Origin of the sequence: Litorivivens lipolytica (assembly GCF_014191715.1) — a bacterium.
Lineage (GTDB): Bacteria > Pseudomonadota > Gammaproteobacteria > Pseudomonadales > Spongiibacteraceae > Litorivivens > Litorivivens lipolytica.
This window is the reverse complement of record NZ_JACHWY010000001.1, coordinates 979,430-1,037,100: the sequence shown is the minus strand read 5'-3', so window position 1 is coordinate 1,037,100 and position 57,671 is coordinate 979,430. Positions and strand designations below refer to the sequence as shown.

The 57,671-nt window shown below is 55.7% G+C and carries 51 protein-coding genes and 1 tRNA gene (2 of these 52 running past the window's edge); 38 read left to right on the top strand and 14 right to left on the bottom strand.

Features of this window, described 5'->3' with window-relative positions; translation table 11 throughout:
- Positions 1 to 742, top strand: partial view of an oligopeptide/dipeptide ABC transporter ATP-binding protein gene (locus FHR99_RS04775; protein WP_183409389.1) — the 3' portion only. It extends 179 nt beyond the left edge of the window; only the last 742 of its 921 coding nucleotides appear in the window; the start codon falls outside the window, past its left edge; the stop codon is at positions 740 to 742.
- Positions 743 to 749: 7 nt separating this feature from the next.
- Here FHR99_RS04775 and FHR99_RS04770 read toward each other — a convergent pair whose 3' ends face one another.
- The gene (locus FHR99_RS04770; RefSeq protein WP_183409388.1) at positions 750 to 1,745 is read right to left on the bottom strand and encodes a hypothetical protein; all 996 of its coding nucleotides are present in this window, start codon (positions 1,743 to 1,745) and stop codon (positions 750 to 752) included.
- 93 nt (positions 1,746 to 1,838) lie between these two features.
- On the opposite strand from FHR99_RS04770, the gene FHR99_RS04765 reads away from it, so the two are divergent.
- From FHR99_RS04765 to FHR99_RS04725, 9 genes are all read left to right on the top strand, one after another.
- Positions 1,839 to 2,348, top strand: coding sequence for a hypothetical protein (locus tag FHR99_RS04765; RefSeq protein WP_183409387.1), 510 nt, complete (start codon positions 1,839 to 1,841; stop codon positions 2,346 to 2,348).
- An 80-nt stretch (positions 2,349 to 2,428) separates the two neighbouring features.
- Positions 2,429 to 4,126, top strand: a complete 1,698-nt coding sequence (locus FHR99_RS04760) for an AMP-binding protein (protein ID WP_343067388.1) — start codon at positions 2,429 to 2,431, stop codon at positions 4,124 to 4,126.
- Positions 4,127 to 4,219: 93 nt separating this feature from the next.
- Positions 4,220 to 8,110, top strand: a complete 3,891-nt coding sequence (hrpA, locus tag FHR99_RS04755) for an ATP-dependent RNA helicase HrpA (RefSeq protein ID WP_183409386.1) — start codon at positions 4,220 to 4,222, stop codon at positions 8,108 to 8,110.
- Positions 8,111 to 8,291: 181 nt separating this feature from the next.
- A complete protein-coding gene (locus tag FHR99_RS04750; RefSeq protein WP_183409385.1) occupies positions 8,292 to 8,747 on the top strand; it encodes an HvfA family oxazolone/thioamide-modified RiPP metallophore in 456 nt (151 codons plus the stop codon).
- An 8-nt stretch (positions 8,748 to 8,755) separates the two neighbouring features.
- Complete coding sequence (locus FHR99_RS04745) at positions 8,756 to 9,586, top strand: HvfB family MNIO-type RiPP peptide maturase (protein ID WP_183409384.1); 831 nt, start codon at positions 8,756 to 8,758, stop codon at positions 9,584 to 9,586.
- Positions 9,586 to 10,329 (top strand): HvfC family RiPP maturation protein, encoded by a 744-nt coding sequence (locus FHR99_RS04740; protein ID WP_183409383.1) that lies wholly within the window; start codon positions 9,586 to 9,588, stop codon positions 10,327 to 10,329. The genes FHR99_RS04745 and FHR99_RS04740 overlap by 1 nt, the downstream gene beginning before the upstream one ends.
- 81 nt (positions 10,330 to 10,410) lie before the next feature.
- On the top strand, positions 10,411 to 11,133 hold the full coding sequence (locus FHR99_RS04735) for an MlaA family lipoprotein (RefSeq protein WP_183409382.1): 723 nt from the start codon (positions 10,411 to 10,413) through the stop codon (positions 11,131 to 11,133).
- Positions 11,134 to 11,221: 88 nt separating this feature from the next.
- Complete coding sequence (locus FHR99_RS04730) at positions 11,222 to 12,409, top strand: PP2C family protein-serine/threonine phosphatase (protein ID WP_183409381.1); 1,188 nt, start codon at positions 11,222 to 11,224, stop codon at positions 12,407 to 12,409.
- 1 nt (position 12,410) lies between these two features.
- Positions 12,411 to 12,896: an STAS domain-containing protein gene (locus FHR99_RS04725; RefSeq protein ID WP_183409380.1), complete on the top strand. Its 486-nt coding sequence runs from the start codon at positions 12,411 to 12,413 to the stop codon at positions 12,894 to 12,896.
- A 30-nt stretch (positions 12,897 to 12,926) separates the two neighbouring features.
- Here FHR99_RS04725 and FHR99_RS04720 read toward each other — a convergent pair whose 3' ends face one another.
- Positions 12,927 to 15,431: an acyl-CoA dehydrogenase gene (locus FHR99_RS04720; RefSeq protein ID WP_183409379.1), complete on the bottom strand. Its 2,505-nt coding sequence runs from the start codon at positions 15,429 to 15,431 to the stop codon at positions 12,927 to 12,929.
- A 636-nt stretch (positions 15,432 to 16,067) separates the two neighbouring features.
- Here FHR99_RS04720 and FHR99_RS04715 point away from each other — a divergent pair.
- Both FHR99_RS04715 and FHR99_RS04710 read left to right on the top strand, forming a co-directional pair.
- On the top strand, positions 16,068 to 16,574 hold the full coding sequence (locus FHR99_RS04715) for a 6-pyruvoyl trahydropterin synthase family protein (protein WP_183409378.1): 507 nt from the start codon (positions 16,068 to 16,070) through the stop codon (positions 16,572 to 16,574).
- A complete protein-coding gene (locus tag FHR99_RS04710; RefSeq protein WP_183409377.1) occupies positions 16,574 to 17,278 on the top strand; it encodes an SDR family oxidoreductase in 705 nt (234 codons plus the stop codon). Before FHR99_RS04715 ends, FHR99_RS04710 begins: the two co-directional genes overlap by 1 nt.
- An 8-nt stretch (positions 17,279 to 17,286) precedes the next feature.
- Here FHR99_RS04710 and FHR99_RS04705 read toward each other — a convergent pair whose 3' ends face one another.
- The 5 genes from FHR99_RS04705 to FHR99_RS04685 are packed head-to-tail and all read right to left on the bottom strand — an operon-like array spanning position 17,287 to position 21,381.
- Complete coding sequence (locus FHR99_RS04705; protein ID WP_343067385.1) at positions 17,287 to 18,033, bottom strand: queuosine precursor transporter; 747 nt, start codon at positions 18,031 to 18,033, stop codon at positions 17,287 to 17,289.
- Positions 18,034 to 18,052: 19 nt separating this feature from the next.
- Complete coding sequence (locus FHR99_RS04700; protein WP_183409376.1) at positions 18,053 to 18,883, bottom strand: enoyl-CoA hydratase-related protein; 831 nt, start codon at positions 18,881 to 18,883, stop codon at positions 18,053 to 18,055.
- Positions 18,884 to 18,924: 41 nt separating this feature from the next.
- Positions 18,925 to 19,881 carry a 5-oxoprolinase subunit C family protein gene (locus tag FHR99_RS04695; protein ID WP_183409375.1) on the bottom strand — a complete coding sequence of 319 codons (957 nt, stop codon included), beginning with the start codon at positions 19,879 to 19,881 and terminating at the stop codon, positions 18,925 to 18,927.
- The gene (pxpB, locus tag FHR99_RS04690) at positions 19,874 to 20,620 is read right to left on the bottom strand and encodes a 5-oxoprolinase subunit PxpB (RefSeq protein WP_183409374.1); all 747 of its coding nucleotides are present in this window, start codon (positions 20,618 to 20,620) and stop codon (positions 19,874 to 19,876) included. Before pxpB ends, FHR99_RS04695 begins: the two co-directional genes overlap by 8 nt.
- Complete coding sequence (locus tag FHR99_RS04685; protein WP_183409373.1) at positions 20,617 to 21,381, bottom strand: 5-oxoprolinase subunit PxpA; 765 nt, start codon at positions 21,379 to 21,381, stop codon at positions 20,617 to 20,619. The genes pxpB and FHR99_RS04685 overlap by 4 nt, the downstream gene beginning before the upstream one ends.
- Positions 21,382 to 21,747: 366 nt before the next feature.
- Here FHR99_RS04685 and FHR99_RS04680 point away from each other — a divergent pair, with 366 nt between their 5' ends.
- The 6 genes from FHR99_RS04680 (at position 21,748) to FHR99_RS04655 (ending at position 29,143) form a co-directional block, all read left to right on the top strand.
- The gene (locus tag FHR99_RS04680; RefSeq protein ID WP_183409372.1) at positions 21,748 to 23,712 is read left to right on the top strand and encodes a TonB-dependent receptor domain-containing protein; all 1,965 of its coding nucleotides are present in this window, start codon (positions 21,748 to 21,750) and stop codon (positions 23,710 to 23,712) included.
- A gap of 86 nt (positions 23,713 to 23,798) precedes the next feature.
- Positions 23,799 to 24,272 (top strand): YfiR family protein, encoded by a 474-nt coding sequence (locus FHR99_RS04675; protein WP_183409371.1) that lies wholly within the window; start codon positions 23,799 to 23,801, stop codon positions 24,270 to 24,272.
- A gap of 4 nt (positions 24,273 to 24,276) precedes the next feature.
- A complete protein-coding gene (locus FHR99_RS04670) occupies positions 24,277 to 25,860 on the top strand; it encodes an ATP-binding protein (RefSeq protein ID WP_183409370.1) in 1,584 nt (527 codons plus the stop codon).
- Entirely contained in the window at positions 25,860 to 26,816 is a 957-nt protein-coding gene (locus FHR99_RS04665) for a DUF3369 domain-containing protein (protein ID WP_183409369.1), read from the top strand. The genes FHR99_RS04670 and FHR99_RS04665 overlap by 1 nt, the downstream gene beginning before the upstream one ends.
- 19 nt (positions 26,817 to 26,835) lie before the next feature.
- Complete coding sequence (locus FHR99_RS04660) at positions 26,836 to 28,011, top strand: sensor histidine kinase (RefSeq protein WP_183409368.1); 1,176 nt, start codon at positions 26,836 to 26,838, stop codon at positions 28,009 to 28,011.
- 10 nt (positions 28,012 to 28,021) lie between these two features.
- Positions 28,022 to 29,143, top strand: coding sequence for a diguanylate cyclase domain-containing protein (locus tag FHR99_RS04655; protein WP_183409367.1), 1,122 nt, complete (start codon positions 28,022 to 28,024; stop codon positions 29,141 to 29,143).
- A gap of 8 nt (positions 29,144 to 29,151) precedes the next feature.
- Here the strand turns inward: FHR99_RS04655 and FHR99_RS04650 are convergent, their stop codons facing one another.
- Positions 29,152 to 30,102 (bottom strand): tRNA dihydrouridine synthase, encoded by a 951-nt coding sequence (locus FHR99_RS04650; protein ID WP_183409366.1) that lies wholly within the window; start codon positions 30,100 to 30,102, stop codon positions 29,152 to 29,154.
- A gap of 118 nt (positions 30,103 to 30,220) precedes the next feature.
- Between FHR99_RS04650 and FHR99_RS04645 the strand changes: the two genes are divergently transcribed.
- The 4 genes from FHR99_RS04645 to FHR99_RS04630 all read left to right on the top strand — a co-directional run bounded on the left by FHR99_RS04645 (position 30,221) and on the right by FHR99_RS04630 (position 32,703).
- On the top strand, positions 30,221 to 30,949 hold the full coding sequence (locus tag FHR99_RS04645; RefSeq protein WP_183409365.1) for a hypothetical protein: 729 nt from the start codon (positions 30,221 to 30,223) through the stop codon (positions 30,947 to 30,949).
- Positions 30,950 to 30,972: 23 nt separating this feature from the next.
- Entirely contained in the window at positions 30,973 to 32,196 is a 1,224-nt protein-coding gene (locus FHR99_RS04640; protein WP_183409364.1) for a PQQ-dependent sugar dehydrogenase, read from the top strand.
- Between the two features lie 99 nt (positions 32,197 to 32,295).
- Complete coding sequence (locus tag FHR99_RS04635) at positions 32,296 to 32,469, top strand: rubredoxin (protein ID WP_183409363.1); 174 nt, start codon at positions 32,296 to 32,298, stop codon at positions 32,467 to 32,469.
- 75 nt (positions 32,470 to 32,544) lie between these two features.
- Complete coding sequence (locus FHR99_RS04630) at positions 32,545 to 32,703, top strand: DUF3012 domain-containing protein (protein WP_183409362.1); 159 nt, start codon at positions 32,545 to 32,547, stop codon at positions 32,701 to 32,703.
- Positions 32,704 to 32,766: 63 nt separating this feature from the next.
- Here the strand turns inward: FHR99_RS04630 and FHR99_RS04625 are convergent, their stop codons facing one another.
- The 3 genes from FHR99_RS04625 to FHR99_RS04615 all read right to left on the bottom strand — a co-directional run bounded on the left by FHR99_RS04625 (position 32,767) and on the right by FHR99_RS04615 (position 36,221).
- Positions 32,767 to 33,948 (bottom strand): thiolase family protein, encoded by a 1,182-nt coding sequence (locus FHR99_RS04625; RefSeq protein WP_183409361.1) that lies wholly within the window; start codon positions 33,946 to 33,948, stop codon positions 32,767 to 32,769.
- A 120-nt stretch (positions 33,949 to 34,068) separates the two neighbouring features.
- Complete coding sequence (locus FHR99_RS04620) at positions 34,069 to 35,076, bottom strand: Rieske 2Fe-2S domain-containing protein (protein WP_183409360.1); 1,008 nt, start codon at positions 35,074 to 35,076, stop codon at positions 34,069 to 34,071.
- A 152-nt stretch (positions 35,077 to 35,228) separates the two neighbouring features.
- Positions 35,229 to 36,221: a GlxA family transcriptional regulator gene (locus FHR99_RS04615; protein ID WP_183409359.1), complete on the bottom strand. Its 993-nt coding sequence runs from the start codon at positions 36,219 to 36,221 to the stop codon at positions 35,229 to 35,231.
- A gap of 106 nt (positions 36,222 to 36,327) precedes the next feature.
- On the opposite strand from FHR99_RS04615, the gene FHR99_RS04610 reads away from it, so the two are divergent.
- The 9 genes from FHR99_RS04610 (at position 36,328) to FHR99_RS04570 (ending at position 49,293) form a co-directional block, all read left to right on the top strand.
- On the top strand, positions 36,328 to 38,172 hold the full coding sequence (locus FHR99_RS04610; protein WP_183409358.1) for a beta-ketoacyl synthase N-terminal-like domain-containing protein: 1,845 nt from the start codon (positions 36,328 to 36,330) through the stop codon (positions 38,170 to 38,172).
- A 208-nt stretch (positions 38,173 to 38,380) separates the two neighbouring features.
- Positions 38,381 to 38,893, top strand: a complete 513-nt coding sequence (locus FHR99_RS04605) for an SRPBCC family protein (RefSeq protein ID WP_183409357.1) — start codon at positions 38,381 to 38,383, stop codon at positions 38,891 to 38,893.
- Between the two features lie 4 nt (positions 38,894 to 38,897).
- A complete protein-coding gene (locus FHR99_RS04600) occupies positions 38,898 to 39,461 on the top strand; it encodes a nitroreductase family protein (RefSeq protein ID WP_183409356.1) in 564 nt (187 codons plus the stop codon).
- Between the two features lie 48 nt (positions 39,462 to 39,509).
- The gene (locus tag FHR99_RS04595; protein WP_183409355.1) at positions 39,510 to 40,322 is read left to right on the top strand and encodes a crotonase/enoyl-CoA hydratase family protein; all 813 of its coding nucleotides are present in this window, start codon (positions 39,510 to 39,512) and stop codon (positions 40,320 to 40,322) included.
- A gap of 72 nt (positions 40,323 to 40,394) precedes the next feature.
- Entirely contained in the window at positions 40,395 to 40,982 is a 588-nt protein-coding gene (locus FHR99_RS04590) for a lysophospholipid acyltransferase family protein (protein ID WP_246386455.1), read from the top strand.
- 44 nt (positions 40,983 to 41,026) lie between these two features.
- Positions 41,027 to 43,219: a PQQ-dependent dehydrogenase, methanol/ethanol family gene (locus tag FHR99_RS04585; protein WP_183409354.1), complete on the top strand. Its 2,193-nt coding sequence runs from the start codon at positions 41,027 to 41,029 to the stop codon at positions 43,217 to 43,219.
- A 327-nt stretch (positions 43,220 to 43,546) separates the two neighbouring features.
- Complete coding sequence (locus FHR99_RS04580; protein ID WP_183409353.1) at positions 43,547 to 45,247, top strand: hypothetical protein; 1,701 nt, start codon at positions 43,547 to 43,549, stop codon at positions 45,245 to 45,247.
- Between the two features lie 94 nt (positions 45,248 to 45,341).
- On the top strand, positions 45,342 to 48,032 hold the full coding sequence (locus FHR99_RS04575) for a TonB-dependent receptor domain-containing protein (RefSeq protein WP_183409352.1): 2,691 nt from the start codon (positions 45,342 to 45,344) through the stop codon (positions 48,030 to 48,032).
- A gap of 331 nt (positions 48,033 to 48,363) precedes the next feature.
- Positions 48,364 to 49,293, top strand: a complete 930-nt coding sequence (locus FHR99_RS04570; RefSeq protein ID WP_183409351.1) for a DMT family transporter — start codon at positions 48,364 to 48,366, stop codon at positions 49,291 to 49,293.
- Here the strand turns inward: FHR99_RS04570 and FHR99_RS16565 are convergent.
- Positions 49,249 to 50,142: an EamA family transporter gene (locus FHR99_RS16565; protein ID WP_183409350.1), complete on the bottom strand. Its 894-nt coding sequence runs from the start codon at positions 50,140 to 50,142 to the stop codon at positions 49,249 to 49,251. The two genes, FHR99_RS04570 and FHR99_RS16565, sit on opposite strands and share 45 nt — an antisense overlap.
- Positions 50,143 to 50,226: 84 nt before the next feature.
- Between FHR99_RS16565 and FHR99_RS04560 the strand changes: the two genes are divergently transcribed.
- Positions 50,227 to 50,652: a hotdog fold thioesterase gene (locus tag FHR99_RS04560; protein ID WP_183409349.1), complete on the top strand. Its 426-nt coding sequence runs from the start codon at positions 50,227 to 50,229 to the stop codon at positions 50,650 to 50,652.
- A gap of 16 nt (positions 50,653 to 50,668) precedes the next feature.
- Here FHR99_RS04560 and FHR99_RS04555 read toward each other — a convergent pair whose 3' ends face one another.
- The gene (locus tag FHR99_RS04555; RefSeq protein ID WP_183409348.1) at positions 50,669 to 52,129 is read right to left on the bottom strand and encodes a DUF3336 domain-containing protein; all 1,461 of its coding nucleotides are present in this window, start codon (positions 52,127 to 52,129) and stop codon (positions 50,669 to 50,671) included.
- A 211-nt stretch (positions 52,130 to 52,340) separates the two neighbouring features.
- Here FHR99_RS04555 and FHR99_RS04550 point away from each other — a divergent pair, with 211 nt between their 5' ends.
- The 3 genes from FHR99_RS04550 (at position 52,341) to FHR99_RS04540 (ending at position 55,960) form a co-directional block, all read left to right on the top strand.
- Entirely contained in the window at positions 52,341 to 53,666 is a 1,326-nt protein-coding gene (locus FHR99_RS04550) for an ABC1 kinase family protein (RefSeq protein WP_246386454.1), read from the top strand.
- A gap of 75 nt (positions 53,667 to 53,741) precedes the next feature.
- Positions 53,742 to 54,545, top strand: a complete 804-nt coding sequence (locus FHR99_RS04545; RefSeq protein WP_183409347.1) for an enoyl-CoA hydratase — start codon at positions 53,742 to 53,744, stop codon at positions 54,543 to 54,545.
- A gap of 122 nt (positions 54,546 to 54,667) precedes the next feature.
- Positions 54,668 to 55,960, top strand: a complete 1,293-nt coding sequence (locus FHR99_RS04540) for a type IV pilus assembly protein FimV (protein WP_183409346.1) — start codon at positions 54,668 to 54,670, stop codon at positions 55,958 to 55,960.
- 54 nt (positions 55,961 to 56,014) lie between these two features.
- Here the strand turns inward: FHR99_RS04540 and FHR99_RS04535 are convergent.
- A tRNA-Ser gene (locus FHR99_RS04535) sits at positions 56,015 to 56,102 on the bottom strand.
- Positions 56,103 to 56,392: 290 nt separating this feature from the next.
- Between FHR99_RS04535 and FHR99_RS04530 the strand changes: the two genes are divergently transcribed.
- The 3 genes in view from FHR99_RS04530 to FHR99_RS04520 are tightly spaced (each overlapping or abutting the next) and all read left to right on the top strand, a layout consistent with a single transcriptional unit that may run on beyond the window.
- Positions 56,393 to 57,037: an MBL fold metallo-hydrolase gene (locus FHR99_RS04530; protein ID WP_183410147.1), complete on the top strand. Its 645-nt coding sequence runs from the start codon at positions 56,393 to 56,395 to the stop codon at positions 57,035 to 57,037.
- Positions 57,037 to 57,519 carry a cyclic pyranopterin monophosphate synthase MoaC gene (gene moaC / locus FHR99_RS04525; RefSeq protein ID WP_183409345.1) on the top strand — a complete coding sequence of 161 codons (483 nt, stop codon included), beginning with the start codon at positions 57,037 to 57,039 and terminating at the stop codon, positions 57,517 to 57,519. Before FHR99_RS04530 ends, moaC begins: the two co-directional genes overlap by 1 nt.
- Positions 57,516 to 57,671: the 5' portion of a MoaD/ThiS family protein gene (locus FHR99_RS04520; protein WP_183409344.1), read on the top strand. It continues 93 nt past the right edge of the window; the window shows 156 of its 249 coding nt (coding positions 1–156); it begins with the start codon at positions 57,516 to 57,518; its stop codon lies off the right edge, out of view. The genes moaC and FHR99_RS04520 overlap by 4 nt, the downstream gene beginning before the upstream one ends.

The following is a 57,671-nucleotide window of genomic DNA, read 5'->3' as shown; positions in this document are numbered from 1 at the left end:
AGAGATTGCCGGCCGGCCGTTGCCGAAGCGCTTTACCGCTGCGACGTTCCGAAAACAGGCGGCGCTGGTGCAAATGGTGTTTCAGGATGCCTATAGCGCGATGAATCCGCGCATGACGCTGCTTGAAAGTCTGTGTGAACCGCTGCGCTTGCAGGGTAAGCAGCGAGGGCGGGAAGAATCGCTTGCGCTTGATTGGCTCGACCGGATTGGTTTACCTCGTCGTTTTGCCACGCGCTACCCCCATGAATTATCGGGTGGGCAGCGTCAGAGGCTGGGTATTGCCCGGGCGTTTATTACCGAGCCCAAGCTGGTGATATGCGATGAGCCGGTGTCGGCGCTGGATGTGTCGGTGCAGGCGCAGATAATTAACCTGCTGCAGCAATTACAGCGGGATACCGGCGTGGCGATGGTGTTTATCGCCCACGATCTGGCCGTAGTGCGCCATCTGGCTGAGCGCACCGCGGTGATGTATCACGGCCGCATCGTCGAATTGGGTGGGAGGGATCTGTTTGCCTCGCCGAGACACCCCTACACCCAGGCGCTGGTCGCGGCGAATCCCGGAGCGGGTCGCGAGCTGCTCGAATCAAAAAGTTTGTTGCCGCCTGCTGCTGAGGGCTGCGCTTATCGGCGCCGCTGTCGGTTTGCAACGGAAGCCTGTCGGGCCGGAGAGCCCTTGCTTAGCGACGTAGGTGGTCAGCGCCTGGTGGCCTGCGACCGCCTGGCCGAAATTGAAAAGAGCTGAGCGCTGCTCAGCTCTCCATAGATTCAGGGAAGGCAATAATACGCGGCGCGTTGCGGTCACTCGCGTCCATCAGAATGACCAGCTCTTCACCGGCAAATTCATCGGGCATTTCGATATTCCAGCGCGAGAAAGACACACGAATACGGTTTTCGCCCGGCTGCAGGACCGCATTGGCGCGATACTGGTAATTACCCAATCCCTTGAAGCGATGGCTGTTCTTGTCCGCTTCCTTGCCATCGACAAAGTGGCGCACGTTCAGAATTTTGTTGCTGCGAATCTTGAGACTGTCACCGCCGATGCGCAATTGCAGGTTGGCCAGTGCAGTCAGCACCTGTTCGCGCGTTGTGAGCAGGGTAAAGTCCTTATCCAGTTCAAGCGGGCCGCTGGCGGATTGCTCGTTGGCGTTAGCAGTCTGTAGAGGCTGGGCTGGGGCTGGGGTTGCCTGCGTCGGAGCAGGGGCTTGAGCTGGTGCGGATTGGGCACTGGCCTGGGCCTGTTTTGCCTGCTGGCGGGCTTGTGCCTCGGCGCGGGCACGGCGAGCGGCTTCGGCTTTTTCGCGTTCGCGCTGGGCAACAATGTTTTTCTTCAGTTCTGGTATGCGGCGAGTTACTTGATCCAGTTCGCGGCGCACGCGAATTAGCTCACTTTCAACCTCATCCTGCTGGGCTTCCAGCTTTCTCAGTTCGCTGTTGCTTGAGCGAAACTTGCGCTCGGCCAGATGCATCTTGAACTCGGCATTGCGCAAGCGACTCTTGTTGGTTGGAGTCGGATCCGCCTCGAACTGTTCGCTGGCATCCTCGAAGGCGGCGATCGCTTCGTCATAGGCAGCCTTCTCGGGGCCGTCAGCGGGTTCGGTGTTGGCCATTTGCTGGCTCAGCGACAGGGACTGCTCGCGCAGTGACTGAATTTCATCCTGCAATTCATCCTGTCTCACCTGAAGGCGCGCGAGTTCGGCGTTTGCACTTTGTGCGACGGCGCTGTTAATCAGCAGTCCGGGACTCAAAAGGCAAGCTGCGAGAAGACAAGCTTTGCTCAAGCGAATGATATGTGAGGATTTCATAGCTGAAGTGGGAGCTCTAAACGGTTTCTACAAATAGTGTTACAAGCGATTCAGTCGTTTTTGTTCTGTGCGTTTTTTGAACTACTTGGTGCTCGTTATTTGATCAGCTGGAACGGTAATATTCCCGCCCCAGCAAAACAGCGCCAACTATTACAGAAAACGGGCTTTGGGTCAAAATTGTTACGCGTGTTTTACACGATCGTAATCTTGGGTGGATCGGCTGCCAGCACAATGATTTTTTTAACGGCGGCAAATACTTGCGGCTTTCCCGATAGGGTTGCAATGGGCCGTCTGGCCGGCGTGCAGTGCGGACGGAGCACCGTTTATATTCGCGACTGGCATCAGTTCAGTGGATTTTCCGCCACGGCTAAAAAATGGGCTCGCCCAGCGCCGCCTTTTCCCCGCATAGCTCCATGTGCTGCCGAGATAAAGTCTGTTCGACTCCAGCGTTCATCAAACGCCGTGTTTTCAAGGACTTTCACAGCTTCTCCCATAGACGGCATGAATATCGGGTATTGCTTTTCAGGTGCCGGTGCCGCGCGTTGACAGGGGTATAAAACACCGTTAGTTTCAGCAAGCTAACGCGGGTGTACGCCGCGACAAATAATACCGACCGAGGAAGGAACGTGTCTGACCAAATCAAGACTGTGAACGAGGCTATTTCCGCAGCACGTGCTCGAGCAGGGGTGCCCGAGACGATAAACCCTGACAAATTCAAGAACCTTGTAGAGCTGTTTCATTTCTGTATCGACAGCTACCGTGCCCGCGATGCGGTTTCCAGCATCGGCCACACGCTGACTTATGACGATCTCGAGCGCCATTCCGCGGCGCTCGGTGCCTATCTGCAGCAGAAAACGGATCTCAAGCCCGGTGACCGGGTGGCGATTCAGATGCCGAATATCATTCAATATCCCGTGGCACTGTTTGCCGTGCTGCGCGCCGGGTTTGTGGTGGTTAACACCAACCCTCTCTACAGCCCTCGTGAAATCAAGCATCAGTTGAACGACTCTGGCGCCAAAGCGTTGATTCTACTGGCCAACGTCGGTGAGGCCGCAGCCGAAGTCTTGGCGGATACCCCGGTCAAAACGGTCATCATGACGGAGCTTGCGGATCTGCACCCCGGTTTCAAGGGGCGACTGATCAATTTTGCCGCCCGCCACGTAAAGAAAATGATTCCCGACTACGAGATCAAGGGCTCCATTTCTTTCAAGAAGGCGGTTGCTCAGGGTCGCAAACTGAGCCTCAACGAAGCCTCTCCTGAAGCCGGTGACGTTGCCTTGCTGCAATACACCGGTGGCACCACTGGTGTTTCCAAAGGGGCCATGATCAGCCACCGCAATCTGGTGTCGAATATCTTGCAGGCGGCCAGCATTTTCGATACCTATGGCTTTGAAGATGGGCCGCAGACCTTTATCGGGCCGCTGCCGCTTTACCATATCTACTCCTTTACCCTCGGCTTTATCGTGATGATGCAGGGTAACCACACGGTGCTGATTCCGAATCCGCGTGATCTGGATGCCTTCATCAAAGAAATGAAGAAATGGAAGTTCAGCGGCATGAGTGGTTTGAACACGCTGTTCGTTGGTCTGTGCAAGCATCCTGAATTCAAGACTATTGACTTCTCCCACCTGAAAATGACTCTGTCCGGCGGTATGGCGCTGACCACAGCGGCTGCTAACACCTGGAAGGAAATCACCGGCTGCGAAGTCTACGAGGGTTATGGTCTGACCGAGACCTCGCCCGTGGTGTCCACCAACCCCGGTGGTGCCAATGAGCTGGGCACGATTGGTGTGCCGGTACCTAATACCGAAGTCAAAATTGCGGGTGAGGACGGTTCCGAGCAGCCTATCGGCGAGCGCGGTGAATTGTGCGTGCGAGGCCCGCAGGTCATGCTGGGCTACTGGCAGCGCGACGATGAAACCGCCAAGATGATTGACGAGGATGGCTGGCTGCATACCGGCGACGTGGCGGTGGTGCGTGAAGACGGTTACCTCAAGATCGTTGACCGCATGAAAGACATGATTCTGGTGTCGGGCTTCAACGTATATCCCAACGAGATTGAAGACGTGGTCTGTGCCCACCCGGAAGTGGCCGAGTGTGCGGCGATCGGTGTGCCGGACGATAAATCCGGTGAAGTGGTCAAAATTTTCGTAGTCGGCAAGAATGGCCCGGTCAATGTTGACTCTTTGAAAGCCCACCTGCGCGAGCAGCTTACCGGCTATAAAATGCCGAAGCACATTGAACAGCGCGACGAGCTACCCAAGTCTAATGTGGGCAAAGTGCTGCGCCGCGAGCTGCGCGACGAGGAATTGGCCAAAGCCTGACGTATGATCAGGCGCCGAGCTTGCCTATAATCACCCACTGAGTTTTTAGTGGTGAATCAAACGCCCTGCGGGGCGTTTTTTTGTTTGAGGCCTATGCCGAATACCCAACCTGACAATCAGCTGCATACCCTGTGGCGTGCCGACGAGCCGAAGTTGCGTCGCCTGCAGCGCGATATTCACAAGCGCGCACGGCAGGGCAAGCCGGTTGATCGCCTTCAGGCGAAATATGATGAGTTGTTGACGCTTTCCAGAGGAAAAGTGCTTCAGCGGCAGCAATCGCGGCCTGACGTAAGCTATCCCGACCTCCCGGTTGCCCGCGAAGTGGAGCGAATCCGCGCTGCGTTGAATGAGCATCAGGTGATTGTGGTGGCGGGGGAAACCGGTTCCGGTAAAACCACCCAGCTGCCGAAGCTCTGCCTCGAAGCCGGGCGTGGACTTCACGGCTTGATCGGCCATACCCAGCCTCGGCGGCTGGCTGCACGGACGGTGGCCCAACGCATTGCCAGTGAATTGCACACGGAGCTGGGCGCGGCGGTCGGTTATCAGGTGCGCTTTGTTGATCAAGTTTCAGACGCGACCTATATCAAGCTGATGACGGACGGCATTCTGCTGGCCGAGATTCAACACGACCCCTACCTCAATCGTTACGACACCCTGATTATTGATGAGGCTCACGAGCGCAGCCTCAATATCGATTTTCTGCTGGGTTATCTCAAGCTCTTGCTGCCCAAGCGGCCCGACCTGAAGGTCATTATCACCTCGGCGACCATTGACGTAGAACGCTTTTCCAAGCACTTCGACAACGCGCCGGTGATTGAAGTCTCTGGCCGAACCTATCCGGTCGAAATTCGCTACCGCCCGCTGGAAGAACTCAGTCCGGAGCTTGATCAGGCGGAGGCCATTGATCAGGCGTTGCAGGAGCTCGATGCGGAAGGTGGTCGCCGGCAGGGCGATGTGCTGGTTTTTCTCAGTGGCGAGCGCGAAATTCGCGCGGCTGCAAAACAATTGCGCCGTTCCAGTTTGATGGGGCTGGAAGTGTTGCCGCTTTATGCGCGGCTCAGTGCGAAAGAGCAACAGCGCATCTTCGACGAAGGTGGTCGACGCGGTTGGCGGATTGTACTGGCGACCAATGTTGCCGAAACCTCGCTGACGGTTCCCGGTATTCGTTTCGTGATTGATACAGGGACGGCGCGAATTAGTCGCTACAGTTATCGCAGCAAGGTGCAGCGTTTGCCGATTGAACCGATCTCTCAGGCCAGTGCCAATCAGCGCGCCGGTCGTTGCGGACGGATTGCGCCGGGTGTCTGCGTGCGTCTCTACAGCGAAGAAGATTTCCAGTCGCGCCCTGAATTTACCGAGCCGGAAGTGCAGCGAACCAACCTCGCGTCGGTGATTCTGCAGATGCTGAATATGCGGCTGGGCAGCATCGAAGATTTTCCCTTTGTTGATGCCCCAGATCGCCGTTTTATCAATGACGGTTACAAGCTGCTGGAAGAACTGGCTGCGGTGGACAAGGGCGAGCTGACCCCCTTGGGTAAAACGCTGGTGCGCATGCCGGTCGATCCGCGTATGGCGCGTATCCTTCAGGCTGCCAGTTCACAAGGCTGTCTGCAGGAAGCCTTGATTGTGGTCAGTGCGCTGAGCATCCAGGATCCACGTGAGCGGCCTGCTGACAAACAACAGGCGGCTGACGAAAAACATCGGCGCTTTACCGACAAGGAATCCGATTTTGCCGCCTTTGTAAATCTTTGGAATTACCTTGAGGAACAGCGTCAGGAGCTCTCCAATAACCAGTTCCGGAAACTCTGTCAGCGAGAATTTATTGCGCCTTCCCGCGCTCAGGAGTGGCGGGAACTGCACTGGCAACTGAAACTGCTCTGCCGCGACAACGGCTGGACCTTCAATCGGGAGCCGGTGGACCACCAGACGCTGCATCGCGCTATTCTGGCGGGCTTTCTCAGTCACGTGGCCAAGAAAGATGAGCAGCATTGGTACCGGGGAACGCGTAATCGCAAGCTGCGGATCTTTCCGGGGTCTGGCTTGTTTAAAAAGAACCCGTCGTGGATTGTCGCGGCAGAGCTGGCAGAAACCTCACAGCTATTTGCCCGCTGCGTAGCGCGAATCGAGCCCGAGTGGATTCCGGGCATCAATGATTCCATCCTGAAATATCAGTACTTTGAACCGCACTGGCAGGCGCGTGCGGGACGGGTCAGCGCCTATCGCCAGACCAGCCTTTACGGGCTGGTTATACAGGATCGGCAGCGGGTGAATTTCGGTGCCATAGATCCAGTGTTGGCTCGCGAAATCATGATTCGTAGCGCATTGGTGGAAGGTCAGTACCGGGGTAAGGCAGCCTTCTTTGCGCATAATAAAGCAGCTATCAACAAGGTGCTGGAGCTCGAGAGCAAACTGCGACGCCGTGATCTTCTGATCAGCGACGATGCCATGTTTGCGTTTTACGATCGGCGTCTGCCGGCGCACATCGTTAGTTCAAAACATCTTGAAAGCTGGCTGAAGCAGGCCTCTGAGGCTGAGCGTACCGCGTTGAACATGACGGACGACGATGTGCTGGCTGTCAGTCAGGATCGCAAAGATGTTAACCAGTTTCCGGATACCTGGCGCTGGGGTGAATTGCGCCTGCCGCTACGCTATCGCTTTGAGCCGGGTCATCAGGGAGATGGGGTCACTCTGGTTGTGCCATTGGCACTGTTGAATCGGGTCCCGGATTATTTTCCGGAATGGCTGGTGCCCGGTTTGCTGGAGGATAAATGCGTTGCGCTGGTCAAAGCACTGCCTAAGCAGTGGCGCAAAAAGCTCATGCCGATTCCAGTGACGGTGGGCAAGGCGCTGGCGACTATGGAGTCTGGGGATCAGCCTTTGAGTTTGTCACTCGCAGGCGCACTGAAGAAAGTCGTCGGTGAGGACATCCCGCCCGATCTCTGGCGCGGTGATCTGCTTGACAGCTTCTACTTAATGAATTTTCAGGTGGTGGATGATCGCGGCAAGGTGATCGCCGAAAGTCGGGATCTGCAGGATCTGAAAAAGCGCTACGGTGATGAATCTGCGGCCAGGTTGCAGGCGGAGAGTGAGCACAGCGCCGAACAGCAGATCCTGACGGAATGGACGCTGGAAAGCCTGCCCCAGAAAAAACGCATTCGGCAGGGTGGGGCAGAGGTAACGGCCTACCCGGCACTGGTGGATCGCGGTGACGCGGTCGAACTGACCTTGCTGGATACTGCCGAGGAGGCGGACAGCCAAAGTCGGCGTGGTGTTGTGAGATTGTTGACCCTGCAATTGATTCGCCAGTTGAAGCCCTGGCGAGACAGCTTGTTGCGCAGTAATGCCGAGCAGCTTCAATTAGCCGCTTTGGGCGCGCAGCGCAAAGACTGGGTGGAAGACATTATTGAAGCGGCGGTGTATCAAACCTTTGTACAAGGGCAGGCACTGCCGCGCAGTCGCGAAGATTACGCCGCCGTGGTCGCCAAGACAGGGCTGGACGCAAATATAAAGCAGGTAGCTGAACTGGCCCAGCAGATTCTAGAGCATGCTGCCAGCGCCCGGCGCGCCTTGAAGAAGCTTACCCAGTTGACCTGGATAGAGACGGTCAGCGATATTCGTGAGCAATTGGACGCGCTCCTGTTCAAGGGCTTCCTCCGTTTGTTGCCATTGGAGCGTCTAGAGCAGTATCCGCGTTACCTTCTGGCAATTGGTCAGCGTCTGGATCGGCTTGAAGGGCAGTACCAGCGTGAACGTCAGCTGCTGATCGGCCTGCGTAACCTGACGGAGCCTTTATGGCGAACGATTAGCCCTGATAAACAGGCAAGCGAGCCTGTTGATAGCCGTTTGATTGAATATCGCTGGCTGTTGGAAGAATACCGGGTATCGCTCTATGCTCAAACGCTTGGCACGAAGGCACCGGTTTCTGAAAAACGGCTAAAAACACTCTGGCGCGAGATTGAACTCAGCCGCGCTCCCCGCGTCTGAGTTAAAGTGGTATAGATCCGATTGGGTAGAAATTGGCATTGGCTGGAATAGTGCTTGACCTGCTTGGTTAGATTTCGGATAAACGCTGCAGACCAGAAAACCACAATGAGCGGAAAATTTTTGTAACAAAGCGCCTGTTAACTCATCTAACTGGCAACACCAACTCGAGGAGAGACCTCCCATGGCTAAAATGAGCAAAAAACCCCTGGCAGCCGCACTGAGCGCAGCCGTACTGGCCGGCACCGCAGCAACCACGGTCAGCGCTGAAACCAACCCCTTCGCGGCAACGCAGTTGAGCGCTGGCTATGATTTGGCGTCCTACGGCAAGGATGCTGAAGGTAAATGTGGCGAAGGCAAGTGTGGTGAAGGTAAATGTGGCGCCAAAGCAAAAGGCGACGCGGAAGGTAAATGCGGTGAGGGCAAATGCGGCGAAGGTAAGTGCGGCGCCAAGGGTAAAGCCAAGGCCGAAGGTAAGTGTGGCGAGGGCAAATGTGGCGAAGGTAAGTGCGGCGCCAAAGGTAAAGCCCAAGGCGAAGGCAAATGCGGTGAGGGTAAATGCGGCGAAGGCAAGTGTGGCGCCAGCAAGTCCAAATCCAAAGAAGGTAAGTGTGGCGAAGGCCGCTGCGGCAGCCACTGAAGTCGCTGATGTCTGAGTTGTTGGCAGGGCTGGGATTGCGTCGAGGTCTCAGTGACGCATTGCAGTCCGTGCCGCCGGGGCGCATCGACTTTATGGAGGTGGCCCCGGAAAATTGGATTCCTGTAGGAGGGCGGCTGCGGCGCGAGTTCGATCGTTTTGCTGAACGCTATCCTATTTACCTGCATGGCTTGTCACTGAATATCGGCGGCTTTGCGCCATTGGATCGCGATTTGCTGGTCTCGATTCGACAATTTATGAGCGACTACGCCTGTCCGCTCTATACCGAACACCTCACCTATTGTGCCGACGATGGCCACCTCTACGACCTGCTGCCGATTCCTTTTACGGAGGAGGCTGTGAAGCACGTGGCAGAGCGGGTACGACAGGTGCAGGATATTCTCGGCGAGCAAATCGCCTTCGAAAATGCCTCTTACTACGCGGCGCCCGGCCAAGTGATGTCGGAGAGTGCGTTTATTCGGGCGGTGCTGGAAGAGGCTGATTGCAAGCTGCTGCTAGACGTAAACAACATCTACGTTAACAGCATCAATCATCGCTACGATCCCTTGCGTTTTCTCGACGAATTACCGCTGGAGCGGGCCTGCTATATGCACATTGCCGGGCATTTTGAAGAGGCCGAGGATATCAGGGTAGATACGCACGGCGCAGACGTTATCGAGCCGGTTTGGGACTTGCTGGAGGCGGCCTACGCGCGAACCGGCCCCTTGCCGACGCTGGTCGAGAGGGACTTTAATTTCCCGCCAGTAGAACAACTGCTGTCAGAAGTTGATCGGGTGCGTGCGGCTCAGTTGCGGCAGCAAGCGGCTGTGGAGTTGAGCTGATGCATTTTCAGCAAATTCAGCGCAGTCTGACCGCCCATTTGCGTGATCCCGACAAGCGTGACGGGCCCAAGGGTATTGAATCGCGCCGTTTGGGGATCTATCGCGACCTGATCTACAACAATATCGAAAGTTTTCTCAGCAGTGGTTTCCCAGTGCTGCGCAGCCTCTACAGTGACGAGCGCTGGCATGTGCTGGTAAGAGACTTTGTGCGTGAGCACACCTGTCACTCCCCCTATTTTCTCGAAATCAGTGAAGAGTTTCTGGCTTATCTGCAACACGAGCGCGATGAGCGGGCTGGCGATCCGGCGTTTTTGCCGGAGCTGGCCCATTATGAATGGGTTGAATTGGCGCTGGACGTTGCTCCTGACGAAGTTGTCGAGGCTGATCCTGAAGGCGATCTGATGGCCGCTCGGCCTGTGCTCTCGCCCCATGCCTGGCCGCTGGTCTACCGCTTTCCTGTGCATCTTATCGGGGAGGCCTTTCAGCCCGAAGAAGCGCCCGCCGAGCCCACCTTTTTGGTGGTATATCGAACACCGGCGCTGGCGATTGAGTTTATGGAGATCAATGCGGTCACCTATCGACTGTTGGCGCTGTTAGAAGATACAAGGAGCGGGCGAGAGGCGCTGGCGGCCTTGGCGAACGAGTTGCAGCACAACGATCCTTCCCAGCTGGAACAGTTTGGTGCCGACCTGTTGCGGCAGTTGCGGGATGCTCACATTCTCCTCGGCGCAGCGTGCAGCTGAAAACGCCGTCCTGGCTGGATTTAGCGTTGAATCCCCTATATTGTTGCAGCTTAATAACACGATCTGGTTTTTGAGCTTCTCATGTATTTCTCTCCACTGTTCAGGATCTTATCCCTGTTGCCGCTGCTTTGGCTGACAGGATGTGCCAGCCAGCCAGAAACCGCTGATCCTTGGGAAGGTTTCAACCGCAAGGTCTTCGCTTTTAATGAGGTGGCAGACAAGTATGTGGCGAAGCCGGTTGCCGAGGGCTATCAGGCGGTACTGCCGGACTTTCTCGAGGTCGGTATCGACAATATGCTCAGTAACTTGAGGGAGCTCCTCAATATTGTGGCGGACCTCGGTCAGTTGAAATTCAAGGAGGCAGCCAACGACGGCGGCCGCTTTGTGATCAACTCCACCGTGGGCGTGGCCGGTTTTTTTGAGGTGGCTGCCCATATCGGCCTGGAAAAGCGAACCGAAGACTTCGGACAAACGCTGGGCTATTGGGGCGTAGGTCCCGGACCTTATCTGGTCTTGCCGATTTTGGGGCCATCAACGGTTCGCGACGCTGGAGCTTCCGTCATTGACGCCCAGGTCGATGCGATCAGCCAGGTCGACCATGTGCGCACGCGCAACCAGATTCGCTTTCTGGATCTGGTCAACACCCGGGCGAATCTCCTGAAAACGGAGAGCCTGCTATCTGGCGATCGTTACACCTTTATGCGCGACGCGTATTTGCAGCGCCGTGAATACCTGATCAGTGACGGCGCGGTCGTGGAAGACAGTTTTGGTGAAGAAGAGTTTGAAGAGTGGGATGACTTCTAGGCGCAAACTCGTGTCCGGCTGTCTATACTTCTAGCAACATGGAATTGGCGGAGCAAGTGCCTGTGCCCCTTTGCTGCAAAGGCCTGATATGACCCAGCCAGAAAACCGAAAACGCCTGCTGTTGATTCAGCGCGACGATGAGCAGCGCAATGAGCTTGCGTCCGCGCTGGAACGCCTTGGTTATCGGGTGGAAAGCCGCGACAATGGTGACGCCGGATTGCAGGCCTTCAACGAGGACACCCCGGATGCGGTGCTGCTCGATCTATACGTCGGTGACGACGGTCGCCGCACGCTCGAACGACTTACTTCAGATCCCCGTGAAGTACCGGTGATCGTTATTTCCCGTCGCCGGGTGATGGCCGATGTGGTGGAGGCCCTGCGTAAGGGGGCCTGCGATTATCTGATGGTGACCAGTACCATCGGCGATGAAAAGCTGCTGGGGCACGCCATGGAACGGGCCTTTCAACAGGGGGCGCTGCGTAGGGAAAACCGCGAATACCGCAGCAAACTCGAAACTGCCAACCGCGATCTGCTGGAAAGCCTCAGCCATCTGAAAAAAGATCAGCAGGCCGGGCGCCACATCCAGCTCAAGATGTTGCCGGAAACCCCCAAAACCATAGGCAAGTTCCGTTTTCACCAGCATATTCTGCCGTCGCTGTATCTCAGTGGCGACTTTATTGACTACTTTATTGTGGGTGACCGCTACGCGGTGTTCTTTGTGGCCGATGTGTCGGGCCACGGCGCCAGTTCAGCCTTTGTTACCGTCATGCTGAAAAACCTGTTCGCTCGCAAGCGCAGTGATTTTCACCATCGCCACAGCAGCGCCATCCTGTCGCCGGCCCATATGCTGGACAAGGCCAATCGTGAATTGCTCGGCATGGAGATCGATAAACACGTGACCATGTGTGTCGGTGTGATCGATCTGCAGAGTGACGAGCTGTGTTACAGCATTGCCGGTCATCTGCCGGCACCGATATTGAGCGTGGATGGCACGGCACGCTATCTTGACGGACACGATCTACCGGTCGGGCTTTTCCCGGATGTAAGCTATTCCGAACACCGCATGCTGCTGCCGCCCAAGGCTGTTCTCACCCTGTTCTCGGATGGTATATTAGAGGTACTGAACCCGAAGGGGGTGATCGCCAAGGAGCAGTATTTGCTTGAGGCGCTCGAGGACGGCCCGGAGTCGGCCGATGATGTGATTAAAACCTTCAAGCTGGATAGCATCGAGGAAGCCCCCGATGATATTGCAGTGCTGGTAGTGTCGCGAGTTTAGTATGCAACCAGGCAGAATCATGGTTGCTGAACATCAGGGTTCTAACGTAATCAAGCTGGTCGGCGATGTGCGCCTGACCCTGTGCAATGTGCTTGATGACTATTTCGAAGAGATGTTCAGCAGTACCGATTTTTCCAGCGTCATTGTTGATCTGACGGAAGCAGATAACGTGGATAGCACCACGCTGGGTCTGCTTGCCAAACTGGCGTTAATGGCGAAAAAGCGGTTCCAGTTTGTTCCCGTTATTCTTTCCACCAATCCTGATATTACCCGTGTGTTGCAGAGCATGGGGTTCGACCGGGTTTTCAAAATCCGCCAGCACCCCCTGCATACGGATCAGGATTTGGGCGAGTTGCCTCAGGTCGAAGGTTCCGAAGGGGCGGTTAAGGAAAAGGTACTCGAGGCCCACCGGGTACTGATGGGCCTCAATGATACAAACCGGGCTCGCTTTCGCGAACTGGTCTCGATGCTGGAGAAGAAGTGCTGAACTGACCGCTCCATCGGTCAGCTCAAAGCCTTACTGCTGGTCCGCAGGACGTTCAACCACCCGCCGTTTGCCTGCCTGTGCCTTGGCAATTTCCTTCAAGCCCTCCGGGTCAAAAGCATCTACCCGAATCACATCGTACAAGGCGGTCAGGGCTTCCAGCAGCCGCTCGCGATCCTCAGCGTCAATCACCTCGTTTTCCACAGCCCAGTCCACCAGTTGACGGCGTTCGTGACCCATCAAGAGCGCAATGCCGTCCAGCTCATTCACATCGCGATTGCGTATGGCCTTGTGCAGCTTGTCTCGCAGTGACTGGGTATCGTTGGCTAATTGGTAGGCGTGGAGTACGCGACCGACCGGGTCGTCTGGCTTGTCGTTGATGTAGACCCCTTCGGTAATCCGGTCTCGCAGGCGTGTATCACGGGTAATCGCCTTGGCCAGCTCGGTACCCATTTCGGCAGACGGTTTACGCAGCCCGATCGGTCCCAGCGGAAACAGGATAATACGCAGTGGCCAACGCAGGGCCTTGACCGGGAAATCGTCAATCACGCAGCGCAGGTGTTCCTGCAGCTCGTGGAGGCAGGTCTGCAGGCCCCATTCAACCACCAGGCGGTCACCCTCCGGATAACCTTCTTCGTGCCATTGTTTGATGATGGCGGAAGCGTAGTAGAGTCGAACCAGACAGTCAGCCATATGGCCCGACAGTCGCTGGCGCGCCTTGAGGGCGCCACCCTGAGTCAACAGCGAGATATCCGTGAGCAGCGCAAACCCCGCGGCGAAACGCGAGAGCTGGCGATAGTAGCGTTTGATATTGCCGCGTGCGGGAACGGTGGCTAGGGCGCCAAAACTCAGCCCCAGCAGCATGGCCCGCAGGGCGTTGCCTGTGGTATGGCCGATATGGCGGTAGAACACGCCGTCGAGCTTGTCGATGGCGGCGGCCTCGTCTTCCATATTCGCCGCTTCGATCTCATCCACAATAAAAGGATGGCAGCGGATAGCGCCCTGGCCGAATACCATCAAGCTGCGGGTCAGAATATTGGCCCCTTCAACGGTAATGGCAATGGGTACTGCCTGATAAATCCGCGCCATAAAGTTACGAGGCCCGGTAATCACGCCACGTCCTGCCACCACATCCATGGAGTGGTTGACCACCGTGCGCATCAGGTCGGTGTTGCGATATTTCAGCAGGGCAGAGGGTACCGCTGGCCGGACGCCGCGATCCAGCATGGAGACGGTAAATAGTCGCGCCGCATCCATCATATAGGTATAGCCGGCGATCTGTTCCAGTGATTCCTGAACCCCTTCGAATTCACTGATGCTGCGCCCGAACTGCTCGCGCACGCTGGCGTAAGCGCCGGTCGTCAAGGTTGCCAGTTTGCCGGCACCGGTCGCCAGGCCCGGCAGGGAAATGGAGCGGCCGATAGACAGGCATTCCAGCAACATGGTCCAGCCTTTGCCCAACATCGCTTCGCCGCCGATGATCTGCGACAGCGGAATAAAGACCTCGTTGCCCCAGGTCGGGCCGTTCATAAAGGGCGTATTCATCGGCAGATGCCGGGCACCACTGTTCACGCCTTCTGTATCTCGGGGCACCATCACACAGGTAACGCCAATGGTATCGTCATCACCCAGCAAGTGGTCGGGGTCGTAGACCTTGATAGCCAGACCGATCAGCGTCGCGACCGGAGCGAGGGTGATATAGCGCTTGTTCCATGTGACTTTCAGGCCAAGGACTTCTTCTCCCTCCCACTGACCTTTGCAGACAATGCCCTTGTCGGGGATGGCGCCGGCATCGGAACCTGCCATCGGCGAGGTCAACGCGAAACAGGGGATTTCCTGCCCGGAGGCGAGGCGTGGCAGGTAGTAGTGCTTCTGTTCGTCGGTGCCGTATTCAGACAACAGCTCAGCGGGGCCGAGCGAGTTGGGTACCATGACAGTTACCGCTGCGGAAACACTGCGGGTGGAAATCTTGATAACGATCTCGGAGTGGGCTCGCTGACAGAAGCCTTTACCGCCGAAGGCTTTGGGTATGACCAGGCCAAAAAAGCCGTGCTCTCCCATAAATTTCCATACGTCCTCGGGCAGGTCGTAATCTTCATGGGTGATGCGCCAGTCGTCGAGCATGGCGCACAGCTCTTCCACCGGTCCGTCCAGAAAGGCTTGTTCCTCTTCGCTCAGTTCGCTGTGTTTGACGCCGAGCAGGTAACTCCAGTCCGGCCGCCCTGAAAACAGCTCACCATCCCAGTCGACGCTGCCCGACTTGAGCGCCTCGGATTCTGTGTCAGACAGTTGCGGCAGCATACCGCGAACCCAGGCAAGCAGGGGGCGACTCAGCTCGTGCTTTCGCAGGTTGGAGGGGATAACCAGAAAGAGGGCGGCGCCAAGCGCGAGTGCACCGAACAGAATGCTGGCGAAGTGCCAGTTGTCCATATGCATGCCCAGCAGGGTCGCCAGACTCAGAACGACAACGGCGGTGCTGCCGCCTGTCCCCAGATACAGCAGTGCCAGTGCACCGACTAACAGCAGTAACACACTCATTGCGCTATCTCCCTGATTCGACTGGTCTAAACACTCAGCATCGGGTAATCATGAAGCAACTACAAGGCTGCCGGCAGCGTAAATATTACCGTTGCCGATTACCGTGTTGGTTACGTTGCGCCATCAGGAATCCGATCACGGATCGGCAGGCATAAAAAAGGCGAACCGGAGTTCGCCAACAAAATGGCCTGGATGGCCTTGCCTGGTTTTCTGCGCCCATTTCGCTCAGCGCAGAGACAGCTTAAAAACAGCTAGGGTGTTTGTAGTGGGGAGTCGATAACTCAGCGTCTGCCAGAACAGAAAAACATCGGCGACGTGAATTCTGACGTAAGCACTGGATTCGCAGGGATACTGCGTGTCTGGATGACGCTGGGTATTGAATTCATGGCGCTTCCTCTCGTGCTGGAAGCTCGGCCAGACCGGCCCGGGCTTGTTCTTATACTTTTTAAGACATTTGTCGGTAATCTTGATTTAAGGCTAGCACAGCTTTTGGGGAGTAAAAGGGAATCTTTCATATTGTAATGATGTGTTCATGTTCCGGGTACTGGCCGGGTCTGCTTTGCTTTTTGGGTCGGCAGGCAGTACTTTGTCTGCCTGCAACTTGATGTGTTTAAAGAAAAAACAGCGAATTTGTCGATGCCGATTGATACCCTGACAACCATTGAAATCACCAAGGAAGACCTCAAATTTTCCGCGGCGCATTTCACGATATTCTCTGCTACCGAGCGGGAGCGCCTCCACGGTCACAATTTTAAGGTGTCGCTGGATATCACCGCTGAGGTGGGCGACAACGGCATGTGCTTCAGTTATGTCGAGATCAAACAGCGCTTGCGGGCCCTGGTTGCCCAGTATGACGAGTATCTTGTGCTGCCAGCGAACTCGCCCTATCTGACAATTTCAGAAGAGGGCGACAACTACCGGGTGGAGTTTAACGGGGAGGTTATGCGTTTTATCAAAGCGGACACGCTGCTCTTGCCCATCCGCAATTCAACGGTAGAAGAGTTTGCTCGACTCCTGCTGGAGCGCTTGCTGGAAGATTCAGATTTTATTCAGGGCAACGGTGTCCGTAGCCTGATCATGAAAGTGTCGTCAGGGCCAGGCCAATCGGGTTCGGCCACTTGGCGTCAGACAATGGGGGATTAATGAAAAAACTGTTGTTTATCACCGGCGGCAGCAAGGGTATTGGCCGCGCCACGGTAGAAACGTTTCTGGCCAATGGCTATCACGTGGTGAACTTTTCCCGCAGTGCGCTGGATCTTGAGGGCGTTACCCAGATTCGTGTGGACATGAGTAATCTGACGTGGGTTGAAGACTGCTCGGATCAGGTGACGAAACTGGCGGAGTCGGCGGAGTCAATCTGCGTGATTCACAACGCCGCGGTACTGTACAAAGATAGTGTGCGCGATCTTGATGCGCTGCGCCTGCAACAGGTGCTGCAACTGAATGTCATTGCCGCATTGCAATTGAACCAACTGCTGCTGCCGTCGATGAAAGGCGGTTCATCGATCATTTATGTTGGCTCGACGCTGAGTGAAAAAGCCGTGGCAGGCAGCTGTTCCTACGTCACGTCGAAGCATGCCGTGGTTGGGTTAATGCGCTCAACGGCGCAAGATCTGGCCGGTTCCGGTATTCATACGACCTGTGTCTGCCCGGGTTTTACCGATACGGAAATGCTGCGCGAGCACCTTGGTCACGATCAGACGATTCTTGATGCCATTGCCGGTGGTGTGACGCAGGGGCGTCTGATTCAGCCTCAGGAAATTGCCGATACCCTTTGGTTTGCGTCACAGAACGCCGTTATTAATGGCGCTGTGCTGCACGCCAACCTCGGCCAAATCGAGCACTGATTGCGAGTTCAGTCTGCGTGCAGATACCGCTTCAGGTAATGCACGCAGATGTACAGAGGGATTGTGTCGATCAACGCTGCACAAAACTTGAACAAGTAATTACTGCCCATCAATACCAGCATCTGCTGAAGTGTTAGCCCACCCGCCAGAAATACCGCACCGAAAGTAACGGTGATCACCATAAACGAATCCACGCCCTGACTGATCAAGGTGCTGAAGTTGTTTCGCAGCCAGAGGTGACGGCCGTGTGTCAGTTTCTTCCAGAAATGGTAGAGGTGAACGTCGCAGTACTGGGCGGCTATGTAAGCCAGCATGGAGGCAACAACGGCACCGCTGGTAGTGGCGTAAATCAGGTAGTACAGCTCTACGGAACCGCTGAGGCTGGCACCAGACGGTGTTGAAATGTCCTGCGCCAGTTGCAATACCTGCCATGGCGGCTGATTGTCCAGTGATACCGGTGGTAGCCAATTCCCGATACTCAGCACCAGAATGACAAAGACATTCATGATCAGCCCGACAGTAACCATAAAGTTCGCCCGGCGTTTGCCGTAAAGCTCGCTGACCAGATCCGTGCACAGAAAGGTGAGGGGGTAGGGCAAGACGCCCACGGCCAAGGCCATCGGTCCCAGCTGAACAAACTTGGTGATGCCGATAATATTCAGCAAAGTCATGGAGCACAGGAAAAAACCGGCCAGCAAAAGAAACACCTGCTCCCGGCGTCGACTGATGACGTCGCTGTAATCGTTAAGTTGCACAGTGCTGTCCGTTATCTAATTACTGGCCTGAGTACGATGCGCTTTCCTTGTTAATAAAGGCATTCAGCGCCCGGGTGTGATCCTCGCTGTAATGGCAGGCTGCCTGCACGCTGGCGCAGTGATCGAGAAAATCGTTCAACTCCTGACGCTGGGCAATTTTCATCAGGCGCTTGCTGGCGCGCAGGGCCTGCGGCGGTTGCGCGGCAAAGGACTGCGCCAGTTTCTCCGCGGCATCCAGCAACTCGCTGCTGTCTACAAGTTCCAGCAACAAACCCAGCTCCTTAGCTTCTTGGGCTTTTACAAGGCGTCCGGAAAACGTCAGTTCGGCGGCACGCTGATAACCCACCAGCCGCTGTAAAAACCAGGCACCGCCATCGCCGGGGATAATGCCTAGGTTGATAAACGTCTCACCGAACAAGGAGTTTTCACAACCAATACGGATGTCGCACATGCAGGCCAGATCAAAGCCAGCGCCTACAGCAGCGCCGTTAACGGCAGCGATTAGCGGTAACTCTGCGTGAAAAACCGCACGACTCATACGCTGGATGCCTCGGCGATAACTGTCGGTAATCTGCATCGGCGAACCGCCAAACATACCCTGCTTGTCAGCCATTTCCTTGATGTTGCCGCCCGAGCTGAAGCCCTTGCCGGCGCCGGTAATAATCAAACAGTTCAGGTCGCTGTGGTTGGCCCACTCGATCGCGGCGCAGATATCGTCAACCAGTGCGGTGCCGGTGAGCGCGTTGCGCACATCGTCGCGCTCAAAGGTCAGTACCGCGTAGCGATCTTCAACTCTCAGGCTGGCATCTGTGAGGGTGGGGGCTGCAGAGGAAGTGGAAGGCGTTGGCATGAAAAGTACCTTGTGCTTAAGTTGGTTTACGAAGCGCTGCCTCAAGGCAGCGTAATCAATTTGTTAGGCAACTCAGCCAGCCAGTGGCGTCGTTTTTGCCTGGCGGCCTGAGCCTCTTCTAGGCTCACGGCGCGAAAACTGACTTCGGCGCCGGGAGGCAATTGTGCCAGGTCTGGCAGGTCGGTCGAGATCACGGTCGCAATTTTTGGATAGCCGCCGGTAGTCGGGCAGTCTGCCATCAAGACCAGGGGATGGCCGCTAGCCGGTACTTGCACGCAGCCGGGGACAACCGGGTCGGAGACGATGTTGCCGTCGCCTATGTATTCGATTCGCGCGCCGGTCAGGCGATAGCCGAGGCTGTCGGAATCCTTGTCGACCCGAAACGCGGTGGTGTTGAGGAAGGTGTAGATCCCTTCCGCAGTAAACCGGTCGGCCTGAGGACCGAGAATGACTCGAAATTGACGTCGGGTTTTCGGGTGCAGCTCGTAGGGAAGCGAAACTTCCTTGCGAGCCGGGGCTTCAGTTTCAAGGCATACCAGTTCTTGTCCGGCTTCCAGTGGCCCGCCATCCAAGCCGCCCAGTTTTGAACGCACATGGGTGGCACAACTGCCCAGTACCGGTTCAAGCTCAAAACCGCCTTCGACCGCCAGATATCCGCGAATTCGCTGTCGCGCGCTGCTGATACTGATGATATCGCCCTGTCGCAGTCGCAGGCTGGTGGAAACGGGGGCGGGCAGGCCATTCAGGCTCAGATTAAAGTCGCCACCGTGAAAGGCGCAGCGCAGGGAGTCTGTGGTGACCCGGAAATCGGCGCTGCCAATATTTAATTCAATACAGGGCGTATCGAAGGGGTTGCCAACAAGACAGTTGGCAACCTGCAGAGCGAGCGGATCCATTGCGCCGCTGCCGGTGACGCCATAGCGGCGATAACCGGTGCGCCCAAGGTCTTGTATTGTCGTGCCCGCGCCTGCCTGTAATACCAGTAAGCCTCTAGTCATTGAGCGACACCTTCTCGGCTACCCACTTGCCTTTAGCGGCGGCTTTTTGCAGGCGTTTAAACTCTGTGGCGTTAACGGGGTGAAAGTGAACCTCGTCGCCGGGCGCAATCAAAAACGGCGGGTCACGCTGTGGGTCGTAGGTTGCCAGTGGTGTCTGGCCGAGCAGTTGCCAGCCGCTGGGCATGGCTACACCGGCAATCAGGGCCTGCATGCCGCCAATGGAGACGCTGCCAGCGGGCGTGTGCAGTCTGGGATTATCGCGCCTTGGCGTGTGCAGCTGTTCCGCCAGACCGCCAAGGTAGGTGAAGCCCGGTGCAAAGCCCATCATATAGACCCGGTAGCGCCCCTTGCTGTGCAGGCGGATAACCTCTGCGCTGGTAAGGTGGTGATATTCGGCGACGGCATCGAGGTCTTCGCCGTATTCCCCACCGTAGCAGACCGGAATCTGCCAGCCATAACGCTTGCGATCGGTGGGCAGCTCGTCCAGATGGATTGAGCTTACCGTTGCCTGCAAATCGTCAAAGCTGACCTGATCCGGGTCGTAGTGCAGTAACAGGGAGGCGTAGGCGGGGGTGGTTTCAATGACCCCCGCAACTTTCAGGTTGCGAATATAGGTTTCAAGTTGCAGGACGCGCTCGTTGAGCGTCGCGTCGATACCCTGGCCAAGCTCGATCAGCATGGCGCCATCGCCAACCGGCGAGTAGCAGGGCGTAGTGTAAAGCAGAGAGGCCTCACTCAAAGGCGTGTACTCCTCGACATAGGCGGGTAGGGACGAATCGTGACACCGTGTTGCTCCAGTGCATGGCGAATTTCTGCGGCAAGGGCCAGTGCGCTGTCGGTATCGCCATGTACACAGATGGTATCAAAACCGACCGGGATCAAGTCTCCTTCAATGCTGGTGACTTTGCCGCTGTCCAAGGCGCTGAGCAGCCTTGGAATAATCCGCTGAGGTTCATGCAGCACGCTGTCTGTCAGCGAGCGCGATACCAGTTGCCCATGGCGATCATACGCCCGGTCCGCAAAAAACTGGCGGATTACTGGGACTCCTGTTTCCCGAGCGGCCTGCTCTGCGGCAGATTGCCCCAGCACCATCAGCGCCAGGCCCTGCTGCTTGGCGACTGCGGACAGCAGACCGGCTGCGTGGGGCTCGGCATCGGTGAGGTTGCCGAGCGCACCGTGAGCGCGAACGTGAGTCAGTGCGCTGCCTTGTGCTTTGGCGATTTCGCGCAGGGTATCTATCTGGCTGTGCAGTAGCTGTTGGATCTCCGCATCGCTGAGCGATTGCGGGCGCCGCCCAAAATGTTCCTTATCTTCATAGCCGGGGTGAGCGCCAATGTTGACCCCCCAGCGCTTAGCGGCCGTCACCGCCTCTTTCATGGTTTGAGCATTGCCTGCATGGCCGCCGCAGGCAATATTGGCACTCGATACGATCTGCAGCAATTCAGCGTCTGACCCCATGCCTTCGCCGAGATCACAGTTCAAATCGATTGCTGAGCTCACATTTGCCTCATCGTGAAAATTACCAAAAAGCCCGCAGGGTGACATAAGTTAAGGAAAGTAGAGGGAATTTATCACAGTCATCCCCTTCTGCCCAACGTCGAGTCACGGGTGTTGATCCGATTCCGCGAACAGGGCGTATATGAAAACAAGACGTTTTTGAACTCTCCTATCCAGTTCCCCCTGGGGTCGAAAGACCCCTTTTTTCTTTTGCTCAATGTAGCGTTTGCGTGAAGTAGTGCGCGTGAAACCTCCGTATAAACACGTATGCACAGCATAGACAAGCTCCCGTAGTCTCGGATAATGGACCGAATAGTGCATCTCGGCGACGCGCTATCTCCTTATCAACTCCAAGAAAGGAGTGCAGCTGTGTCAAATCTCGGCGTGCGCAAGTCTGGCCCCCTCTCAAAAACCTTAACCTGCATTGTGGTTAGTTCCGCGCTGTTTTCACCGCGAGTTTACGCTCAGGACATGTTGCTGGCAGACGCCTCTGGCATGGATGATCTGGCTGAGCTGTCGCTTGAGCGCTTGATGGAAATTGACGTTTTCTCCGTCACCAAAACCCCGCAACCCTGGCGTCGAGCGGCCGCCGCGACCTATGTGCTGACCGGCGATGACATTCGGCGTGCCGGTGTCAGCAATTTGCCGGATGCACTCAAACTGGTGCCCGGCTTAACGGTGGCCCAGGTTGATGCCCATACCTGGGCGGTCACCGCGCGTGGTTTCAACTCTACCCTGGCCGACAAGCTGGAAGTGTTGCTGGATGGGCGCAGTCTCTACACGCCGCTGTTTTCCGGTGTGTACTGGCACAAAAACAACATCCCCCTCGGCGACGTCGAGCGGATCGAGGTAATACGTGGGCCGGGCGCGGCACTCTGGGGAGCCAATGCCGTTAACGGGGTGATCAATATTGTGACCCGCCGAGCAGGCGAAACGCAGGGCAACCAGCTGGCGGCCGGTGCGAGTCACACCGGTGAACGCTACGCCTATCTGCGCAGCGGGTTTAGCACGGAGTCCGCGGCATCTCGTTTATATGTCAAAGGTGAGGCGGTATCGGATTACCGGACGCGCAGTGGGCGCGATGCCGAAGATGGCTACGATGCCCAACGCGTTGGATTTCGCTCAGATCTGACTGTGGCAGGTGGCAGTGAGCTATCACTCCAGGGTGAAACCTACCGTGACAGTGTTGATCGCTTGGGTGGTGGCCGTGACGAAGAGCAGAGAACGGATTTCTTGATGGCAACGCTTTCGGCGCAAGACGATGGCTTGCCGCGCTATGACATTCGATTGATTGCTGAGGCCAGTGACTACGATATTAACGGTCTCTTTCATGAAGACAGGGATACTTTTTCGGCAGAGTATCGCCATCATTTTCACTTAGGGGAAAGGCATCAGGTTGTCGCGGGCCTTGGCTATCATCTGACGAAGGATGAGATTGAATCGCCCAACCTCAACTCACTCGCTTTTCTTCCTGAGAGTGCGCGGGATGAAACCTATGATGTTTATGTGCAGGACGTCTACACCGCGATTCCCGACCGCTTAAAACTGACCTTCGGTGTCAAAGCCGAGCACAATGATTATTCCGGGCTTGAGATCCAGCCTTCGCTCCGCCTTGCCTATACCCCGGATGATGAAACGACCTATTGGTCTGCGCTGTCACGCGCGGTGCGTATTCCAACCCGACTCGACCATGACTTCGTGATTTATGCGCCGCAACCGGCGCCTGCGGGCATTGTGATCATTCGCGGTAGTGAGGATTTTGAAGCCGAGGAGCTGATCGCCTGGGAAGCGGGCTATCGTAACCGTATCAATGCGATCAGCAGTGTCGATCTCGCGCTGTTTTACAATCGCTATGACGAACTTCGCGGCGTCGACTCCAGTGCCTTCCCTGCCTTGATTTCCAATGAGGGTGAAGGCGACAGCAGCGGTGCCGAGCTGGTCTTGAACTGGAATCCGAACGAAAGCTTTATCACCCAGCTCGGCTACAGCTACCACCATGTTGATTTTGAGCGTAAGCGTGGCAGTACCGATACCAGCATTGCCAATGCCAACCGCAATGACCCACGTCATCAGGGCTTTGTCCGGGTCAACTGGCGCTTGAACAAACACGTCAATCTCGATGTGAGGCTGCGCAATGTCAGCGAATTGCCTGACCTGGCGGTGGCCGGATATACCGAGATGGATGCGACATTGAACTGGCAAATTAGCGAAGGGCTTAGCGCCAGTCTGCTGGGCAAAAACCTGCTCGATCCGCAGCACGCCGAATTCAGGGCGAATAACCAAAGGGTAGAAATCCCCCGAACAGTGCAACTCAACCTGCGTTTGGATTTTTGACGATGAGTGGGTTGATTCACAATACGTCTAGCCCTGTTAGGCGGCGCCTTGCATATAGTCTTGCGCTAATGCTACTGATCTCGCCGATGGCAGCGGCCAATGAAATCGCCTTGGGCGTAAAGGCTGCTTTTCTCTATAACTTTACTAAATTTATTGAGTGGCCGGCATCGGCTGCGGATACAAACGGTCGCTTCAACCTTTGTATCGCTGCGTCACTGGCGGATACCCGGCAGATCGAACGCGTTGTCAACGGAAAATCCACCCAAGATAAATCGATCGATGTTCGCTTTGTCAGTGAACGAGGTCAATTGAGCGACTGTCATATGCTCTACAGTAGCGGCGAAGCGCCGTACTGGTCAGAACAATGGTTACGGGAGACCGTTACCTTGCCGCTTGTAACCGTGGGGGAAGGCGAGGATTTTATCGAGCGTGGCGGGGTGATCGGATTGATTATCGTGGACGGCAAGGTGCGTTTTGTTATCCATGAAGCGCGGGCGCGTGAGCAGGGGATAGTGATCAGTAGCAAACTCCTGTCCTTGGCGCAGCGAGTAGTCAGGTAAGGTCATGTCTATCTTGCACAGACTCAGCGCACTGCCCATTCGACACAAGATTCTGTTGTCGATAATCGGCACCAGCCTGATTGTTGTACTGCTCAGTACAGCGGTCTACCTCACGGTGGGTTGGGTCGGGCTGAAAAATAAGGCTGTTGATGAGATTGAAACGACGGCCAATATGTTCGCCCAGAATGTTTCTGCTGCACTGAGTTTCGGAGACGTTAGCGCGGCAGGAGATCTCCTTCTTTCCCTTAAAGCATTAACTGAGCTAGAGCGCGCCTGTGTCTATGATAAGAATGCCGGTGGCGTTTTATTTGCGTCGTATACGCCCGCTGCTAAGGGACTTCAATGTCCAAAGGAATTGGCGGCGGTGCCTGAGGACTTGGCAGGATCGCTATTGCACCGTGAAAAAGTCTTTGTCGGTCAGGATCAGCTGGGTACCGTGGTTCTACAACGCTCCACCGACGATCTCCAGGGCGCTATGGGGCTTAGTGTTCTGGTTGCTGTTGGTATGGTGTTGGTGAGTTCGCTGATTGCCTTTCTGCTGACGAGCTTCTTCCGGAGATTAATCGAACAGCCGATTACCCAGCTGGTTGCGACCACGCAACGGGTATCAGAAGAGAGTGATTTCGGATTGCGCGCAGAGAAGTTCGCCAATGATGAAATTGGCACCTTGTTTGACAGCTTTAATGGCATGTTGGCGCAGATTCAAAGTAGAGATCTGGCGCTGAGTCTTGCCCATGACGAATTGAAACAGCAGGTGACCGAAGTTGAAGAGGCGAACGCCGCGCTGAATACAACACTAAAACAACTTCGTGAAACCCAGGAACAGCTGGTCAATCAGGAAAAGATGGCTTCGTTGGGTGGTTTGGTGGCGGGTGTTGCCCATGAGATTAACACGCCTATAGGAGTGGGAGTCACAGCCGCCAGCACCCTGCACGCGGCCACCGAAGATATGTCGGCAAGCTATGAGGCCGGGCGCTTAACCGATAGTGGCCTGCGCAAATACGTACAAACGGCAATACAATCAGCAGGTATTTTGCTGAATAACCTCAATCGTGCTGCCAATCTGATTCACAGTTTCAAGCAGGTGGCGGTTGATCAGACCAGCAGTGAATTGCGTCAGTTTGATCTCCATAATTACCTTGAAGAGATTTTGCTAAGTCTTCTTCCCAAACTTAAAAAAACCAATATATCGGTAGAGTTGAACGTGCCGGACAATCTTTTGATGCAGAGTTTTCCTGGTGCGTTTTCTCAAATCATTACTAATTTGCTGATGAATTCATTAGTACATGCTTACCCCGACACTAAAGAAGGCACGATCCGGATTGATGTTGATCAAGAGGGTGAACAGATTGCGCTGCATTATCGAGACGATGGGGTTGGTATGGACCGAGCTGCCTTGGATAAGGTGTTCGACCCTTTCTTTACCACAAGGCGCGGTGACGGTGGCAGCGGGCTTGGCATGCATATTGTGTATAACCTGGTGACGCAGCAGCTGCGCGGGCGAATCCGCATGGATAGCAAACCTGGAGAAGGGGTACATGTGACATTGCAGATTCCCCAAAAGCTCTCAATGGAGGAGGTGGCCTAATGGCGGGCAATGACGCGTTGAATCTGGCTGGAGAAGAGAGTGATCTCGGTTCGGGACATAATGGGCTTGAACCTTGGCATTTGCTGGTCGTGGACGATGACAGTGAAGTCCACGATGTAACCCGCTTAGCGCTCGATGGTTTTGAATTTGCCGGCCGGCCACTGGCTATTCATTCGGTCTACAATGGTCAGGAGGCCCGAGACTACATGGCGACACACACCAACACGGCAGCTATTTTGCTGGATGTCGTGATGGAAAGTGACACCGCCGGACTGGATTGCGTGCGCTACATTCGTGAGAACTTGGGGAATCGTTTCGTTCGAATTGTTCTACGCACCGGTCAGCCCGGTCAGGCGCCGGAATATGATGTGATTACCCATTACGATATCAACGATTACAAGGAAAAAACTGAGCTGACCCGCCAGAAACTCTTTACCTGTGTGTATACCAGCCTGAGTTGCTATCGGGATCTCGTGGCACTGGAAAAAAACCGACGGGGCTTGGTTCGTGTTATCGAGGCCTCGGCTGACCTGTTCCGCTTGAGTTCGCTCGATGACTTTGCCCAAGGCGTTCTGGAGCAGCTGTCAGCACTTATGTACCTGGATCAGGATCTCCTGGTGGTGCGCACTTCAGGGCTTGCTCTGGAGAGTGGAGAAGACACCTTTCAAGTTGTTGCATCGACCGGTAAGTTTGAAGGTCTGGATTGTGAAGAAAAGCTTTGGTCGAAGCATCCGGATGTCAGGCAGCGCATTGATGATACGCTTGCAACGCAGAGCAATCGCTACGGCCAGGACTACGTTGTGGCGCTCTACACGACACAGAAAAATACCCAGAATGTGCTCTATATATCGGGTGATAAGCCAATTGACGTACCTGATGTATCACTCGTCGAATTGTTTGCCCGTAATGTGGCAATTGCCCACGAAAAGCTCTGCTTGATTAACAGCAGAGACTGATGGGAAGTGAGATGTAACGATGAATGATGTACTAAAGTTACGCCCAGAGAATGATTCACCTGCGGATGTATTCGAGGAAACACCGTGGCAGATATTGGTCGTGGATGACGATGAAGAGGTTCATCGTATTACCGAACTAGCATTGTCAGAATTTGTCTATGCCAATCGGCGACTCGAGTTTATTAACGCCTATTCTGCCATCGAAGCGCGCGAGAAGCTGTTAGCCAACCCCGGTGTGGCATTGATCCTGCTCGATGTTGTGATGGAAACGGACGATGCGGGTTTACGCTTCGCCCAGTTTGTGCGTCAAGATATAGGCAACAGTTTTATCCGCATTATTCTGCGAACCGGTCAGCCGGGTCTGGCGCCGGAGCGTCATGTGTTGACGGTTTACGATATCAATGACTACCGCGCCAAAACCGAGCTGACACAGGATAGGCTTTATACCGTGGTTTATACCGCCTTGTCCTCCTATCGCGACATGATGGCACTGGCCCGAAGTCGACAGCAGTTGGTGGGTGTGGTTGAGGAGTTGGAAACCCTCTCGGAAGTTACTTCGCGCAGCTTTCGGCAGGCACTGAAGACACTGGTCGCCGATACTCAGGTTATCTACTACGAACTTGAGAAAGATATATCTCCCACCCAGCACCGGCAGTTGCAGGATGTGCTCGAGCTGAGTCGAGAGCTGTTCCGCAAGGTGGATGATTTGGCGCGCTATTCGGAGAGCGGGCGCTATAACGAACTTCGCGTGCCGGTGGATCTATCGACGCTGGTCGACGATGTGCGCCTGGATTTACGTGAATCGATTGAGGAGATGCAGGCAGAGTTTGATTGCGATGATCTGCCGGTGGTGATGGGTTCTCGCCGACAGTTGTATCAGGTGTTTTACAACCTGATCTCCAACGCTTTGCGGTTTCGTAGCGAGCAGCCACCCAGGATCGGTATTGAGGCTAAGAAGGACATGGATGTTTGGCGATTTGCGGTATCCGACAATGGCATAGGTATCTCGGATGCCGATCGTCAGAATGCGTTCTCCCTGTTTCGGCGCGAAAATTCCCGCGATGTACCGGCGAGTAGTGGTGTCGGTCTGAATATCTGTCGCAAAATCGTGCGCTGGCATGGCGGCACAATTGATTTAAAGGGTGATCCCGGAGAGGGAACCCGCGTTGAATTCACCCTTCCCCTGATTTCGTGAGAATGTTGCGATGCAGACGCTGAATAGCGAGCGGGATGCATATCGCAATTGCCTCGATCGCATGCTGCGCGCGACGACGCAGGGAACACGTATACACGGGCTAAAGGTACTGGACGTCGACCGTTTTCGCCTCATCAATCAGGTGGCGGGTTTTAATGCGGGTGATGAATTCCTCGGCCATCTTCATAAAACGCTAAGCGCCTCGCTGCTGGAAGGTGACCGACTTTTCTATCTGGGTGAAGACAGTTTCGCCATGCTTTGCCCCTACCGCGGATTGAAAGAACTATACGCAGAAAGTGAGCAGCTTTTGGACGAGCTTGGCGGCCGCCAAGTGACCCTTGGTGGTATTTGTTTGGATGTGCACTTTTCCATCGGTGTAGCCCAGACTGAAGAGACGGATCAAAGTTGGGAGGCCGCAACGCTGCGAGCGGAGCGCGGGCTGTTTAAGGCGAAATCCGATGGTGGCAGTTGTGTTCGCGCCGAGTTGACGCAAGATGGCGAGCCGCATCAGGCGCCAGCACAGACTCCTTGGGTAGAGTGCATTCACCATGCTTTTTTGCACGACGGTTTTTCACTTGTCTACAGCGAGCTCGTAGATAGCGACTTTGTGCTAACCGATATCTTGCTTAAATCGGGGGGAGAGAGCGTACCTATCGCTGATTTGAGAGTCGAACTTGGCTCTATGGACTTGTTATTGGCGATGGACCGCTGGGTACTCACCAAACTGTCTGAATCCTCAACCTTGGCCAATAAAACGCTGGTCCGCCTGAGTCGCGCCTCGGTTTGCGCGCAGCAGTTTATGCGTTTTCTACAACGCCTGCTGACGGCTCATCCCGAACTTGCCGATAAACTCTGGTTTGCGGTTTCCGAGCGCGAGTTAGCCGATGTGCGCCCACAGTTGCAACAATTTCTGGAGGCCCTCAAAGGCTTGGGTTGCCATGCGGTATTACTGGACGCCGGCACGACGGCGGATAGTCTGGGTCATCTTAGCGAGTTGTCGGTTTCGACCGTGACCCCCTTTCCGCAGGCGCTGAATTATCAGCCCGACCTAAGAGAGGCTGTGATTCAGGCGATGGAAGGGGTTGCGGGAGCTGTCGGCAAGGACTTTATCGGAACGCCCTTTTCTTTATAGACCCACCTTCACGCAGCGTCACGAAGATGCCTGCGTTGCAACTCCGCTAGCATGATCTCTGCATCAACAATGCGTTTTACCGCTTTAAGCAGCGCTTCCGCCTCACGATAATGCCACTGGAGGTAGGCGAGCCATTGCTTGGTCGGCGAGCAGGCGTGGCGGGGTGTACAGTTTGTTTTTAGATCCTGCTGGAAGCCGATCAGGTGGGTGAGCACCTGCTGCCACGGCATGTTGGCTTGATGGGCGTTCTTCAGCGTTAGTGCCAGTGCCGGGTGGGCCAGCATGCCGCGCCCGAGCATCACGTCGTCGCAACCACTGAGTTCTTTGCAGCGCTGATAGTCTTCGCGATTCCAGATTTCGCCGTTGGCAATCAGCGGGATGTTCACGCGCTCGCGTACGTTTCCGATGGCTTCCCAGTGCGCTGGCGGTTTGTATCCCTGTGCCTTGGTACGGGCGTGGACAATCAGCTCGGATGCGCCCGCCTCAGTCACGGCGTTAGCGACCTCCAGCAGGGGCGACGCGTCGGCGTAGCCCAAGCGGATCTTCACCGTGAGTGGGGTTGCGGGGGCGAGGGTGCGGCGAATTTCGGAAACAATGCGGTGTATCAATTCCGGTTCATCCAAAAGCACTGAGCCGCCACGGTGTTTGTTCACGGTTTTGGCGGGGCAGCCAAAATTCAGATCGATACCGGCCGCACCAAGCTGTTCTGCGCGCGCTGCGTTATCCGCTAAACAGGCTGGGTCGCTACCCAGCAATTGCAGGTAAACGGGAACACCGGTAGGGGTTTGGCTGCCGCTTTCCAGTTCCGGGCAGTAGCGATGAAAGACCCGGGGGGGCAACAGTTGGGTAGTGACGCGAACAAACTCGGTGACACAGCGATCCAGCCCGCCAACAGAGGTAAGCAGGGCGCGCATTCGGGCGTTGACTACACCCTCCATGGGAGCAAGGTAAATCTTCATTGGTGCACGCGGATTCGATGGGCGCGCAGTATACCGCCGGCAGGGCAACTGAGCCAATCCGGGGGTGTCTTTCGTAGAAGGGGAAAGCTCAGTAGACTGAGCCCTTCGAGGAGTAGACATGACCGTTAAACAACATCTCTTATTTGCCATTGTTTGGATCGTTGCCGCAGGCGTACTTGCGGTGTTTGGGCAGAAGCCGGCGCAGCCTGATCTTCTGGCGCTGGAGGACGAGTTATTCAGCGACGAGGCCGCGCTGTTTGGCGATGAGGCTTTCGGTGACGAGCCCTTTGCCGACGGCGGGCAATCTTTCTTTGCCGAGCTGTCAAACGATGAGGCTATGGCGCGTGACGCGGCTCCTCAACAGGCAGCAGCGTCGGCTGGCGGGTCACCGGTTGTTGCCGTGCTCGATGAAGCTGTACTGGTTCAGCAGGGTGAGGTCTACCGCTTTTACTGTTGCGTCCGTGATGCCAAGGCAGACACCGATGCATCTCGGCCGGATCTCGTTGACCTGAGGCGCGATGAGCAGGCCACCCGTCTTGCCCGCACCTATCACCAGAAGCTCTATATCAACCCCTTCGCGCTGGCTGGAAAGGTGAAAATTGAAGCGTCACGCAGTCAGGGTCGGATGAATTATACGGTTTATCCCGGCAGCGACCCGCAGGCTTTTGCGGCCCTTGGGCTGCAACCGGGCGACAATGTATTGGGTGTTAATGGCGTCTCGCTGCAGCGCAGCGATGCCATTCCGGTGCTTTACCAGCAGTTGGCAGCAGCGGACTATGTGGCGGTTACCCTGGAGCGTCAGGGGCGTCCTGTCGTAGTGCTGCTGTCACTGGCTGCGTCGGTCTGAACAACAATAACAGGAATAGATTTATGACGGTAAAACCTCAACACGGCGGTTCAACGGCGCGTTTTCTTCTGGCAGTTGTATTGCTGCTGGTAGTCGGCGGAGGGGTATTGTTCAAGCTCTATGTCGCCCCACAAGTGGGCGATTTTCGCGTGATTCTCAACGCGATCGTGGGGTCCGGAATTGATACTCCGGAGGAATCCCGCCTGAAGCAGACCCTTAACATTGATGAGCGCTTTACCCTGCGTATTTTTGCGGCGAACCTGCCCAATGCGCGCTGGCTGCTGCCAACCAGCCGCGACGACCTCTTGGTGTCGCGGCCGCGCAAGGGCGATATTGTCCTGCTGCATGCCGACAGCGATGGGGATGGTCGCTCCGATGGCCGTGAGACGCTGTTGACCGAGTTGAATATGCCCCATGGCATGACCTTGATCGGCGACTGGCTGTATATCGCCGAACAGGATGCGATTGGCCGGGTAAAATTCAACGCTCAAGCGCGCGCAGTGGAGGGGCCGTTTCAGCGCTTGCTGAGTGGTCTGCCGGGTGGCGGAAATCACTGGGCAAAAAGTCTCGAGCTGGGGCCGGATGGTTGGCTGTATTTTAATGTTGGCTCCAGTTGTAACGTGTGCACAGAGGAAGACACGCGACGCGGCAGCCTAATGCGGATGCGTCCAGATGGCAGTGGCGCTGAGATCTACGCGGCAGGTCTGCGCAATGCCATGGGCTTTGCCTGGGCGCCCTGGGATCAGGCGCTCTATGCCGCCGATATCAGTCGCGACTTGTTGGGCGACGACTATCCGCCGGACGAGCTGAATCTGGTGGTCGAGGGGGGCTTTTATGGTTGGCCCTTTGCCAATGGCTTTGGTGATGCGGATCCGGATCTGGGTAGCCTGAAGCCCGACACGCTGGATACCATTGACCCCGTGTTGGCCATACCTGCCCATACCACGCCGCTGGGGCTGCATTTTCCTCGCCATGAGAGCTTGGCCGAGGCTTTTCCGCGTTCAGCCTTTATGGCTCTGCATGGCTCCTGGAATCGCTCCGTCCCTGACGGTTACCGACTGGAACTGCTGCAATGGCAGAGTGATGGTCAGATCTCGGTGCAAACACTGGTCGATGGATTCTGGACTGGTGACGATTTGGTGGGGCGTCCGGTGGACGTTGAAGAGGATAGCGCCGGTAATCTCTACCTGTCCGACGATTACGGCAGTGCGGTTTACCGCCTGAGCCTGAGTTCGGATTTGCCCTGATTTTACCTATGAGCTTGACCGTTTCTGCAATAAAACCGGGACCTTATGTGGTGCTATACTCTGCGCCAATGCTGATACTGTCCTGATACGGAGACGTTCATGAGTGATTTCAAGAAGTGGGAGTGTGTGATCTGCGGCTTTGTTTACGACGAAGCGGAAGGCCTCCCGGATGATGGCATTGAGCCAGGCACCAAGTGGGAAGATGTGCCCGAAGACTGGGAATGCCCGGACTGCGGCATCAGCAAGTTTGACTTTGATATGGTTGAAGCCTGAGAAGTGTTAACTTCTTCGCGCGCATCGGCTGGCAGCGTGCGATACTGAAAGGGTTCAATTTTCAGGAGAATACAGATGATTCGTGGTGCGTTGGTACTGGTAATCGCAGGGCTGCTTGCGGCGTGTGCGCCCGAGGTAGGTAGCGAAGCCTGGTGCAAGGATATGGATGCCAAGCCCAAGGGCGAATGGACGGGTAACGAAGCCAAGGATTACACCAAACACTGTATTTTCTGAGGCCGTTAGCAGAACCAAAAAAGGGAGCAAGTTGCTCCCTTTTTTGTGCCCGTCTGTTAGGGCTTAGACCAGCTCGATAGCCGTGGCCAGCGCTTCACCACCACCGATACACAGCGCCGCAATGCCGCGCTTCTTGCCGTATTTCTGTAGGGCGTAGATCAGGCTCAGGATGATGCGCGAACCGGTTGAACCGATGGGGTGGCCTTGGGCGCAGGCACCGCCGTGAACGTTCACCTTGGCGTGATCCAGATCGAGATCGCGCATGGCCAGCATGGTGACCATGGCAAAGGCTTCGTTGATTTCCCACAGGTCCACGTCGTCTTTGGTCCAGCCAGTTTTCACGTAGAGTTTTTCTACCGCGCCGATGGGAGCGGTCGTGAACAACTCCGGCTCATGAGAGTTGCGGCTGTGAGCAACGATGCGGGCCAGCGGCTTCAATCCACGCTTTTCCACTTCGGCGCCGCTCATCAGCAGCAGGGCAGAGGCGCCGTCGCTGATCGAGCTTGAGTTGGCTGCGGTTACGGTGCCGTCTTTCTTGAACGCAGGTTTAAGGGTCGGAATTTTATCCAGATTCGCTTTGCCGGGCTGCTCGTCGTGTTTAACGATGATTTCGCCCTTGCGGGTTTTAATAGTGACAGGTACGGATTCCGCATCGAGGCTGCCGTCTTCAATGGCTTTCTGGGCGCGCTTTAGGGATTCGATAGCAAAGGCGTCCATGGCTTCGCGGGTCAGGCCGTTGTCGTCGGCAGTAGCCTGGGCAAATGCACCCATCAGGCCACCTTTGTAGGCATCCTGCAGACCATCGTAAAACATGTGATCTTCGAGGCCTTTGGCACCGGTGCCAACACCGCCGCGAGCGCCATTAACCAGGTGAGGCGCGTTGCTCATGCTCTCCATGCCGCCGGCCAGGGCCACGCTGCAGGTACCGGCCTTGATCATGTCGTGGGCATAAATGGTGGTCTGCATGCCAGAGCCGCAGAGCTTGTTGACGGTTACGCAACCGGTGGTTTTGGGGATGCCGGCACCCAGAGCCGCCTGACGTGCGGGTCCCTGCTTCAGACCGGCTTGCAGTACACAGCCCATAACCACTTCTTCGATATCCGCGGCGTCAATGCCAGCGCGCTTTACAGTTTCAGCCATGGCGGTAGTGCCTAGCTCAACAGCGGTTGCGCCACTTAATGAGCCCAGCAGGCCACCCATGGGGGTACGGGCACCACTGACGATATAGACGGAATCGGAAGACATAACAGACCCTCACACAAGTTCGAACTATGAAATGAGGGCGCATTTAGCCATGTTGACGCCGCCATGACAAGCAATGGCGGCGCACAGCGGTTCTGCGCGGATGGCTGAGTGGGGCGTTGTTTAGGCGGCCTTGCTGTCCTTGTCGCCGCTCCCGCCTGCATAAAACTGGCTGAACCATTTGCGGAATTGGGCAATCGGGCCGTCGCCGTCACAGAGGACAGGTTGGGGGCGATACACCTTGTTTTCCCAGATCGGCATATCCTGTTGCACCTGCAGGGCGACGTTGGAAATTACTGCCTGTGACATGATTTCCTGACCGGCGTTCATATCTTTGGGCTGGGTGAAAACAAAGCGCAGATGAACGGTTTTGGCATCGATGGGCGTCACAGTGCCCATCATAAAGGTCTCAAATACGCCACTGAATCGCTGCCAGGTCTGCCCCGGGCCATTGCTGGACGTGTCGAGGAAGGAATCGCGGAACAAGGTGCCGGTGGTGTCGAAGGTTCCGTCTTCGAAAATCTCCGGGGCCTTGCTGACGAAGTGAGCGTGGCGCTGGAAGCCTTCGTGCTTCACTTCGCCCTTGGGCACGTCCTGATTGCCGTGCACGTACATAAAGTGGGCTGCATCGCAGCCGTTTTCCGCGGTTTCCTGAATGTGGGAGTGGAAGGTCCATTCGTAAGTAGAGATGTCGGTCCAGTCATCGCTGTTCAGCTCCGCGAGCTCTTCTACCTCAAACAGCGGGGCGATGTTGTCCGGGTGGTACCACACCCAAACCGCCTGATTTTTTTCGACGGTAGGGTAGGCGTAGATGCAGGGATTACCACCCGCGACCTTCGGCGGCATATTCCTGGCGTAGGGTACGTTTTTGCATACACCCTCGCCGGAAAACTCCCAGGCGTGGAAGGGGCAGGCGATATTGTCTCCCTTCACTTTACCGCCGTGACCGAGATGAGCGCCAAGGTGGGGGCAGTAAGCGTCCAGCACTTTCGCCTCACCGGACTCCGTGCGGAACATCACCATCTCGCGGTCAAAGTAGCGAACCGGTTTGACGTCGCCGGGCTGCAAATCTCGGGATAGGGAAACGCAGTACCAGCCAAAGGGTATAGGCAGCTGTGCGGTGTTTTCCATGGTCGACTCTCTCTTATAGGGTGTGCCGGCGCCGCATTGCGCCGTGCCTGTGAATTAACCGGATGAGTGCGATTATCAGACCGCGCCCGGATAAAAGTACACACGTGTTACCCGATTCTGACGCGATTGTAATCTTTTGCAAGTGTACTGGTTTAACCCTTCGGGCCAGTGCCCGGAGAAAACAGTTTGCCCCGCACATTGGTGCGGTATTGCTTTGGTGTCACCCCGTATTCCCGTCGAAAAAGCCGGCTGAAGTAGTTGGGGTCAAGAATGCCGCTGGTCTGGGCGATATCACTGATGGCGAGGTTGCTTTGCTGGAGCAATTCCCGCGCCGTTCGCAGACGGATGGTATTCAGATAGTCGAGTGGACTTTGTCCCGTTGCCTGTTTGAAACGGCGAGTGAGGCTGCGTTCGCTGAGCCCGGCCTGCTCGGCGAGTTGCGACAATTGGATCGGGCCTGAGAAGTGCTTGCTGATATAAGACTGCACCAGCGCTATCGCCTCGTCCCGGTGCAGATCGGTCTGTCCAACCCGATAGGCGTGTGAGTGAAAGGGGCGGCGAATTTCCGGCGAAAACTGCCGTTCTACGCGGTGGGCAATGGTGGTGCCCCAGCGCTCGCCAATGATGTGCACCAGCAGGTCGGCAATGGAGTTGATACTGCCTGCACAGTAGATGCGTTCCGTTTCCGTAATCAGATAATTGCGAATCAGATCGACCTCTGGGTAGCGTTCGGCGAAATCCTCGAAGTAGTGCCAGTGTGTCGTCGCAGGCCGCTTGTTAAGCAAACCCGACTCGGCCAGCAGATAACTGCCCGTGCCGACCGTGCACAGTGTGCTGCCCGAACGATATTGCTCATTCAACCAGCCGCTCAGAGGCTTTAGGTCGATGCCTTTCAGGGGGTGGCGCCAGCGCGTGGGCAGGATAATCAGGTCGAGATTTCCGGCTTCATCCAGACTCGCTTCGGGGCTGAGGCTGAGCCCGCCGGCGGCTTTTACGGGCTCGCGGTCAAAACCCAAAAGCTGCACTTGGGGAGCTTTCTGACGCGCCATACGCAGTTGATCGCTGGTGGCTTGAAGCATCTCTAGCGGTAGCGAGAGGCTCGATGTCAGCGCATTGGGGAGGGCTAGCAGGGCAATGTTGACCATGAATATATGTGGCTTTAAAGTGCTATAAAGTGACTATATTATACTAATTGCTTGCGTGTAGCTTGCCTAGAATCTGCCCCTAAGTTTTCGATGTGGAGCAGGTTTGGTGGCACGGTTACCGGTAATCACAGGTTTTGGCGGGATTAACGCAGCGGGACGCTCGTCTTTCCATCATGGCTATCGACGCATGGTGTTGGATGCCCTGCCGGACGATAAGGTCAACCGTACCTTGCAGAGCTTGTCTGCCCTGATGGGGGTGCCCGTCACGGACCGGGAATTCATTCTCAACCACACCCTGGTTCGCAAGATAGAAGCGGGCTACTTCGATACTGAAGCGATTCCCTGTAATAAACACATGCCTTTGGCGCCGGCCGGAGAAGAGCTGAGTTTTGTCACCCGCGCACGCAACCTGCCGGAAGTGATTCCCCCCAATTGGAAGGTGACAGAAATCGACAAAGGTCGAGTGCGTGTGGATATGCACGGTGCCAGCGATTTTCTGGTACAGACCACCCGCGTCAGCGAAGTGCGGGCGGCGGGGCAGTTGCCAACCGGTTTTGATCCCGGTGCGCTCTATGCCTCGCGCAGCCATCCCCGCGGGCTGCAGTTGTCGATTTTTGGCGCCTCCGATGCTATTCAGTCTGTGGGTATTGGCTGGGAGACGCTGTTGTCGGCGGTGCGTCCGGATCAGGTCAGCGTGTATGCCAGTTCGGCCATGGCCCAGCTCGACGAGAATGGCAACGGGGGCTTGTTGGCCGCGCGGCTCGGTGGCAAGCGGGTAACCTCCAAGCAGCTGGCCCTGGGGCTGGCGGATATGCCGTCGGACTTTGTGAATGCCTACGTGTTGGGGAGCATTGGTAGCACCGGCCCCTCGCTCGGTGCCTGCGCTACCTTCCTGTATAACTTGCGCGCAGGGGTTCAAGATATTCGCAGCGGGCGGGCACGTATTGCCATCGTCGGCGCCGCTGAGGCACCGATTACGCCGGATGTGATCGACGGCTATGCCACGATGGGGGCATTGGCCACCGATGCCGGCCTGATGAAACTCGATGGGGTGGATTCGCTGGATGATGCCGCCTACCGCCGGGCTTGCCGACCGTTTGGGGACAACTGTGGCTTTACGGTCGCCGAGGCGACTCAATTTGCGGTATTGATGGACGATGAGCTGGCGCTGGAACTGGGCGCGAGCATATACGGTTCGGTTCCCGATGTATTTATCAATGCCGATGGCTACAAAAAATCTATTTCATCGCCGGGGGCCGGCAACTATCTAACCGTGGCCAAGGCGGCTGCGCTGGTTCGCCAGGTATTGGGTGAAGAGACGCTGCGCAATCGCAGCTTTGTGCAGGCACACGGCACCGGTACGCCACAGAATCGCGTGACCGAATCTCACATTCTCAACGAAGTGGCCAAGGCCTTTGGCATTGACGGTTGGCCCGTTGCGGCGATCAAGGCCTATCTTGGTCACACCATCGCCTCGGCCAGTGGCGATCAGCTGGTGAATACGCTGGGTGTCTGGAATGACGGTATCCTGCCCGGTATTGCGACCGTGAAGGAATTTGCATCGGATATTCACCGCAGCCATTTAAGTTTGAGCCCGGAGCATCGCGAGATCGACGCCGATGCCGCACTGCTGAATTCCAAGGGGTTTGGCGGCAATAACGCCACCGCGACGGTGTTTTCACCGACTGCGACTCGCAATTTGCTGACTGCCCGTCACGGCAAGGCAGCATTGGCGGCCTGGCAGGAAAAACAAACTCAGGTGGCTGTCGCGGCCCGTGCCTACGATGAGGCTGCGCTTGCCGGACAATCGGAAGTGATCTACCGCTTTGATCACAATGTGCTCAATGGCGAGGAACTCAGTGTCAGCGATACCCGTATTTCCCTGCCGGGCTACGCCAACCCCGTGGATCTGAAGGTCGATACACCCTACGCCGATTGGCTGTCTTCCTGACGCCGCTACCCGAATTCCCTGCCGGGGCAGCAGACCTTTGCTGCCCCGAGTCGCCCGACGGCGTCAAACCTGCCTGTTTTTCCTTAAAAATCGCTAAGGTGGCCCCACCCGGCAAGACAAGTCCGCGCTTTCATGGTTGAATGTGTCGCCCGGGGAGCAGTGGCAACATTGTCATCTGCAGGCACCAGCTGCTGGATGGAGACACACATTGAAGAACGAAGCAAAAGCGCGGGTCGTCATTAATATGCCGCGTGAAAAGGCCTGGGCGCAGTTGCGCGACCTGAGCCTCGCCCACAACTATGTACCGGGCATTATAAAGACTGAAATAACCACCGAGAAAACAGAAGGTGTCGGCGCCAGCCGAAAGGTTTACCAGAGTGAAACCAAGGCGCTGGATGAAACCGTCGTGGAGTGGAAGGAAGGCCACGGTTTTCTGATCCGTCTGCACAAAGGTGACAAGGGGAGTCAGCCTCCATTTAAGGAAGCGTTTTTTCGCTATCATCTGGATGATGCCGGCAACAGCCAGACGGCACTTACCACCTCACTGATTTACACCATGCGCTGGGGCTGGTTCGGCGAGTTTCTGCAAAACCGCTTTTTAGCCGGCATATTTCGCTCGGTGATTCGTGATGTGGCGATCAGCATGAAAGCCTTTTACGAAAGTGGTGAGCCCACCACGCCCGCCAAACTGAAACAAATCAAAGCAGACATGAAAAGCTAGTGTTATGGATGCCTTGCAACTCCTGCTAGAACGGAACTCTGCACCTAAACTCACGGAGCCCGGCCCCACGCCGGCTGAGCTTAAAACGCTGCTCGATGCGGCAGTCCGGGCTCCCGATCATGCGCGACTTCGGCCCTGGCGCTTTTTGCTGATTGAAGGGGAGGCGAGGCACGCGCTGGGTGAGGTTTTCGCCCGCGCCGCGGCGCGGCGTAACCCCGATACTACCGATGCTGATCTCGACAAGGCGCGCAGTAAGGCTCTGCGCGCGCCACTGATTATTGCCGTCGTCGTCTGCTATACCGAACACCCCAAAGTCCCTCTGTTAGAACAGCAGCTTTCAGCGGGTTGTGCGGCTCATAGCATTCTGCTGGCGGCCGAGACGATGGGATACGCTGGTATCTGGCGTACTGGCGCGAATGCCTTTGATCGCGAGGTTCTGGCTGAATTGAATCTGGCCGAGCACGAATCGCTGGTGGGTTATCTCTATATCGGTAGTCGGGACGGACGACCGAAACCCTTGCCTGGCTACGACAGTCAGACGTTTGCCAGCACCTGGCCGTCTGAATAACTGTGGTAACGCATCTTTGAACGCTTATACCTGAAAACCGGAGCGACCATGCAGACCTTTGAAACGCTTGCCGTGACTGTTGAAAATCATATTGCTCACGTTCAATTAAACCGGCCGGAAAAGGCCAACGCCATGAACCTGCCCATGTGGGGTGAGTTGCAGACCTGCTTTGAAGCCTTGTCTGACGAGCCGGATGTGAGAGTGATCGTGCTCAGCGGCGCCGGCAAGAATTTCTGCGCCGGTATTGATCTGGATATGTTTGCCTCAATCGCGGGTGATGCCAAGCAAGAGCCCGCACGGGCTGCTGAACAATTGCGTCAGACCATTTTGCGCTTGCAGGGTAACCTTACGGCGATCGAGAAGTGCCGCAAACCGGTTTTGGCTGCCATCCACGGTAACTGCGTAGGCGGTGGTATTGATATGGTGAGCTGCTGCGATATGCGTTACTGCGCTGACGATGCGGTTTTTTCCATCAAGGAAATTGATATCGGCATGACGGCCGATGTCGGCACTTTGCAGCGTCTGCCACATATTATTCCGCAAGGGGTTGTGCGTGAGTTGGCATATACCGGGCGAGATGTAGAGGCCGGTGAGGCCTATGAAATCGGCCTGGTTAATCAGGTCTATGAAAGCCGTGAAGCCTTGCTGGAAGGCGTAATGGCAATAGCCGCAGATATCGCCAGCAAATCCCCATTGGCCATTCGTGGCACCAAAGAGATGCTGGTGTACACCCGCGATCATTCGGTTGCCGACGGCTTGAATTACATCGCGACCTGGAACGCGAGCATGCTCAGTCAGGCCGATGTGATGGCGGCGCTGACCGCACGCATGGAGAAAAAGGTGGCAAAGTTTGACAGCTAGGCTGACCGTTCACATCACTGTGCCAGCCAGTTGATTTGCTAAGATAATAACCACAACGAGAGTGATCGCAGTTTGATCAAAAATAAAGGCTTGACCATTTTCAATACCCCGCTGATTTCCCCGCTATTGCGGTTGTTAGCGACTGCGGGTTTGAAACTTTCGGGTTGGAAAACCGTTGGTGAAGCGCCCAAGCTGAACAAGTACGTGCTAATTGCAGCGCCGCATACCAGCAACTGGGATTTCTTTCCGATGGTTTCGGTAGTGCTCAAGTACAAGCTTGAAGTTCACTGGATAGGAAAACATACGCTGTTTCCCTTTCCGATACGCTGGTTTGTGCGCTGGATGGGAGGCATCCCGATTGATCGGCGTGCGGCACGCAATACCGTGGAGCAAGTCGCGCAAGCCTATAACCGCTCGGATAAGCTGGCACTGGTCATTGCACCTGAGGGTACTCGTGGCAAGGTCGATAACTGGAAGGCCGGTTTTTATCATATTGCCACCAGTGTCAATGTGCCGATTCAGGCGACTTTCGTTGATAGCCGTACCAAAACAACGGGCTTTGGGCCGTTGTTCCACCCCACGGGTGATTACGAAAAAGATCTCAGCGAAATCAGGGCTTTTTACGCAGACAAAGTGGGTATTCGTCCTGAGCTGACTTGAACGGCTGAAGATACAGCCGCACAGAAGCCATTTAAGGAAGGGAAATGCGTAAGCTTGTATCCGTGTTGCTGGGCGTGAGTCTGGCAGCGAGTAGTCTTGTGTCTGCGAAAGCGGCAGACACCGCCCTCGACCCCAATGCTATTCGTGCGGCTACGGCAGCCGTCAATACCGCTGCAATTGCGAGCGAAGATCCCGACAACTGGCTGGGCCACGGCAACGACTACCGTGAACAGCGCTATAGCCAACTCGATCAAATTAACGAATCCAATATTTCCGGCCTCGGGCTGGCCTGGTCGTTCGATACCGCTTTCAAGCGCGGTCTTGAGGCCACCCCCATCGTGGTGGATGGCGTTATGTTCGTCACCGCCAACTGGAGCATCGTTCACGCACTGGATGCGCGCACTGGCGAGGAGCTCTGGACCTACGACCCGGAAGTTCCCCGGGAGTGGGCCAAAATGGCCTGCTGTGATGTGGTCAACCGCGGGGTTGCTGTTTACGAAGGCAAGGTGATCTTCGGCACACTGGATGCCCGCCTGATTGCGCTTGATGCCGGTACCGGCGAAAAGCTGTGGGAAGTGCAGGCCGCCGATACCAAACAATACCCCTACACCAGCACTGGTGCTCCGCGCGTCTTTAAAGACAAAGTCATTATCGGCAACGGTGGCGCCGAATATGGCGTGCGCGGCTTTGTCACGGCCTTTGACGTAAACACCGGCGAAAAACTGTGGCGTTTCTACACTGTACCCGGAAACCCGGCGGATGGTTTTGAAAACGAGGTCATGGCGCGGGCTGCTGAAACCTGGACGGGGGAGTGGTGGAAGACCGGCGGTGGTGGCACCGTGTGGGATTCTATCGTCTACGATCCGGAGCTGGATCAGCTGTATATCGGTGTGGGCAATGGCTCGCCCTGGAATCACCGCGTGCGCAGCCCCGACGGTGGCGACAACCTTTATCTCTCTTCGATTGTGGCGCTCAACCCCGATACCGGCGAATACCTCTGGCACTATCAGGAAACGCCAGCGGAATCCTGGGATTACACGGCCACCCAGCACATTATGCTGGCGGATATGGAGTGGCAGGGCGAGACCCGCAAGGTTATCTGGCACGCCCCCAAAAACGGTTTCTTCTTTATTATCGATCGTACCAACGGCAAGCTGCTATCGGCGGAGCCCTATGCGCGGGTGAACTGGGCGACCCACTACGATATGGAAACCGGCCGCCCGGTAGAGACCGAGCGCGCCCGCTACGCAGACAAGGCCGAGTTTATCCGGCCGTCGTCTATGGGTGCGCACAACTGGCATCCGATGGCCCACAGCCCGAAAACCGGTCTGGTTTATATTCCTGCCATTGATGCGATGGTCAAATACGGCGACGTTGAAAACTACCTGCACCAATGGGGGCACTGGAATCTCGGGGTGCCCTTGGAGCAGGACGCAGCCCCGAACCATATTCTTGCGCAATTGATGTTGGGTAAGGTGACAACTGGCTCACTGCTGGCCTGGGATCCGAAAACCCAAAGCGCCGCCTGGTCAGTACCGTATCAGCGGCCCTGGAATGGTGGTGTGCTCGCCACTGCCGGTAACCTGGTTTTTCAGGGCACGGCGATGGGGGAGTTCCGCGCCTATCGTGCAGATAATGGCGATCAGCTGTGGAGTTTTGATGCGCGCACCGGAATCATCGGTTCGCCCGTTACCTACGCCATTGATGGCGAACAGTACATTACGGTGCTGGCGGGCTGGGGCGGCGCCTTTGGTTTGGTCGCCGGGTATGAACAGGAAGGCGGCATTCCGCCGAGTCGAATCCTGACCTTTAAATTAGGTGCTCAGGGGGCATTGCCCGCGAATCCGGAGAAAGTGCTGTTTGAAGCACCGGCGCCGGAACCGCTGACCGAGGAAGAACTGAAAACGGGCCGTACCCTGTATCACGAATACTGTTCAGGCTGTCATGGTGTCGATGCAGTTTCCAATGGCGCTATTCCGGATCTGCGTCATCTGCCGCCGGTTTTCTACGCGAACTTCGATGCTATTGTGCTCGATGGGATGATGCGCAAGGCCGGCATGGTTGGTTTCAGCGATGTGCTGGACAAGGAAGATTCGCGCCTGATTAAAGGTTACGTACTGACTCAGGCAGAGGAAGATCGCGAAATTCGTGAGACGCCGTCCTGGTGGATGTCGATCAAAATGGCCTTCTATCGTGTGGTTGCCAGTATTCTCGGCTGGCTGGTCAATAATCTCTGATATACCCCTGTGGCGCGCAATCGCCCGATTGTGCGCCTTGCTTCACGCTTTCTCCGAACTGTCATAAAGCTTTCTTTAAGCACGTTTCGATAGTTTCCTGATTTTCCCGCGTTTTTGCCCCGCTAATCCCTTCAGATACTCGCCGTTTTAGAAACTGTCGCCAAAAGGTTTCACATTAGTGTCGTGTAGCTGAAATAAATACGTCACACATTCTCTATAGGCTGAGCCGCAGTTACTGATATGGAGGCGTGGCTTGAAATCATGGAGCGAGTCGCGCGAGTAACTGAACGACCTTTTAAAAGTCTTTCTCAGTTGGGAGCAGCATACATGTTGAAACGAGTCTTGATTTCCAGTGTTGTCGCAGGCGCTCTGGTCGGTTGTACCGACAGCGGTGACGTAAACCTTTCACCTACTAATATCAGCAACAGCGGCAGCACAGGCGGTGGCACCGGCAGTAACGTCTGTGCGAGCTACACCGAATCCGGTCAGACCTTTCAGGGAACCTTTGACGGCCAGGACTGTGTGTATTCATCACTGTTCGTTAGCGACAGCAAGCCGATTACCGTTGATTCAATTACTTTCTCAAACTTTGGCGGTAAGCACGTATTCGAAGACAGCCTGTTTATCGGTGAAGATGTTAACGCGACCGCCGCTCAATCTGGGAAGCGCATTCCCCAAGAGGGCGAAGGTACTCGCCTGAATATCGCCGCTGGCGTGACCATGGTCTTTAAAGATCAGGACAGCTACGTACGTATCGCCCGCGGTTCACAGATTTTTGCCGAAGGCACGGCAAATAACCCGATCATCTTTACTTCAGATGAAGATGCCATTCTGGGTACCGCCACGGAAAACGATCGCGGTCAGTGGGGCGGCTTGCAGATTAATGGCAACGGCCGTACTAACAAGTGTCACGACGGCACCAGCACCGGTTCGGGCTTCGCCTCAAAAGGCAGCGCTAGCGATTTCGATGCAACCGCGAACAACGTCCACAACTGTCACGTAACCGCTGAGGGCCGTCCGGCCACTTACGGCGGCAACAACAACGCAGAAAACTCCGGTGTTCTGGAATACGTTGTTGTTAAGCACGCAGGTTTTGAAGTGGTTGATGGCGACGAGCTGAATGCCATTACCCTGAACGCCGTCGGTAGCGGCACCACTATCAGCCACGTCCAAACCTACACCTCTCAGGATGATGGTTTCGAAATGTTTGGTGGCGCGGTAAATATGGATCACATTGTTGCCGTTAACGTGGGTGATGACTCTATTGACTACTCCGAAGGCTACAACGGCGATATCCAGTACGCGGTCGTTATCCACACCTCTGGCGGTAACCGTTGTATCGAAGGCGATAACACCGGCGGCAGTCGCGATGACGGCTTCACGCCGACCACCAAACTGCGTATCTCCAACCTGACCTGCATCACCAGCAATGTGGATGAAAATGCCGGTACTAACCCGAGCGGCAAGGGTGATTCTGAAGGTCCGCTGTATCGTGAAGGTGCGTTCTTCGAAATGTACAACTCGCTGATCACGTCTTATGGCACTTCCATGGCGAGCAACGAGTGTCTGGAACTGGATGACTCTGAAGGTCCGCAGACCATCGATGGCGCGCAAGACGGTACCAGCATTGCCTCAAGCAACGTGATCGCCTGTAGCGAAGCGACCAAAGTCGGCGCAGACGCAGCCAACAGCGGTTTCGATCTGGTCAACTGGCTGGCCGGTGGTGGCGGTAACGCTCAAACACCTGCCAACAGCAACACCAACAATGTGCTGATCACTGGTTCCGATGTGGCTGGCAGCGCGATTGGTTCGGTACTGGAAGATACCACCGCCGAGCGCGATTACCTGACCGCAGCCAACATTCAGAACGGCGCCGGTACCACCGTCTTCGATCAGTCTACTCAGCTGTTTGATGCAGCGACTCTGGGATCAATCTTCAAGACCCCGACTTACCTGGGTGGCGCGAATTCCGGTGACAACTGGCTGAGCGGCTGGGCGGTCGGTCTTGACCAGCCCCTGAACCCATAACCCTCTGTAGAACAACGACGGGTTGGGAGGGTGCGTGATGCACCCTCTGCGCCAACCGAACAATCAGACTCTTCAGAATTGTGGGTTATTAATCATGAAACTAAGTAAACGAAGCCGATTGTCGCGGGCCATCCTGCTTGGCACCGTCTTCGGGTCCGGCCTAGTTTTGGCGCAGCAGGAAGAGGGCTACAAGCCCGAGATCGCTGCACCGGGGCCGATCGAAGAGGTGGTCGTCACGGGGCGACTCAAAAGTGTTGCTGCGTCAATCGTTGATGAACGTATCGAAATTCCCTTTTCAGCGGATTTTCTGGGCTTCGAAGCCATTGCACGGGCGGGTGATTCCACCATCGCCGGTGCACTGCGCCGTCTGCCCGGCCTGACCTTGATCGACGACAAGTTTGTATACATTCGCGGTCTTGGTGAGCGCTATTCCAGCGTTACTGTGAACGGGGCAGTGGTGCCGTCGCCGGATCTGGCGCGCAGCGTTATCCCGCTCGACCTGTTTCCGACGTCTATTGTGGAATCGATAAAAGTGCAGAAGGCTTTTGGTTCCGCAACGCCCGCCAACTTTGGTGGTGGCGCGATTGATGTGCGCACCAAGTCCTTCCCCAAGGCACCGCTGATCAGTTTCAGTGTCGGCACGGGCGGCAATAGCATTAGTCACAGTGGGCTGGAGTACAACGACAGCAGCATCAAGCCCTTGCCAGACGAAATTGCCGGCGCGATTGCGCGCTACAAAGGCGATATTTCCCAGAGCAATATTTTCCAGACCGAAAACGATGCGGGCAACAACACCACAGCGCAAGAGGCCGAGCAGATTCAGCGTAATCTGATGCTGGCCCTGCCGCGCCAAATCGGCATGGGCGAAAACCTCGACAACAAGCCTGATCAAGACTGGAAGCTGGCGGTGGGTAATTCCTGGGATGTCGGCTATCAGTGGTTGGTCGGTGGCTCGGTCAGTGCATCTATCGGCGAGAAGTTTCGCAATAAGGATCAGATCAAGCGTGAAATCGGTAACCCGGAAGAACGGTATGCCGAGGTCGACCGAACCAGCGAAGAAGAGCGCGCGACGTATTCGGCGACGCTGGGCGCGGAGTATGGCAATACCCACGCTGTGGGCTTGAGCTACTTCGATATCCAGCACGACGTAAAAGACGCGAGCATCTCTCGGGGATTCGATTCCAACAACCCGCCCTCAGACGGTAATCGCGTAGTGAAATACCAGACGCGGACTGAAGAACGGGCGCTGGAAATGGTTCAGCTGACTGGCGAGCACAGCTTTGAAGGTTTGGAGTTTCTCTATGACTGGAGTGAGCGCCTTGCCTTTCTGGAGTCGCTGCGATTTTCCTGGTTTTACTCAGACGCGCAGGTAACCACAGACGTTCCCAACCAGACCAACTACAGCGGTTCTACTGATCTCTCAACGGGCTTCACCCAGATTTCGCCAGCGCCTGCGGCCGGGCAGCATGTCTTTCTGGAGCTTGAAGATGAGGAAGAGAGCTGGGGTGGCAGCTTCGAGCTGCCGGTCTATCTGGATCAGACGGAAGTGACCATAAAAGGTGGTTACGCAGCTTCGGAGAAGTTCCGCGAGTACTACCAGTACACCTTCAACGTGAATACAACCGGTCTTTCCAGCTCGGTGCTGGCAGGTGGCCCCGGTCGTGTCATGTCGGATCCGGTACTGGGTGATCTCGATAATGATTTTACCGCTTCACTGGGCAGTAACTTCGGAACGGAAAGCTATATCGCCGCGCGTAAACTGAATGCCTACTTCGGTGAGCTGGATGTACGCCTGAGCGAAAATTGGCGAGTTACTCTGGGTTCGCGCTGGGAAGAGTACAAGCAGGCGCTGCTGACGGTTGATCTGCTGGACTTCACTGGCACGTCGATTCAGGCGCAGATTCAGGCCCTGCAGGACCCGAACCAGCGGTTTGCCTTTATCGAAGACGATTGGTATCACTCGGCGGCACTGACATATTCCGACTACGGCCTGTTTGGCTCAGAGGAATACCAGTTGCGGGCCAGCTACGCGCAAACTACGGTTCGCCCTGATCTGCGTGAAACGGCTCAGGTGGTCTATATTGATCCGCAGATCAACCAGCGTGTTCGCGGTAACCCCTTCGTTGAGAAATCTGACATTGATCACCTCGATCTGCGTGCTGAGTTCTTCTACGAGAATGGCGACAACTTTACGGTATCGCTGTTCTACAAGGATATCAGCGCACCCATCGAGACGGTTCGTCAGCCAGGTTCGGATGACAATGTTGTTCTGACTTACGAGAACGCCAAGTCAGGTGACATCTTCGGTATCGAACTTGAAGGATTGGTAACTGTACCGGCTGACCTGATTGGCATGGATGGCTTCTTCGTGTCCGGCAACGTTGCCCTGAGTGACTCGGAAGTGGAGATTGATACCACCAACAACGTACTGACCAATGACGTACGTCGTCTGACTGGTCACTCGGAGTACGTGATCAATGGTCAGTTGGGATACGACTCACCGGGTGGTATCCACAGTGTTTCTCTGATCTACAACGTGTTTGGAGAACGCATTTACTTTGCCGGTGTTGCCGGTAACGACGACGCTTTTGAGCAGCCCTTTCACTCGCTGGATCTGACCTATACCTTCTATCCGACCGATACCCTGTCGGTCAGCCTGAAGGTGCAGAACATCCTGGAAGAGGAACGTGAGTTCGAGCAGGAGAATTCCTCCGGTCGCAACGTTACCATCCTTGAGCAGGAAGTGGGTCGCAGCTGGGGCCTGAGCGCCAAGTACAGCTACTGAGGTTTAAGTACAGCTACTGATTTCAGCTCAAGCTGTCGAGTAATCAACCCGAATGGCAGTGGCCATTCGGGTTTTTGCTTTTTGTCTTGCAAGAAGTGAAAAGCTCACTTAGGATTGAGCGCATCTACTCGATTTAACTGAATGACACCGAACACAACATGAACCAACTTCATTCCATGAAATGCTTTGCGATGCGCTGGTTTGTACGCCCGGCGAAGCGCCACTGCGTGTCTGGATGAAGTAGTTAAATTTTTCATTAAGGCCGCAGAAATCTGCGGCCTTTTTTGTTTCAGGCTTCAGATTTTGCGGCAAGGCAGGGGAGAGTGCCGCCATGGGGCCACCATTGGCTTACCTGATCGTGATAGCCGTCTGGGCTACCACACCGTTAGCAATCAAACTCAGTAGCGACTATTACGCGCCATTCACGGCAGCCGTGATGCGCTTTGCGCTGGCGTCGCTGATCGCCTGCACACTTGTAGCCCTGTTTCATGGCGGCAGCGGCCTCAAGCGTCGCCACTGGAAGGCCTACGCCTTCGCAAGTCTCGGAATCTTTCCGAATATGCCGCTGGTTTACAGTGCCACGGGCTATATTTCTTCTGGCTTGATTTCTGTGATGTTGGCGACGTCGCCCTTTGTAATGGGCTTGTTGTCTATTGTGATACTCAAGAAAAACCCGTTCACTCCCTTGCGAGTGTTGGGTTTGAGTATCGCACTCGCCGGTCTGTTGGTGATCGTAGAGCAGCAGCTCACTCTGGGCGGAGATGCCTGGATTGGTTTGCTGTTGATGGTGGCATCGACGCTGATGTTTTCCTTGAGCAATGTATTGGTAAAGCACGTGGATACACAGGGTATTGATCCGCTGGAGCAGAGCCTTGGAGCCATGGTTTTTGCATTGCCGGGCCTGCTGCTGTGCTTCGCGCTGTCTAAAGATGAGCTGCCGCCGCTGGCGTTAAATACGTCTACTTGGGCGGTGATTTATCTGGCGGGGGTGGCCTCGATTCTGGGGTTTATGGCGTTTTTTTATGTGCTGCGCACGCTACCTTTTGAGCTTGTGGGTTTGGTGCCGCTGATTACGCCGGTGATGGCAATGGCGCTTGGCGTGTGGGTCGCCGGTGAAACGGTCAGCGAATCGCTGAAGCTGGGCAGCCTGTTGATTCTGTCTGGGCTTGCGGTGTACGAACTGCTGCCTTCGATTCTTAAGAAAATTCGCGGGCCGTCAGTTGTCGTCTGCACCGGTGCCGGGTGTCCGCAAAATCAGTAAGCCGCCACACACCACCAGAGCAATACCCAGTACTGTGGGGAGGTCAGGGACGACCCCCCAAATCAGCCAGTCCAGCAGGCCGCTGAATACCAGCGCAAAATAACTGGTGGGCGCCAGAATCGAGGAGGGGACATACGAGAAAGCCTTGGTGTAGATCACGAAGGTGCCGTACATAACCACGCCCACGTAGAGCAGCCAGGGCAGCGCGGCGCTCGGAATCGGCTGATAGTTGAGCGCAAAGAATGGCAGTACAAATAACAGTGAGATGCTGAAGTAGTAAAACAGGATTCGACTTTCCGGTTCGGTGCGGGCCAGTTCGCGTGTTCCCACCATGGAGATAGCAAGCCCGACGCCGGAGCTCAGGGCAATCAGCTGCCAGATGCTGATGCCGTCGAATGTCGGTCTCAGCACCAGTGTGACGCCGGCAAAGCCGATGATCAGCGGGATCAGTCGGGCGCTCGGAATCGCGCTGCGATACCAGACCAGAATCACCAGCGGCACCAGCAGCGGCGCGGTATTGCGAAACAGGGTCGCTTCGACCAGCGGCATGTGCTGCATGGCCAGATAATAGGTATAGAAGCAGGCGCAACCACTAACACCGCGAACAATATGGGTGCCCAGCCGTTGGGTTAGTACGGCGCGTTTGCCATTGCGCAGCCACCAGGGCAGTACCATCAGAAAACAGATCAGGTATTGCGCCAGTACGATGGCGGAAATATGGACCTGTCCACTGAGGTGTTTGCCGGCAGCAGCGACGGTACTGCCGAGGAAAACCGTGAGAATACCGAGCGTCACGCCGAGGGCAAATTGTTTGGGGTCTGCAGTACTGATAGTCGTTGTCCGTTGCACAGCCTTTGTGCGCTGAGCGTAGCTTCCTCAGGCAGTCGCGGGCGTTAAAATAGGATTTTAAAACCGCCAGTGTAAGGGTAAGTAATGTCTGTGTGGAAGCAAGCTGCGAGTATTGAAGATCTCAATCGTATTCAAGAGAACAGCCTGGCCAGTTGGCTGGGTATCGAATTTGTCGATATGACTGAGGATAGTCTGGTCGCCAGAATGCCGGTCGATAGCCGCACCAAACAGCCTTTTGGCTTGTTACACGGAGGAGCTTCCGTGGTGCTTTCGGAAACCATGGGGAGCGTTGGCGGCTTTCTTGCTGCAGGGCCGGAATCGATTGTGGTGGGATTGGAAGTCAACGCCAATCATCTGCGCTCGGCGACCGAAGGCTTTGTGACGGGAACCTGTCGCCCTCTGCACGTGGGGCGGACCACTCAGGTGTGGGAAACCCAGGTACACGATGATCAGCAGCGACTGGTTTGTGTGTCCCGGTTAACCGTGGTGGTCAAATCCACAAAGGGTTAAAACAGCTGCAGGTGGCCTAAGCCCCCTGCAGTTTGCGCACAGCTTCGACTTCGAGATCCTGCAGATCTTCCATGATGTCATCCAGAACATTGCTGATCTTGGTGCAGGTGCGAATGGTTTCAATTTGCGGCCACGCGGCGCGCTCACCTTCACGCATCAGGCCGACCAGTTCTTCCTCTGACAATTTTGCCAGCAACTTGCGCAAGTCGTAAAAGCGGAAGCTCGGCACTATATTGATGTCTCCGGTGTACTCCTGCTTGGCCAGACTGTGCATGCTGTTCAGCACCATATTCACCCGCGGCATATCCTGCAGGTAGTTCTGGGAGATAAAGCGCTGCGCGTCCAGTACCTCGGTCAGTGCTGCGCGGCCGATGCCGGTGAAAACTGAAGACAGCCCGCCACGTTTTTTCTTGCGGCTGATAAAGGGCAATACCACCGGGTTGATCTGGCTGACGATAAAGTGATTTACCCCGTACATGCGCGACAGACGTTTGGCGGGCAGGTCGTCGGAAATAGAACCGTCGATCCACTTGCGCGAGGCAAGGTAGGGTTGGCTGTCGCCGTACACGTTTTTGGCCTGCAGGCTCACCGGGGGATATACGCCGGGCACTGCGCAGGAGGCGAGCACGGCCGTGCGGATATAGACATTGGGTGAGGCGATGGCATTGAGCAGGCGCGAGGTCTGGTGAGGCTCGGCCGGGGCAATAGAGATGCAGATATTGCGCCCGGTTTTGCGATAAGCCTCTTCAAAGGTCATATCCGGGATCAGGCGGGCAATCAGATTCTGCAAGTCGTGGATATCAATATTGGCGCGGGTGCCGCGGAACATGCGGTTGAACCAGCTGGCTTCCTGCTTCGCTTCAAAGGCCAGATTCTTGGCATCCATGAACTGGGCCATCTCATCGTCATTGTGAGTGCCCAGCACCGCCGCGACGATGGAGCCGGCGCTGGAGCCGGAAATTACGTTGGGCAGCAGGTTCTGTTCCAGCAGAGCCTTGACCACGCCGATATGGTAAAAGCCGAGGGCGCCGCCACCACTCAGCATCAGCGCCGAGCGGCCATAGCACTGGCTGGCTCGATTAAAGAAGTCGAGCTTGGCTTCGAAGTCGATTTTGGGGTTGTTGGTGGTCGCGATATGTTTGAGGGCGTCGGCAATCTCGTCGACATAATCCTCAATAAGGTGTTTGGTGCCGAACTTGGAGCGGGAGTGAACCGCCGCTTTGCCCATACCGGCCATATTGCCGTGGATGCCTTCATTCAGGGTGAAGAGCAGGCCGATATCGTCTTGGCGACTGCGCAGGGCACGCAAGCGATCGAGTCGGTAGCGAATTGAGACATGGTCATAAAGGCGGGTTTGATCCATCTTGCGCCACTGCGCCAGTCCGACCAGATCGTCCCAAGCCTGCGCAGCCTGCGACCACTGCTCGTAGGATTCCGCGTTGCGAAGTCGCTCTTCTAGCTGCTTGCGTCGTCTCATTGGTAACTGCACATCTCTATCCTGAGTAATATTGACACCACCCACATTGTAGAGGGTATGAATTGTGAATAATAGCTGTTCATATGTCGCCCAACGATAGGGCTCTACGGTTACTACTCTGTGAAATATTGCGATTTCCGCGTGGAGTCACTCTCCCTCGCAATTCGACTTGCGTATAATTGCCGCTCGCATTACCGTCAGGGAAGATTCAATGAGCGCCGACACCTTCATGGCACAGAAAACTCCGCAAAAAGGCCGTCGCCCCATGCAAATGGCTGAGCTGGGTGTCCGCGGCTCAGTTCGACTGTTACAGACCTTTTCCGCAGTGTATCCCAAGGCACTGCGCTGGCTGATCGACTGGCGGGTGCCCGCGCCCGCCGAGATGCGCGAGCTGTTTGAATCGCTCGGCGTCACCTACATCAAGTTTGGCCAGTTTATAGCCAGTTCGCCGTCTATCTTTCCGAAAGAGTACGTGGATGAGTTCCAGAAATGTCTGGATCAGACTCCGGCGATTCCCTTTCGCAAGGTAAAAGCCATCATTGAGGAAGATTTGGGCAAACCGCTCGATCGCGTTTTCGAGCATATCAGCCCCCAGCCGCTGGCCTCGGCGTCCATTGCTCAGGTGCACGCCGCAACCTTGCTTAGCGGTGAGCAGGTGGTCGTGAAAGTACAGAAACCGGGCGTTAAAGAGACTTTGACCACCGACCTCAACGCGGTGTACCTGATGACGCGCTTGTGTGAGCGCATTATTCCGAATCTGGATCGGGGCTCCATAGCCGATCTGGTGGAAGAGATGTATCAGGCCATGCTGGACGAATGCGATTTCGTTAAAGAAGCCGACAACCTGATTCACTTTTCCCGTTTTCTAAACGATAGCGGCAATACCAGCGTTGTCGTTCCCAAGCCCAATCTTGAGGCCAGCAACGAGCGGGTGCTGACCATGGAGCGATTCTATGGGGTGGCACTGACGGATATGGAAGCGCTCAAAGCCTCCGGCCACGATGCAGCGGAAAGTCTGTTTAATGCCATGAATACCTGGTTTGCCAGTCTGACTCAGTGCGCGTTTTTCCACGCCGACCTGCACAGCGGCAACTTGATGTTACTTAATAATGGCCAGGTGGGTTTTATTGATTTTGGCATGGTAGGGCGAATCAAACCGAGTGTTTGGGAAGCGACGTTCAAGCTGTTTATGGCGGTGAATGAACAGGACTACCAGACCATGGCGGAATCCATGCTGGCGATTGGTGTTACCCGCAGCGAGGTCGATGTCGATGCGCTGGCCCGTGACATTCAGCACTTGTTCGGGCGGCTCGATGCCATGGAGCCCGAGTACCTGCTGGGCAGCGGTGGTTCCGAACCGGACGGGGTAACCAGCCTGATGAGTGAGCTGGGTGATATCGCTAAAAGCTACGGCATTCGCTTTCCTCGTTCATTTACCTTGCTGCTCAAACAGTTCCTCTACTTTGATCGCTACATGGATCTGTTGGCGCCGGGCGCCAATATCTTTGGCGATGATCGGGTAACGCTCTACCAGTAAGTTGAACGCTTGTTAATGGATTGTGGTCGGCGCCTGAGATTCAATGGTCCGACCATAACCAGAACGAGCGCTGACATGTCTTTCATTCAAGTCGATAAACCCCGCCCCCACGTTACCCGTATTACCCTTAATCGTCCCGAGCGCATGAATGCCATGGCCTTCGATGTGATGGTGCCCTTGAAGGAAGCGCTAGAGGAGGTGGGGTTTGATAATGATACACGCGTTGTCATATTGACCGGGGCCGGCGAAGGCTTCTGTTCCGGCGCCGATCTGGAAGATCCAGGTTACCTCTCCATCTTTGATGGCCTCACCATGCCCGGCATTGCCCGCCGTGCCATGCGGGTGCTGGATGACGTTATCAAGGCTATTCACGACATGCCCCAGCCGGTCATTGGCGCTATCAATGGGGCAGCCATTGGTGGTGGCTTTTGTCTAGCGATGGCCACGGATATTCGTATCGCCTCCGAGCGAGCGTATTTTCGGGCCGCAGGTATCAACAATGGCCTGACAGCGGCTGAGCTGGGCTTGAGTTATATGCTGCCACGGGCCATCGGTTCAAGCCGGGCCTTCGAGATCATGCTGTCGGGTAGGGATGTGAGCGCCGAAGAGGCCGATCGCATTGGGCTGGTATCTCGCGTGGTCTCCCCTGAGGCGCTGCTGGATGAGTGCTGCCAGCTGGCCGAGCGGATCAGTGGCTTCAGTCAGTTGGGCGTGGAGATGACCAAGCAACTGATGTGGGCCGGCCTTGAGGCGGGTAGCCAACAGTCGCATATGCATTACGAAGGTCATGCCCAGCTGTTTGTGCGGATGACAACCCAGAATTTCGAAGAGGCGATCAAGGCGCGAAAGGACAAGAGATCCCCGGTTTTCAAGGATTGAGTCTGGCGCTTAGTGGACTTATTCCCATTGGCAAACTCTCTTTGCATCAAGGGCTGTGAAATAGTCTAAACTTAGGGAAGAGCGAGTTCTAGGCGCTGTGAGTCTATATGGCAGGAGGGGGCTTGAAGACGCACAACTTAATGAAGTATATGGTTTTTTCTGTGGCGGTGCTGCCGCTGCAGGAGCTGCGCGCGCTTGGCCTGGGAGATGCTGAGTTGCACTCCCCACTGGGCGCTCCATTAGAGCTACATATCCCGGTTCGGCATACGGGCAGCCTGTCCGAAGATGACCTGAAGTTAGTGCTATCAACGATCGAGGATGGTGTTTCCGGCTTACCGCTGGATTCCGAGGTGAGGTCAAAATATACGCTGACGTACGACGCTAAAGCGCAGCGAGTTGTTCTGCGCTCGGATTCGGCGATTGTGGAACCCTACATTGCCTTCACGTTGAATGTAATGTGGCCGACGGGCTACCTGAAGCGTGAATACACGGTCCTTATGGATTTGCCTGATCTCGCTCTCGACAGTAACCAGCGCGTGGCAGCCTCCGGTAAGTCTCCTTCCTCAAAGAGCTCAAGTACTTCAGGTGCCGATGTCCGTCAGCGGCGCAAGCCAGAGCAAACGGTTCAACGACAGCCCTTGTCCCCATCTGACCGACAATATCGCGTTGCGCGAGGCGACTCCCTGTGGACGCTTGCTGGAAGCCTCAGTCGGCAGCGCGGAGGCGGGCGTGAGCAGTGGATGGCGAGCCTGTTCCAATACAATCCTCGAGCTTTTATCGGCGGTCACCCGGAGCGATTGAAAGAGGCTTGGGTACTGAATATTCCGGAGCAATCCGGTGATGTCCGTTTGGTATTCAACGACAGCGCGCAGGGTTATCGCCTCGTCGATCCTTGGCAGGAGGCTCAGGAAGCTGTTGCGGTAGTGGAGAGTCTGCCACGTGCTGTTCAAGAGGTGCCGGAAGAGTTGGTCGAGGAGCCCTCGGCAGAACAACTTGCAGTGAGCGATGTTGAAGAGTCATCAGAGGTTATGGCCTATTCGTCCGAGGAGACCGAATTCCAACCTTACACTCAAACACCCGAGTCTGAAATTTCCGATGAAGCCCTAAAGCAGGCTGAAAGAATTAGGATGCTGCGGCGGATGGCTGAAGTGGAGGCCAAGCTGGAGGAAGCTCGGGCGAAAATCGAGGCTGTCCGCAAACAAGAGCCAACGCCGAACGTTGAGGCTCCTCCGGCATGGGCTTTGGGATTGCCGTTGCTGGCGCGTTTCCCCGGGCAGTTGCTTCGGTCTCTCGGCTGGACATCCATTGGTATGATTTTGGGTTTCGGCTGTTTGTTTGCGCGGGAGTGGCGCTTGCATCGTCGCCTGTCGTCGCTGCAACGGCGCATGTCCGGTACTCAGGGGTGGTTAGACTAAGGCTGTTTTAATTGCCCATAAAAAAACCCGGCATAAGCCGGGTTTTTTTATGACTGGCGGTGAGGGAGGGATTCGAACCCTCGATACGTTGCCGTATACACACTTTCCAGGCGTGCTCCTTCAGCCACTCGGACACCTCACCGGGGTATTGCTTCACGTATTTATTCGGGTATTTAGCGAGCCCCGAGACCGCACGCCTGCGTGCTCGTTATCGCCCCTGCGGGCGCTCTTTCCGGCAAAGCCTCCAAGTCAGCCACTCGGACACCTCACCTTTATCTCCTGATCAGGAACCTGCCCGTCTCAGAAGGGCCGCTACTCTATAGAAATGCCCATCAAATGGCAATATTGGAAAGGCCATTCTCTTGTCCGGGCTGCCGGGGCGGGGGTGGTGTGTTAAGCTTGACGGCTTCATTTATCAGGTTTTAAACGATGTTGAAGTGCGCGATTGTGCCGGTAACGGCCTATCAACAGAACTGCAGTATTTTGGTTTGCGAGGCCACCGGCAAGGCGGCCGTTGTCGATCCCGGTGGTGATCTGGAAAGGATTAAATCCGGGCTCGAGCAGCTTGGCGGAACACTGGAAAAGGTGCTCCTGACTCACGGCCATATGGATCACTGCGCGGCGGCCGATGACATGCGTCAGGAATATGGCGTGCCGATTATTGGTCCTCAGCAAGAGGACAGCTTCTGGATCGACAAACTTCCGGACTGGTGCGAGATGGCCGGCTTTCCTCGTGCCGAGGCCTTTGTGCCTGATCAGTGGCTAAACGATGGTGATACCGTAACCGTGGGAGAGCAGACGCTGCAGGTTCGGCATTGCCCCGGTCATACGCCGGGCCATGTTATTTTCTTTCATGAGGGCGTGCGACTGGCCATTGTGGGGGATGTCTTGTTTCAGGGTTCTATTGGGCGAACGGACTTTCCCAAAGGCAACCACGACGAGTTGATCAGTTCCATTCAGGAAAAGCTTTGGCCGCTGGGCGATGACGTGACCTTTATTCCCGGTCACGGACCGACCTCGACCTTTGGTCAGGAGCGCCGCACCAATCCTTTTGTCTCAGATACCCGGTTTGGCTGATGGCAGATTCACTGACGCATATTGACGCCAAGGGCAATGCCCAGATGGTGGATGTCACGGCCAAGGCTGTGACGGAACGTGAGGCTCGTGCACAAGCCTGCATTCGCATGCAGCCAGAAACGCTGGCCATGATCGTTAACGGCGAGCACAAAAAGGGTGACGTGCTGGCCGTGGCGCGCATTGCCGGCATTCAGGCCGCCAAGAAATGTGCGGACCTGATTCCCCTCTGCCATCCACTGATGCTCACCTCTATCAAAGTGGAATTGACCCCGGACACCGAGAACAACGCTGTGGTTATCGAAGCCCGCTGCAAGCTGGCAGGGCAAACCGGTGTTGAAATGGAAGCGCTGACAGCGGCCTCAGTTGCAGCGCTGACGATCTATGACATGTGCAAGGCCGTCGACAAGGGTATGGTCATCGGTGAGGTCAAACTGCTTGAAAAGCTGGGTGGTCGCTCCGGGCATTGGCAGGCCGACGCATGATTCGCATTCTGTTTTTTGCCAAGCTGAGGGAGGCTCTCGGTTGCCATGAGTTGGAATGGCCTGTCACAGAGCCTGTCAAAGTCAGTGCAGTGCGTGAACAGCTGATTAAAAAACACCCGGCGTGGGAAGAGGTTCTATGTGCGCCGAATGTG

Excerpts from the sequence above, each read along its gene's own strand:
- FHR99_RS04560 (WP_183409349.1), top strand. The coding sequence starts at position 50,227 with ATGTCTGTGTGGAAGCAAGCTGCGAGTATTGAAGATCTCAATCGTATT.
- FHR99_RS04650 (WP_183409366.1), bottom strand. The coding sequence starts at position 30,102 with ATGAAGATTTACCTTGCTCCCATGGAGGGTGTAGTCAACGCCCGAATG.
- FHR99_RS04730 (WP_183409381.1), top strand. The coding sequence starts at position 11,222 with ATGACCCAGCCAGAAAACCGAAAACGCCTGCTGTTGATTCAGCGCGAC.
- FHR99_RS04740 (WP_183409383.1), top strand. The coding sequence starts at position 9,586 with ATGCATTTTCAGCAAATTCAGCGCAGTCTGACCGCCCATTTGCGTGAT.
- FHR99_RS04660 (WP_183409368.1), top strand. The coding sequence starts at position 26,836 with ATGAATGATGTACTAAAGTTACGCCCAGAGAATGATTCACCTGCGGAT.
- FHR99_RS04640 (WP_183409364.1), top strand. The coding sequence starts at position 30,973 with ATGACGGTAAAACCTCAACACGGCGGTTCAACGGCGCGTTTTCTTCTG.
- FHR99_RS04710 (WP_183409377.1), top strand. The coding sequence starts at position 16,574 with ATGAAAAAACTGTTGTTTATCACCGGCGGCAGCAAGGGTATTGGCCGC.
- FHR99_RS04645 (WP_183409365.1), top strand. The coding sequence starts at position 30,221 with ATGACCGTTAAACAACATCTCTTATTTGCCATTGTTTGGATCGTTGCC.
- FHR99_RS04595 (WP_183409355.1), top strand. The coding sequence starts at position 39,510 with ATGCAGACCTTTGAAACGCTTGCCGTGACTGTTGAAAATCATATTGCT.
- FHR99_RS04750 (WP_183409385.1), top strand. The coding sequence starts at position 8,292 with ATGGCTAAAATGAGCAAAAAACCCCTGGCAGCCGCACTGAGCGCAGCC.
- moaC (WP_183409345.1), top strand. The coding sequence starts at position 57,037 with ATGGCAGATTCACTGACGCATATTGACGCCAAGGGCAATGCCCAGATG.
- FHR99_RS04600 (WP_183409356.1), top strand. The coding sequence starts at position 38,898 with ATGGATGCCTTGCAACTCCTGCTAGAACGGAACTCTGCACCTAAACTC.
- FHR99_RS04575 (WP_183409352.1), top strand. The coding sequence starts at position 45,342 with ATGAAACTAAGTAAACGAAGCCGATTGTCGCGGGCCATCCTGCTTGGC.
- FHR99_RS04615 (WP_183409359.1), bottom strand. The coding sequence starts at position 36,221 with ATGGTCAACATTGCCCTGCTAGCCCTCCCCAATGCGCTGACATCGAGC.
- FHR99_RS04555 (WP_183409348.1), bottom strand. The coding sequence starts at position 52,129 with ATGAGACGACGCAAGCAGCTAGAAGAGCGACTTCGCAACGCGGAATCC.
- FHR99_RS04675 (WP_183409371.1), top strand. The coding sequence starts at position 23,799 with ATGGCAGCGGCCAATGAAATCGCCTTGGGCGTAAAGGCTGCTTTTCTC.
- FHR99_RS04585 (WP_183409354.1), top strand. The coding sequence starts at position 41,027 with ATGCGTAAGCTTGTATCCGTGTTGCTGGGCGTGAGTCTGGCAGCGAGT.
- FHR99_RS04545 (WP_183409347.1), top strand. The coding sequence starts at position 53,742 with ATGTCTTTCATTCAAGTCGATAAACCCCGCCCCCACGTTACCCGTATT.
- hrpA (WP_183409386.1), top strand. The coding sequence starts at position 4,220 with ATGCCGAATACCCAACCTGACAATCAGCTGCATACCCTGTGGCGTGCC.
- FHR99_RS04550 (WP_246386454.1), top strand. The coding sequence starts at position 52,341 with ATGAGCGCCGACACCTTCATGGCACAGAAAACTCCGCAAAAAGGCCGT.
- FHR99_RS04695 (WP_183409375.1), bottom strand. The coding sequence starts at position 19,881 with ATGACTAGAGGCTTACTGGTATTACAGGCAGGCGCGGGCACGACAATA.
- FHR99_RS04665 (WP_183409369.1), top strand. The coding sequence starts at position 25,860 with ATGGCGGGCAATGACGCGTTGAATCTGGCTGGAGAAGAGAGTGATCTC.
- FHR99_RS04700 (WP_183409376.1), bottom strand. The coding sequence starts at position 18,883 with ATGCCAACGCCTTCCACTTCCTCTGCAGCCCCCACCCTCACAGATGCC.
- FHR99_RS04725 (WP_183409380.1), top strand. The coding sequence starts at position 12,411 with ATGCAACCAGGCAGAATCATGGTTGCTGAACATCAGGGTTCTAACGTA.
- FHR99_RS04720 (WP_183409379.1), bottom strand. The coding sequence starts at position 15,431 with ATGAGTGTGTTACTGCTGTTAGTCGGTGCACTGGCACTGCTGTATCTG.
- FHR99_RS04630 (WP_183409362.1), top strand. The coding sequence starts at position 32,545 with ATGATTCGTGGTGCGTTGGTACTGGTAATCGCAGGGCTGCTTGCGGCG.
- FHR99_RS04620 (WP_183409360.1), bottom strand. The coding sequence starts at position 35,076 with ATGGAAAACACCGCACAGCTGCCTATACCCTTTGGCTGGTACTGCGTT.
- FHR99_RS04625 (WP_183409361.1), bottom strand. The coding sequence starts at position 33,948 with ATGTCTTCCGATTCCGTCTATATCGTCAGTGGTGCCCGTACCCCCATG.
- FHR99_RS04670 (WP_183409370.1), top strand. The coding sequence starts at position 24,277 with ATGTCTATCTTGCACAGACTCAGCGCACTGCCCATTCGACACAAGATT.
- FHR99_RS04735 (WP_183409382.1), top strand. The coding sequence starts at position 10,411 with ATGTATTTCTCTCCACTGTTCAGGATCTTATCCCTGTTGCCGCTGCTT.
- FHR99_RS04715 (WP_183409378.1), top strand. The coding sequence starts at position 16,068 with ATGCCGATTGATACCCTGACAACCATTGAAATCACCAAGGAAGACCTC.
- FHR99_RS04580 (WP_183409353.1), top strand. The coding sequence starts at position 43,547 with ATGTTGAAACGAGTCTTGATTTCCAGTGTTGTCGCAGGCGCTCTGGTC.
- FHR99_RS04655 (WP_183409367.1), top strand. The coding sequence starts at position 28,022 with ATGCAGACGCTGAATAGCGAGCGGGATGCATATCGCAATTGCCTCGAT.
- FHR99_RS04745 (WP_183409384.1), top strand. The coding sequence starts at position 8,756 with ATGTCTGAGTTGTTGGCAGGGCTGGGATTGCGTCGAGGTCTCAGTGAC.
- FHR99_RS04635 (WP_183409363.1), top strand. The coding sequence starts at position 32,296 with ATGAGTGATTTCAAGAAGTGGGAGTGTGTGATCTGCGGCTTTGTTTAC.
- FHR99_RS04570 (WP_183409351.1), top strand. The coding sequence starts at position 48,364 with ATGGGGCCACCATTGGCTTACCTGATCGTGATAGCCGTCTGGGCTACC.